The 56,328-nt window shown below is 67.1% G+C and carries 50 protein-coding genes and 2 tRNA genes (2 of these 52 running past the window's edge); 31 read left to right on the top strand and 21 right to left on the bottom strand.

Annotated elements, in window-relative coordinates; all coding sequences use genetic code 11:
* A protein-coding gene (locus ACT53N_RS04405; RefSeq protein WP_476062762.1) for a carbohydrate porin crosses the window boundary here: on the top strand, nt 1–767 show its 3' portion. 421 nt of this gene lie to the left of the window's left edge; the window shows 767 of its 1,188 coding nt (coding positions 422–1,188); its start codon lies beyond the left edge, outside the window; it ends in the stop codon at nt 765–767.
* 20 nt (nt 768–787) lie between these two features.
* Here ACT53N_RS04405 and tkt read toward each other — a convergent pair whose 3' ends face one another.
* A complete protein-coding gene (gene tkt, locus ACT53N_RS04400) occupies nt 788–2,749 on the bottom strand; it encodes a transketolase (RefSeq protein ID WP_476062761.1) in 1,962 nt (653 codons plus the stop codon).
* A 198-nt stretch (nt 2,750–2,947) separates the two neighbouring features.
* On the opposite strand from tkt, the gene ACT53N_RS04395 reads away from it, so the two are divergent.
* A complete protein-coding gene (locus tag ACT53N_RS04395; protein ID WP_476062760.1) occupies nt 2,948–4,984 on the top strand; it encodes an NAD(+) synthase in 2,037 nt (678 codons plus the stop codon).
* A gap of 95 nt (nt 4,985–5,079) precedes the next feature.
* Nucleotides 5,080–6,390 carry a mannose-1-phosphate guanylyltransferase/mannose-6-phosphate isomerase gene (locus ACT53N_RS04390; RefSeq protein WP_476062759.1) on the top strand — a complete coding sequence of 437 codons (1,311 nt, stop codon included), beginning with the start codon at nt 5,080–5,082 and terminating at the stop codon, nt 6,388–6,390.
* On the opposite strand, the gene ACT53N_RS04385 is transcribed toward ACT53N_RS04390, so the two are convergent.
* On the bottom strand, nt 6,374–7,534 hold the full coding sequence (locus ACT53N_RS04385; RefSeq protein WP_476062758.1) for an AGE family epimerase/isomerase: 1,161 nt from the start codon (nt 7,532–7,534) through the stop codon (nt 6,374–6,376). The genes ACT53N_RS04390 and ACT53N_RS04385 overlap by 17 nt on opposite strands.
* A 98-nt stretch (nt 7,535–7,632) precedes the next feature.
* On the opposite strand from ACT53N_RS04385, the gene ACT53N_RS04380 reads away from it, so the two are divergent.
* The 4 genes from ACT53N_RS04380 (at nt 7,633) to ACT53N_RS04365 (ending at nt 10,161) form a co-directional block, all read left to right on the top strand.
* Nucleotides 7,633–8,178 (top strand): D-glycero-alpha-D-manno-heptose-1,7-bisphosphate 7-phosphatase, encoded by a 546-nt coding sequence (locus tag ACT53N_RS04380; RefSeq protein WP_476062757.1) that lies wholly within the window; start codon nt 7,633–7,635, stop codon nt 8,176–8,178.
* Nucleotides 8,175–9,056 carry a dTDP-4-dehydrorhamnose reductase gene (rfbD, locus tag ACT53N_RS04375; RefSeq protein WP_476062756.1) on the top strand — a complete coding sequence of 294 codons (882 nt, stop codon included), beginning with the start codon at nt 8,175–8,177 and terminating at the stop codon, nt 9,054–9,056. The genes ACT53N_RS04380 and rfbD overlap by 4 nt, the downstream gene beginning before the upstream one ends.
* A gap of 72 nt (nt 9,057–9,128) precedes the next feature.
* Entirely contained in the window at nt 9,129–9,782 is a 654-nt protein-coding gene (gene fsa / locus ACT53N_RS04370) for a fructose-6-phosphate aldolase (RefSeq protein WP_010921441.1), read from the top strand.
* 133 nt (nt 9,783–9,915) lie between these two features.
* A complete protein-coding gene (locus ACT53N_RS04365) occupies nt 9,916–10,161 on the top strand; it encodes a hypothetical protein (RefSeq protein ID WP_476062755.1) in 246 nt (81 codons plus the stop codon).
* A 3-nt stretch (nt 10,162–10,164) separates the two neighbouring features.
* Here the strand turns inward: ACT53N_RS04365 and ACT53N_RS04360 are convergent, their stop codons facing one another.
* The gene (locus ACT53N_RS04360; RefSeq protein ID WP_476062754.1) at nt 10,165–11,157 is read right to left on the bottom strand and encodes a mechanosensitive ion channel family protein; all 993 of its coding nucleotides are present in this window, start codon (nt 11,155–11,157) and stop codon (nt 10,165–10,167) included.
* Between the two features lie 137 nt (nt 11,158–11,294).
* Here ACT53N_RS04360 and ACT53N_RS04355 point away from each other — a divergent pair, with 137 nt between their 5' ends.
* On the top strand, nt 11,295–12,455 hold the full coding sequence (locus tag ACT53N_RS04355; protein WP_476062753.1) for a DegT/DnrJ/EryC1/StrS family aminotransferase: 1,161 nt from the start codon (nt 11,295–11,297) through the stop codon (nt 12,453–12,455).
* Here ACT53N_RS04355 and ACT53N_RS04350 read toward each other — a convergent pair whose 3' ends face one another.
* From ACT53N_RS04350 to ACT53N_RS04340, 3 genes are all read right to left on the bottom strand, one after another.
* Nucleotides 12,456–14,219, bottom strand: coding sequence for an ATP-binding protein (locus tag ACT53N_RS04350; protein ID WP_476062752.1), 1,764 nt, complete (start codon nt 14,217–14,219; stop codon nt 12,456–12,458).
* 61 nt (nt 14,220–14,280) lie between these two features.
* Nucleotides 14,281–15,891, bottom strand: coding sequence for a cisplatin damage response ATP-dependent DNA ligase (locus tag ACT53N_RS04345; protein ID WP_476062751.1), 1,611 nt, complete (start codon nt 15,889–15,891; stop codon nt 14,281–14,283).
* 85 nt (nt 15,892–15,976) lie between these two features.
* On the bottom strand, nt 15,977–16,705 hold the full coding sequence (locus ACT53N_RS04340; RefSeq protein WP_476062750.1) for a hypothetical protein: 729 nt from the start codon (nt 16,703–16,705) through the stop codon (nt 15,977–15,979).
* A 90-nt stretch (nt 16,706–16,795) separates the two neighbouring features.
* Here ACT53N_RS04340 and ACT53N_RS04335 point away from each other — a divergent pair, with 90 nt between their 5' ends.
* Nucleotides 16,796–17,233 carry a PaaI family thioesterase gene (locus tag ACT53N_RS04335; RefSeq protein WP_476062749.1) on the top strand — a complete coding sequence of 146 codons (438 nt, stop codon included), beginning with the start codon at nt 16,796–16,798 and terminating at the stop codon, nt 17,231–17,233.
* A 62-nt stretch (nt 17,234–17,295) separates the two neighbouring features.
* Here the strand turns inward: ACT53N_RS04335 and gltB are convergent, their stop codons facing one another.
* Together gltB and ACT53N_RS04325 are read right to left on the bottom strand one after the other, a co-directional pair.
* A complete protein-coding gene (gene gltB, locus ACT53N_RS04330; protein ID WP_476062748.1) occupies nt 17,296–21,822 on the bottom strand; it encodes a glutamate synthase large subunit in 4,527 nt (1,508 codons plus the stop codon).
* Between the two features lie 126 nt (nt 21,823–21,948).
* Nucleotides 21,949–23,394, bottom strand: a complete 1,446-nt coding sequence (locus tag ACT53N_RS04325) for an NAD(P)-dependent oxidoreductase (protein WP_476062747.1) — start codon at nt 23,392–23,394, stop codon at nt 21,949–21,951.
* Between the two features lie 230 nt (nt 23,395–23,624).
* On the opposite strand from ACT53N_RS04325, the gene ACT53N_RS04320 reads away from it, so the two are divergent.
* On the top strand, nt 23,625–24,425 hold the full coding sequence (locus ACT53N_RS04320; RefSeq protein ID WP_476062746.1) for an undecaprenyl-diphosphate phosphatase: 801 nt from the start codon (nt 23,625–23,627) through the stop codon (nt 24,423–24,425).
* 86 nt (nt 24,426–24,511) lie between these two features.
* Here the strand turns inward: ACT53N_RS04320 and ACT53N_RS04315 are convergent, their stop codons facing one another.
* Nucleotides 24,512–25,471, bottom strand: coding sequence for a complex I NDUFA9 subunit family protein (locus ACT53N_RS04315; protein ID WP_476063387.1), 960 nt, complete (start codon nt 25,469–25,471; stop codon nt 24,512–24,514).
* Between the two features lie 154 nt (nt 25,472–25,625).
* Here ACT53N_RS04315 and ACT53N_RS04310 point away from each other — a divergent pair.
* The 9 genes from ACT53N_RS04310 (at nt 25,626) to ptsN (ending at nt 32,030) form a co-directional block, all read left to right on the top strand.
* Nucleotides 25,626–25,712 (top strand) — tRNA-Leu (locus tag ACT53N_RS04310).
* Between the two features lie 153 nt (nt 25,713–25,865).
* Nucleotides 25,866–26,483, top strand: a complete 618-nt coding sequence (locus ACT53N_RS04305) for a ribonuclease D (protein ID WP_476062745.1) — start codon at nt 25,866–25,868, stop codon at nt 26,481–26,483.
* The gene (gene lptC, locus ACT53N_RS04300; protein ID WP_476062744.1) at nt 26,450–27,112 is read left to right on the top strand and encodes an LPS export ABC transporter periplasmic protein LptC; all 663 of its coding nucleotides are present in this window, start codon (nt 26,450–26,452) and stop codon (nt 27,110–27,112) included. Before ACT53N_RS04305 ends, lptC begins: the two co-directional genes overlap by 34 nt.
* 60 nt (nt 27,113–27,172) lie before the next feature.
* Complete coding sequence (locus ACT53N_RS04295) at nt 27,173–27,727, top strand: LptA/OstA family protein (protein WP_476062743.1); 555 nt, start codon at nt 27,173–27,175, stop codon at nt 27,725–27,727.
* An 8-nt stretch (nt 27,728–27,735) separates the two neighbouring features.
* Complete coding sequence (gene lptB, locus ACT53N_RS04290; protein ID WP_476062742.1) at nt 27,736–28,494, top strand: LPS export ABC transporter ATP-binding protein; 759 nt, start codon at nt 27,736–27,738, stop codon at nt 28,492–28,494.
* Nucleotides 28,495–28,632: 138 nt separating this feature from the next.
* Nucleotides 28,633–30,126, top strand: coding sequence for an RNA polymerase factor sigma-54 (gene rpoN / locus ACT53N_RS04285; protein WP_476062741.1), 1,494 nt, complete (start codon nt 28,633–28,635; stop codon nt 30,124–30,126).
* A 49-nt stretch (nt 30,127–30,175) separates the two neighbouring features.
* Nucleotides 30,176–30,790, top strand: coding sequence for an exopolysaccharide biosynthesis protein (locus ACT53N_RS04280; RefSeq protein ID WP_476062740.1), 615 nt, complete (start codon nt 30,176–30,178; stop codon nt 30,788–30,790).
* Nucleotides 30,791–30,853: 63 nt separating this feature from the next.
* Nucleotides 30,854–31,480, top strand: coding sequence for a ribosome hibernation-promoting factor, HPF/YfiA family (hpf, locus tag ACT53N_RS04275; protein WP_476062739.1), 627 nt, complete (start codon nt 30,854–30,856; stop codon nt 31,478–31,480).
* A gap of 85 nt (nt 31,481–31,565) precedes the next feature.
* Nucleotides 31,566–32,030, top strand: coding sequence for a PTS IIA-like nitrogen regulatory protein PtsN (gene ptsN, locus ACT53N_RS04270; RefSeq protein WP_476062738.1), 465 nt, complete (start codon nt 31,566–31,568; stop codon nt 32,028–32,030).
* A 13-nt stretch (nt 32,031–32,043) separates the two neighbouring features.
* Here the strand turns inward: ptsN and ACT53N_RS04265 are convergent, their stop codons facing one another.
* The 4 genes from ACT53N_RS04265 to ACT53N_RS04250 form a co-directional block, all read right to left on the bottom strand.
* A complete protein-coding gene (locus tag ACT53N_RS04265; protein ID WP_476062737.1) occupies nt 32,044–32,313 on the bottom strand; it encodes a DUF1150 family protein in 270 nt (89 codons plus the stop codon).
* A gap of 84 nt (nt 32,314–32,397) precedes the next feature.
* On the bottom strand, nt 32,398–32,826 hold the full coding sequence (locus ACT53N_RS04260; RefSeq protein WP_476062736.1) for an Hsp20 family protein: 429 nt from the start codon (nt 32,824–32,826) through the stop codon (nt 32,398–32,400).
* A gap of 169 nt (nt 32,827–32,995) precedes the next feature.
* Nucleotides 32,996–33,071, bottom strand: a tRNA-Ala gene (locus ACT53N_RS04255).
* 213 nt (nt 33,072–33,284) lie between these two features.
* The gene (locus tag ACT53N_RS04250) at nt 33,285–33,755 is read right to left on the bottom strand and encodes a TIGR02300 family protein (protein WP_310213754.1); all 471 of its coding nucleotides are present in this window, start codon (nt 33,753–33,755) and stop codon (nt 33,285–33,287) included.
* Nucleotides 33,756–33,873: 118 nt separating this feature from the next.
* Here ACT53N_RS04250 and aroA point away from each other — a divergent pair, with 118 nt between their 5' ends.
* The 5 genes from aroA (at nt 33,874) to mscL (ending at nt 38,813) form a co-directional block, all read left to right on the top strand.
* A complete protein-coding gene (aroA, locus tag ACT53N_RS04245; RefSeq protein WP_476062735.1) occupies nt 33,874–35,205 on the top strand; it encodes a 3-phosphoshikimate 1-carboxyvinyltransferase in 1,332 nt (443 codons plus the stop codon).
* 114 nt (nt 35,206–35,319) lie between these two features.
* On the top strand, nt 35,320–35,961 hold the full coding sequence (gene cmk, locus ACT53N_RS04240; protein WP_476062734.1) for a (d)CMP kinase: 642 nt from the start codon (nt 35,320–35,322) through the stop codon (nt 35,959–35,961).
* A 148-nt stretch (nt 35,962–36,109) separates the two neighbouring features.
* A complete protein-coding gene (gene rpsA, locus ACT53N_RS04235) occupies nt 36,110–37,819 on the top strand; it encodes a 30S ribosomal protein S1 (RefSeq protein ID WP_015923317.1) in 1,710 nt (569 codons plus the stop codon).
* Nucleotides 37,820–38,020: 201 nt separating this feature from the next.
* Nucleotides 38,021–38,311 (top strand): integration host factor subunit beta, encoded by a 291-nt coding sequence (locus tag ACT53N_RS04230; RefSeq protein WP_010921415.1) that lies wholly within the window; start codon nt 38,021–38,023, stop codon nt 38,309–38,311.
* An 82-nt stretch (nt 38,312–38,393) separates the two neighbouring features.
* Nucleotides 38,394–38,813, top strand: coding sequence for a large-conductance mechanosensitive channel protein MscL (gene mscL / locus ACT53N_RS04225; protein WP_476062733.1), 420 nt, complete (start codon nt 38,394–38,396; stop codon nt 38,811–38,813).
* A gap of 77 nt (nt 38,814–38,890) precedes the next feature.
* Here the strand turns inward: mscL and ACT53N_RS04220 are convergent, their stop codons facing one another.
* Nucleotides 38,891–41,737: a M16 family metallopeptidase gene (locus tag ACT53N_RS04220; RefSeq protein ID WP_476062732.1), complete on the bottom strand. Its 2,847-nt coding sequence runs from the start codon at nt 41,735–41,737 to the stop codon at nt 38,891–38,893.
* Nucleotides 41,738–41,899: 162 nt separating this feature from the next.
* On the opposite strand from ACT53N_RS04220, the gene ACT53N_RS04215 reads away from it, so the two are divergent.
* Nucleotides 41,900–42,493, top strand: coding sequence for a biliverdin-producing heme oxygenase (locus ACT53N_RS04215; protein WP_476062731.1), 594 nt, complete (start codon nt 41,900–41,902; stop codon nt 42,491–42,493).
* Nucleotides 42,462–44,996: an HWE histidine kinase domain-containing protein gene (locus tag ACT53N_RS04210; RefSeq protein ID WP_476062730.1), complete on the top strand. Its 2,535-nt coding sequence runs from the start codon at nt 42,462–42,464 to the stop codon at nt 44,994–44,996. Before ACT53N_RS04215 ends, ACT53N_RS04210 begins: the two co-directional genes overlap by 32 nt.
* Here ACT53N_RS04210 and ACT53N_RS04205 read toward each other — a convergent pair.
* The 5 genes from ACT53N_RS04205 to ACT53N_RS04185 form a co-directional block, all read right to left on the bottom strand.
* Complete coding sequence (locus ACT53N_RS04205) at nt 44,993–45,424, bottom strand: thiol-disulfide oxidoreductase DCC family protein (RefSeq protein WP_476062729.1); 432 nt, start codon at nt 45,422–45,424, stop codon at nt 44,993–44,995. The genes ACT53N_RS04210 and ACT53N_RS04205 overlap by 4 nt on opposite strands.
* Nucleotides 45,409–45,969, bottom strand: coding sequence for an SRPBCC family protein (locus ACT53N_RS04200; protein ID WP_476062728.1), 561 nt, complete (start codon nt 45,967–45,969; stop codon nt 45,409–45,411). Before ACT53N_RS04200 ends, ACT53N_RS04205 begins: the two co-directional genes overlap by 16 nt.
* Nucleotides 45,970–46,002: 33 nt before the next feature.
* Nucleotides 46,003–47,946: an acetate--CoA ligase gene (acs, locus tag ACT53N_RS04195; RefSeq protein ID WP_476062727.1), complete on the bottom strand. Its 1,944-nt coding sequence runs from the start codon at nt 47,944–47,946 to the stop codon at nt 46,003–46,005.
* Between the two features lie 112 nt (nt 47,947–48,058).
* Nucleotides 48,059–49,579 (bottom strand): aldehyde dehydrogenase, encoded by a 1,521-nt coding sequence (adh, locus tag ACT53N_RS04190; protein ID WP_476062726.1) that lies wholly within the window; start codon nt 49,577–49,579, stop codon nt 48,059–48,061.
* A gap of 113 nt (nt 49,580–49,692) precedes the next feature.
* The gene (locus ACT53N_RS04185) at nt 49,693–50,637 is read right to left on the bottom strand and encodes a GAF domain-containing protein (RefSeq protein WP_476062725.1); all 945 of its coding nucleotides are present in this window, start codon (nt 50,635–50,637) and stop codon (nt 49,693–49,695) included.
* A 203-nt stretch (nt 50,638–50,840) separates the two neighbouring features.
* On the opposite strand from ACT53N_RS04185, the gene ACT53N_RS04180 reads away from it, so the two are divergent.
* Entirely contained in the window at nt 50,841–51,596 is a 756-nt protein-coding gene (locus ACT53N_RS04180) for a creatininase family protein (protein ID WP_476062724.1), read from the top strand.
* A gap of 10 nt (nt 51,597–51,606) precedes the next feature.
* Here the strand turns inward: ACT53N_RS04180 and ACT53N_RS04175 are convergent, their stop codons facing one another.
* Nucleotides 51,607–52,581: an XdhC family protein gene (locus tag ACT53N_RS04175; RefSeq protein ID WP_476062723.1), complete on the bottom strand. Its 975-nt coding sequence runs from the start codon at nt 52,579–52,581 to the stop codon at nt 51,607–51,609.
* Nucleotides 52,582–52,681: 100 nt separating this feature from the next.
* On the opposite strand from ACT53N_RS04175, the gene ACT53N_RS04170 reads away from it, so the two are divergent.
* On the top strand, nt 52,682–53,560 hold the full coding sequence (locus ACT53N_RS04170) for a bifunctional regulator KidO (RefSeq protein WP_476063386.1): 879 nt from the start codon (nt 52,682–52,684) through the stop codon (nt 53,558–53,560).
* A 165-nt stretch (nt 53,561–53,725) separates the two neighbouring features.
* Nucleotides 53,726–54,430: a glycosyltransferase family protein gene (locus ACT53N_RS04165; RefSeq protein ID WP_476062722.1), complete on the top strand. Its 705-nt coding sequence runs from the start codon at nt 53,726–53,728 to the stop codon at nt 54,428–54,430.
* A 93-nt stretch (nt 54,431–54,523) separates the two neighbouring features.
* Here ACT53N_RS04165 and ald read toward each other — a convergent pair whose 3' ends face one another.
* Nucleotides 54,524–55,636, bottom strand: a complete 1,113-nt coding sequence (gene ald / locus ACT53N_RS04160) for an alanine dehydrogenase (protein ID WP_476062721.1) — start codon at nt 55,634–55,636, stop codon at nt 54,524–54,526.
* Between the two features lie 119 nt (nt 55,637–55,755).
* Between ald and ACT53N_RS04155 the strand changes: the two genes are divergently transcribed.
* Nucleotides 55,756–56,229: an Lrp/AsnC family transcriptional regulator gene (locus tag ACT53N_RS04155; protein ID WP_476062720.1), complete on the top strand. Its 474-nt coding sequence runs from the start codon at nt 55,756–55,758 to the stop codon at nt 56,227–56,229.
* 72 nt (nt 56,230–56,301) lie between these two features.
* Nucleotides 56,302–56,328, top strand: partial view of a carbonic anhydrase gene (locus ACT53N_RS04150; RefSeq protein ID WP_476062719.1) — the start only. Its footprint extends 801 nt past the window's final position; 27 of the gene's 828 nt are visible here — the first part of the coding sequence; it begins with the start codon at nt 56,302–56,304; its stop codon lies beyond the right edge, outside the window.

Genomic DNA, 56,328 nt, shown 5'->3' with positions numbered 1-56,328 from the left:
ACAGCGAGTTCTACGCCAACGAAAGCGCGGGCTTGCTCCTTGCTCCCGCCTTCGGCATCGGCTCGGAACTTGCCGCTACGGGGCCGAACGGCCCCTCGATCTTTCCCTCCACCGCCCTGGCGGTGCGGTTCCGCTGGACGCCAACTGAACACCTCTTTGCCCAAGCGGCTGTCGTGAACGCTGACGCGGGCGTGCTGGGTGATCCCGGTGGCGTGAGCACCTCCTTCGACCATGGCGTCCTGATGATCGCCGAAGCGGGTTGGCAGGGGCGTGGCAAGGTGGCCCTTGGAGCCTGGCGCTATAGCGATCAACAGGATGATGTAAGGGCCCTGGGCCCTTCCGGAGATCCGGACCGGTCTACCGCGCAGGGCGCCTACGTGCTGCTGGAGCGTACGCTCAACGGCGACGACGATTCGCTCCGCAAGACGACCGCCTTCGCGCGTGTTGGCGTATCCGATGGCGACACCACCGCCTTCAGGGGCGGGTGGCAGGCGGGGGTGCTCGTCGAAAGGGTTTTTGAGGCGCGGCCCGACAGCGCGTTCTCGCTCGGCCTCAACCAGGCGTTCCTGTCCCGCAAGTATCGTGACAACGCCTGGGATGCGGGGCGACCGCTCGAGCGCGCCGAAAGCGCGATCGAGGTCACCTATTCCGACCGGATCGGGCCAGTGACCATCCAGCCGGACCTGCAATATGTGCGAAATCCCGGAGCTGACCGCACCGTGAAGGACGTCCTGGTCTTCATCGTGCGCTTCGGGGTGGCGTTCTAGACCCCACCCCGCGCGGAACCTCAGGCGCTCGCCGCTTCGGCCACGGCTTCGGCGGTGATGCCGAACTCCTTGTAGAGGCGCTCGAACGGGGCCGAGGCGCCGAAGCTCTTCATGCCGACGAACTTGCCGTTTTCGCCGATGAAGCGCTCCCAGCCCATCCGGATGCCGGCTTCGACAGCGACGCGGACCGGGGTCTTGCCGATGACGGCGGCCTGGTAGGCGGCGTCCTGCTTGTCGAACAGCTCCCAGCAGGGCGTGGAGACGACGCGGGTCGGCTTGCCCTGGGCCTGCAGGATGTCGCGCGCGGCGACGGCGACGCCGACCTCAGTGCCTGAGGCGAAGATCGTCACCTGCGCCTCGCCGCCCTCAGCGGCCAGCAGCTCATAGGCGCCCTTGGCCGACAGATCGCCGCCTTGGATGCGAACGTGAGGGGTCTTCTGGCGCGACAGGGTCATCACCGAGGGCGTGCGCTTGTGTTGCAGCGCCGCCTTCCAGCATTCGGCGGCTTCCACCGCGTCGGCCGGACGGAAGACCAGCAGGTTGGGAATGGCGCGCAAGGACGCCACGTGCTCGACCGGCTGGTGGGTGGGGCCGTCTTCGCCCAGGCCGATGGAGTCGTGGGTCATCACGTGGATGACGCGGGCTTCCATCAGGGCGCCCAGGCGGATCGCGGCGCGGCTGTAGTCGGCGAAGGCCAGGAAGGTCCCGGAATAGGGGATGATCCCGCCATGTAGCGCCATGCCGTTCATGGCCGCGGCCATGCCGAACTCGCGCACGCCATAGTGGACGTAGCGGCCCTCATAGCCGGGAGCGTCGAACGCGCCCATGCCCTTGACCAGGGTGTTGTTCGAGCCGGTCAGGTCGGCCGAGCCGCCGATCATCTCGGGGATGGCTGGGATCAGGTGATCCAGGGCCGAGCCGGAGTGAACGCGGGTGGCGTTGACCGGCTTGGCTTCCAGCGCCTTGGCGATGTGGGCGTCCAGCGCCTCAAAAGCGTTGGCCGGCAGCTCGCCCTTCATGGCGCGGGTGAAGTCGGCGCCCTTGGCAGAGGCGGCCAGCTTAGCCTCCCAGGCCTTGCGGACCTTGGCGCCGCGACGGCCGACGCTCTTCCAGGCCTTGGCGATGTCGTCCGGCACGGTGAACGGCGCGGCGTCCCAGCCCATGGCCACGCGCGAGGCGGCGATCTCGTTGTCGAACAGGGTGTAGCCGTGGCTGTGGGGGTCGCCTTCTTTGGGGCCAGCGCCCTTCGAGATCAGCGTCTTGCACGCGATCATGGTCGGGCGGTCCTGCTTGGTGGCCCAGCGCAGGGCGGCGGCGATCTTGCCGTGGTCGTGGCCGTCGACGACCTTCACGGCCCAGCCGGCGGCCTTGAAGCGCGCGACCTGGTCACCGGTCTCGGCGATGGTGGCTTCGCCGTCGATGGTGGTGTTGTTGTCGTCGAACAGCACCGTCAGCTTCGAGAGCTTCAGGCGGCCGGCGATGCTGATCGCTTCGTGGCTGACGCCTTCCATCAGGCAGCCGTCGCCGGCGATGACCCAGGTGCGGTGGTCGACGAGGTCAGAGCCATAGCGGGCGGCCAGGTGCGCCTCGGCCATGGCCATGCCGACGGCGGTGGCTAGGCCCTGGCCCAGCGGGCCGGTGGTGGTCTCCACGCCCGGCGTGTGATGAACTTCCGGGTGGCCGGGGGTCAGTGAGCCCCACTGACGGAAGTTCTCGATCTCCTTCATCGTCACGGCCTTGAAGCCGGTCAGATGTAGCAGAGAATAGAGCAGCATCGAGCCGTGGCCGGCCGAAAGCACGAAACGGTCGCGGTCGGCCCAGTCGGGCTTGGAGGCGTCGAACTTCAGGAACTTGCCCCACAGAACCGTCGCCACGTCGGCCATGCCCATCGGCATGCCTTGGTGGCCGGACTTGGCCTTGTGCACGGCGTCCATGGAAAGGACGCGGATCGCGTCGGCCATCTTGATGGGCGAAACGGGCATGGGGGCTTCCGTCTTTATATGTTTTGCGGGGCTGCGCGAGGGGCGCACTCGCATGGGAACCCTTGAGGGTCAACCCGCGCGCCGTCTTGAAAGCGGCGCTGGACGCCGTCCGTGGGCGCTATGCAACATGGTTCCGGAGCGTTATAGCTGGCCGCAGACTTATGCTCAGTTTAAGCATAACCCGGAAAGGTCGATCCCTTGGGTAGTCCGTCGTTCTTCTCGCCCTATCGCCACGGCTTCGTTCGGGTGGCGACCGCCGTCCCCAAGGTGAAACTGGCGGATCCGGCCGCCAATGCTCAAAGTATCCTGGCCCTGGCGCGCGAGGCCGATGCGGCGGGCGTCGCAGTGATCGTTTTCCCCGAACTGGGCCTGACCGGCTACACCATTGACGACCTGCTGCAGCAGGAGGCGTTGCTGGACGCCGTCGAGGCCGCGATCGCGACCCTGGCGGAGGCGAGCGCCGGGTTGGCGGCGATGATTGTGGTCGGCGCCCCCTTGCGAGACGCAGGCCGCCTCTACAACACCGCCGTCATCATCCAGGGCGGCAAGGTTCTGGGCGTGGTCCCCAAGAGCTTCCTGCCCAACTATCGCGAGTTCTACGAGCGGCGCTGGTTCACGCCGGGCGCGGGCGTCGTCGCCAAGACCCTGACCCTGGCGGGGCAGTCGGCTCCCTTCGGGACCGACATCCTGTTTCACGGCGAAGGCGTCGCCCCGTTCACGGTGGGCGTCGAGATCTGCGAGGACGTCTGGACCCCGACCCCGCCCAGCACCGCCCAAGCCCTGGCCGGCGCCGAGATTCTGCTGAACCTGTCGGCCAGCAATATCACCATCGGCAAGTCCGAGACGCGGCGCTTGCTGTGCGCCAGCCAGTCGTCGCGGATGATCGCGGCCTATGTCTATTCGGCGGCCGGGGCCGGCGAGAGCTCGACGGATCTCGCCTGGGACGGCCATGTCGATATCCATGAGATGGGCGCGCTTCTCGCCGAAACGCCGCGCTTCTCGACCGGACCGGCCTGGACCTTCGCCGATGTCGACGTCCAGCGCATCCGGCAGGAGCGGATGCGCGTGGGCAGCTTCGGCGACGCGATGGCCTTGTCACCGGCCAGGACACCGTTCCGGATTGTCCCCTTCTCGTTCGCCGCGCCGGCCGGCGATCTGGCGCTGGCGCGACCGATTGAGCGGTTCCCGTTCACGCCCTCGGATCCCGCCAAGCTGCGCGAGAACTGCTATGAGGCCTACAACATCCAGGTTCAGGGTCTGGCGCGCCGGCTCGAGGCCTCGGGCTTGAAGAAGCTGGTGATCGGGATTTCGGGCGGCCTCGACTCGACCCAGGCCCTGTTGGTCGCCGCCAAGGCCATGGATCAGCTGGCCCTGCCGCGCACCAACATCCTGGCCTACACCCTGCCGGGCTTTGCGACCTCGGATCGGACCAAGGCCAACGCCTGGGCCTTGATGCAGGCGATGGGCGTCACCGCCGCCGAGCTCGACATCCGGCCCGCCGCGACCCAGATGCTGAAGGACCTGGATCACCCGTTTGGACACGGCGAGGCCGTCTTTGACGTGACCTTCGAGAACGTCCAGGCCGGCCTTCGCACCGACTATCTGTTCCGACTGGCCAATCACAACGCCGCCTTGGTCGTCGGCACCGGCGATCTGTCGGAGCTGGCGCTGGGCTGGTGCACCTATGGCGTCGGCGACCATATGAGCCACTACAATCCCAACTGCGGCGCGCCCAAGACCCTGATCCAGCACCTGATCCGCTTCGTGGCGCATTCGGGCGATGTCAGCGCCGAGACCGCCGCGCTGCTGGAAGACATCCTGGCGACCGAGATCTCGCCGGAGCTGGTGCCAGGCGAGGCGGTGCAGGCGACCGAGAGCTTTGTGGGTCCCTACGCCCTGCAGGACTTCAATCTCTACTACATGACCCGCTATGGGATGGCGCCGTCCAAGATCGCTTTCCTGGCCTGGAGCGCCTGGCATGACGCCAATAGGGGCGGTTGGCCCGTCGGGCTGCCCGACACGGCGCGGCGCAGCTACGATCTGCCGGAGATCAAGCGCTGGCTGGAGCTCTTCCTGAAGCGGTTCTTCGCCAACCAGTTCAAGCGCTCGGCCGTGCCGAACGGGCCCAAGATTTCCTCGGGCGGCGCTCTGTCGCCGCGCGGCGACTGGCGCATGCCGTCGGATGCGACGGCAGAGACTTGGCTGGCGGAACTGCACGCCAACGTGGCGATCTGAGGAAAACTCTTCGTTACCGTCGAGTTTGGCTTTAAGCCGTCGTCGCAACGGCACCCCATAAGGGGGCGAAGACTTCAGTCGTGTGGGGACAAGACTTGGCCGCGATCTATCCAGTGATTTTGTGCGGGGGCTCCGGCACCCGTCTTTGGCCTGCGTCGCGCAGCGACCAGCCCAAGCAATTCTTGAAGTTGGTGGGCGACCTTTCCTCGTTCCAGGAAACGGTATTGCGGGTGAAGGATATCCCCGGCGTCGCCGAGGTGGTCGTGGTCACCGGGGAGGCGATGGTCCAGTTCGTGGCGGAACAAACCGCCGAGATCGGGGCCTGGGCGACGATCCTGGTCGAGCCCGAAGCCCGTGACAGCGCGCCCGCCGTGGCCGCCGCCGCCGCCTATGTCGAGGCCCAGGATCCGGCGGGTGTGGTCCTGATGCTCGCCGCCGACCACCACATCGCCCAGCCCGAGATTTTCCAACAGGCCGCACTCACCGCCGCCCAGGCCGCCGAGCACGGCTATATCGTCACCTTCGGCGTCCAACCGACGGTCCCGGCGACCGGTTTTGGATATATCCGTCCTGGCGCGCCGTTGCTGGAGGGTTCAGTGCGCGAGGTCGCGGCCTTCGTCGAAAAGCCCGACCAGGCCACCGCCGAGCGCTATCTGCTGGAAGGCTATCTCTGGAACAGTGGTAACTTCGCCTTCCAGGCGGCCACCCTGTTGGGCGAATTCGAGGCCTTCGAGCCGACCGTCGCGGCCGCCGCCAAGGCGTGCGTCGCCGGCCTGGAGCTGGAGGCCGGCATCGGCCGCCTGGATCGTGACGCCTTCGCCCAGGCCAAGAAGATTTCGCTCGACTACGCGGTGATGGAGCGCACCCAGAAGGCCGCCGTCGCCCCCGCCGCGTTCGCCTGGTCCGACCTGGGGGCCTGGGACGCGATCTGGGAGGCCTCGACCCGTGACGGTGACGGCAACGCCCAGGCGGGCGATGTCGACTTGCACGGATCGTCCAATGTGCTGGTGCGCTCGACGGGGCCCTATGTCGGCGTGATCGGGGTCAATGACATCGTCGTCGTCGCCGAGCCGGACGCGGTGCTGGTGTGCCATCGCAAAGACAGCCAGGCCGTAAAGACGCTCGTGGATGGTCTGAAGGCTAAGGGCCGTTCGATCGCCTCGCGCAAGAGCGCTTCGCCGAACGGAACCGAAACGCTTGTCTCGACCGACGGCTTTGACGTCGAGCTTCGTCGCGCTCCGGCCGGCGAGTCCATGGCCTTGCCGCCGTCCACCGTTCAGCTTCTCGAGGGCGTCATCGAGATGGACGGCGACGTCTATTCGGCGGGCGCGATCATCGCCCTCGACGCCGAGGTCCTGGCCCGAGCGATCGGCGCGGCGACCCTGCTGGTCACGAAGCCGCGCTGATCACCCGGTCCATTTCAAGGATCGCCAGGGCGATGTGGTAGAAGGAGCTGGCGGGGGCGGGTTCGTCGACGAAGGTTTCGTCGGGCTGGTACTTGTCGCGCCAAAGGCCGGGAACCGGCGTGCGCAGATAGGTCATCAGGCCCTCCGCGCCGGCGGCGGCCATGTCCCAATAGCGCGCTTCGCCGGTAATCTCCGCCGCCAGCACCGCCGCCTTGATCCGCTCGGTCTGGGGCCAAAGGCGCGCGCCATTGTCGTGCGTCGAGAAGTCATCGAGCAGGGCGTTGATCGCCACGCCGCGCGAAAGGTCCACGCCGCGCGCTTCGGCGTCGTCGATCATCCGCAAGGCCGCGGTTGTGGCTTCGGGGCGCCCCGCCAGCTTGCCCCAACGCAGCAGCAGCCAGCCCCACTCGAACTGGTGCCCCGGCTCACAGATGCGACCCGAGACGCCGGGGGCGGGGTTCCAGTCGAGGTCGAAGAACTCGCGGATCTGGCCGCTCGGCGTGTGAATGAACCGGGAGAGCGCCAGCTCGGCGATCTCGTCGGCCAGGGCGCGCCAGGCCGGATCATCGTCGATCTCGTTCCAGGCCAGCATGGCTTCGAACAGGTGCATGTGCGGGTTCGACTGCAGAGGCTCAGAAGGCGGGTTCGTCTGGTGGAAGCCCGCGACGGGATGCTTGCGTTCGGCCATCAAGCGATCGCGTACCACCAAGGCCGCCGCTCGCGCGTCCTCGGCGCGCTCTGGGAGCGCCCTGGCCACCGCCGCCAGGGCGAAGATCGCGAAGGCCTGGTCATAAAGATCGGCGGTGTCGTCCAGGCTCTCGCCGTTGGGGCCCACCAGGGTTCGGAACTGGCCATCGGGCCGGCGGTAGGCCTTTAGATAGAAGGCCAGGCCATGCTCGACGGCCGTTCTCCAGGGACCGCTCCAGCCTAGGTCGCCGGCGATGGCGTAGGCGTAGATCTGGCGCGGCAAGACCCGTCCCCGACGAGGCCCCTCGACGGCGTGGCCTTCGAGATCGATCTTCTCGAAGAAGCCGCCCTTCACATGATCAGCGCCGACCTCCCACCAGATCGGATAGGCCGCCTCGACCGCCCAGGTCTTCAAGCGGTCGCGCAGGCGGACGGCGTCGGTGAAGGCGTTGGTCATAAGGGACTCCAGTACCGTCACCCTTCTAGTCGAGGTTGCGTGACATGGCCAAGACGGCGGCTTGGCGATTCCGCCAGGACCGGGTTAGTGCTCGGGCCATGACCAGTCCGCCTGCTCTCCCGCCCTTGAAGGCCGTGTTCCTGGATCGCGACGGCGTGCTCAACATCGATCACGGCTATGTCCACGACCCGGCCAAGCTGGACTGGATCGAGGGCGCCCGCGACGCGGTGGCGGCGATGACGCAGGCGGGGCTGAAGGTGCTGGTGGTCACCAATCAATCTGGCATTGGTCGCGGCTACTTCGACGAGACGGCGCTGGATCGCTTCCACGCCGCGATGCAGGCGCAACTGGCCGAGGTCGGCGGCCGGATCGACGCCTTCTACCATTGTCCCTTCCACGAGACGGCCGCTGTAGAGGCCTATCGCGTGGCCGACCATCCCGACCGAAAGCCCAACCCCGGCATGATCCTGCGGGGTCTGGCGGAATGGGACCTGCGCGCGGAGGAGGCGGTGATCATCGGCGACCGGGATATCGATGTCGAAGCCGGCCGCCGCGCGGGGATGCCCGGATATCTCTTCGAAGGCGGCGACCTTCGCGGGTTCGTCAGCTCTGTGCTGGGTGACCGGGTTCCGGCGCTGAAATGAAGATCCTGCAGTTTGGCCGCACCGGCCAAGTCGCAAGCGCTATGCAGGCGGCGGCGCGCGGGCGGGCGGAGATCATCGCCCTGTCGCGAGCGGACTGCGACCTGGCCGACCCCGAGAACATCCGGGCGTTAGTTCGGGCGACGGATTGCGATCTCGTCGTCAATTCCGCCGCCTTCACCCATGTCGATCCGGCCGAGGCCGCGCCAGAGACGGCTTTCGCGGTGAACGCCCACGCGCCGGCGGCGATGGCCGAGGCTTGCGCCGAGCTAGGGCTGCCGTTCGTGCACCTGTCGACCGACGCCGTATTCGACGGCCAAACCGACCGCGCCTATGTCGAGACCGATCGCGCCGAGCCGATCAACGTCTATGGCCGTTCCAAGCTGGCCGGTGAGCAAGCTGTCCTTGTCCACCCAAAGACCGTCGTGCTGCGCATATCCTGGGTCTTCTCGCGCTATGGCCGCAACTATGTGAGCTTCATGCTCAAGCTGGCGCGTGAGCGCGAGATTCTGAAAGTGGTGGCTGACCAGTTCGGCACGCCGACCGACGGGGAGGCGCTGGCCGATTTCCTTGTCGCCACCGCGCCGCGCTGGGCGACGGCGTCGGCGGACGATCCTGTGTTCGGCCTGTTTCATTTCGCCAATGCAGGCGAGACCAGCCGCTTCGACTTTGCGAAGGCCGCGATCGACCGTGATCCGCTGGCCAAGGCCAGGCTGGAGCCCACCACCCAGGCGGCGTTCGCGGAACCCGCGCCCCGGCCGCCCCGCTCGCCGCTCGACACCGCCAAGCTAAAGGCAGTGTTTGGTTTCTCACCCGAACCCTGGCGGCCGGCGGTCGAGCGCACCGCTGACCGACTGGTCGCGGCGGACCTCGCCGGCTAATCGCTGGCGCATGCGTCGCGCCCGCGATAAACCGGCGCCTAACTTCCCCATAAAATACAGCGCAAGAGACCCATGCAGATCTTCCTCGACAGCACCGACACCAAGGTCATCGCGGATCTGGCCTCGACCGGCCTGATCGACGGCGTGACCACCAACCCGACCCTGATCGCCAAGTCGGGCCGGCCGATGCTCGAGGTGATCGCCGAGATCTGCGACATCGTCCCGGGCCCGATCAGCGCTGAAGTGGCCGCCACCACGGCCGACGCCATGATCGCCGAAGGCCAGAAGCTGGCCAAGATCGCGCCGAACGTCGTCGTGAAGATCCCGCTGACCCGTGATGGCCTGATCGCCTGCGCCGCCTTCGCAGACGAAGAGATCAAGACCAACGTCACCCTGTGCTTCTCGCCGACCCAGGCGCTGCTGGCCGCCAAGGCCGGCGCGACCTACATCTCGCCGTTCATCGGCCGTCTGGACGACTATGGCTTCGACGGCATGGACCTGATCCGCGACATCCGCGCGATATACGACAACTATGGCTACGAGACCGAAATCCTCGCCGCGTCGGTGCGCAACGCCGCCCACGTCAAGGAAGCCGCCATCGTCGGCGCCGACGTGGTCACCATCCCGCCGGCGGTGTTCAGCGATCTCTACAAGCACCCGCTGACCGACAAGGGTCTCGAGCAGTTCCTGAAGGACTGGGCTTCGACGGGCCAGTCGATCCTGTAAGGACCTCCCGCCTCCCGAGCGCAGTTCGCTCGGGGGGCGAATTTCTGATCAAAGTTTATTTCGCAGGAGCGAAGCTGGTTCGCAGCTGCGATCTCGCGCGTTAAGTTTGGTCCGTCCACAGAGGGCCAAGCGCATGGTTCCCCATCTGGCTTCGACGAAGGCCGAGACCGAAGTCCGCCTGACCGGCCCCGAAGAGGCAGACCGCTTTTCGCGTTTTCTTCAGGGCTTCCTTTCGGCCAACGGCTTTCCGTTCGTGATCGTGCACGACGCTCCCGAGCGTCTTGGTCATCTGCGTCGCGTGGTCTTCGAGGACGTCACGCTCAGCGACAAGTTCGCCACTGAATGGCTCAGGCAGCGCGGGACCGCAGGAAGCGCCTGACTCCTATTTTTCCTTCTCCGTCGGCGCCGTCGACGCGGCGCTGGCCTTGCGCTTACGACGCGGCTTGATCAGAGCCAGCAGGTGATGGTGCTCGCCTTCGCCCGGCATCGTGGGCGAAGGGTCAATCGCCTTCGAAGGGCGGGGCGGTGGAAGGTCGGTCCGCATTGGGTCTTCGGCCAGCAGGTGGGCCGACAGCATCAGGTCGGTCTTCACCGGTCCAAAGTCCGGAGCGGCCGTCCAGACGCGTATCGCCGCCTGGGCGTAAGCTTCGGACAGATCCGTGACCTCGATCATCGGAGCGGGGTCCTGGCGGATACGGGCGTCGTTCTCGGCCCGCTCGCGCAGCCGCTTGAGCACCACCACCAGATCGGTCTTCAGCGGAACCTTGAACAGCACGTCGACCCGGCGGTTGCGGTGGGTCGAATAGTTCAGGATCACGTCCCCGAACACCTTGCTGTTGGGGATCATCACCTTGACGTTGTCGGGCGTGGCGATCTCGGTGAACAGCAGGTCCAGCGACTTGACCGTGCCCTGGCGCGTCGCGGTCTCGATGACATCGCCGACCCGGTAGGGGCGGAACAGCAGGATCATGACGCCGGCCGCGACGTTCGAGAGAGCGCCCTGCAGCGCAAGGCCGATCGCCAGCGAGGCCGCGCCCAGCACCGCGATGATCGAGGTAGTCTGCACGCCCAGTTGTTGAAGGACGGCGACAAGGCCCACGGCGACGATCGCATAGCGCGCCAGCGACGCCGCAAAGCTCTCCAGCGTCGGATCAGGATTGCTCCTGTGGACGCGGGTCAGGGTGCGGCGCATAAACCGCGCGGCCCAACCCGCGGCCCAGAACGTGACCGCAAGGATCAGGGCGGCGACCACGAGATTGACCGCCAGCTTGCCCAGCCAGTCGAGGAAGTGGCCGAGCATGGTCTCGTCGGCTCTGACGTTGGCGAGCGACGGCAGAGCGGCGTCCGCCGGGATGATGCTGGGCTTTGTCTTCATGGAAGTCTCGATAGGCGCCCCCGCGCATCAAGGTCAACGAGGCGAAGCTCCCAAGGTTCCGCTTGCCTCGGTCGGGAAACAGTCGGTTACATCAATTGGCTCGAAATCGTCACGAAGCCTGACTAAGAGCGCCGCCCATGAGCATGCCCTTCATCGACCTCGGCGCGCAGCAGCGCCGAATCCGCGACAAGATCGACACGGCCATCGCCGCCGTGCTGGACAGCGGGGCCTACGTCATGGGCCCGCAGGTGCGCGAGTTCGAGGCCAAGCTGGCCGCGTTCGGCGAGGCCAAGCTGGCCCTGTCCTGCGCCAACGGCACCGACGCCATCGCCTTGCCGCTGATGGCCTGGGGGGTCGGCGACGGCGATGCGGTGTTCTGTCCGTCCTTCACCTTCGCCGCGACGCCGGAAGTCGTGCCGTGGGTCGATGCGACGCCGGTGTTCGTCGACGTGCTGCCCGACACCTACAACCTCGACCCCGCCAAGCTGGAGGCCGCCATCGCCGGGGTTAAGGCTGAAGGTAAGCTGACGCCCAAGGTGGTGATCGCCGTCGATCTGTTCGGCCAGCCGGCCGACTATCCAGCCATCAAGGCCATCTGCGACCGCGAGGGCCTGAAGCTGATCGCCGACAGCGCCCAGGGCTTTGGCTGCACCCTGAACGGCCAGCATCCCCTGCATTGGGCCGATGTGGCCACCACCAGCTTCTTCCCGGCCAAGCCGCTGGGCTGCTACGGCGACGGCGGCGCGGTGCTGACCAACGACCCGGTGCTCTGGGACCTGATGGACAGCTACCGCGTCCACGGCAAGGCGGTGGGTCCGGACCTGGCGGGGAAGACCTTCGACCACGATCCGAAGTACCTGAACACGCGGATCGGCATGAACTCGCGCCTCGACACGATCCAGGCGGCGATCCTGATCGAGAAGCTGGCGATCTTCGCCGAGGAGATCGCGCTGCGGCAGGTCGTGGCTGATCGCTACGCCGAGGGCTTGAAGGGCGCTGTGCTGTCGACCCCGGCCGTCATCGACGGCGGCGTTTCGGTCTGGGCCCAGTACGTGATCGAGCACGCGAATCGTGACGGCCTGGCGGCGCATCTACGCGCGCACGGGATCCCGACGGCGGTCTATTACCCGGTGCCCATGCACGTGCAGGCCCCGTATGCGCATTTCCCGCGCGGCGCGGGCGGCCTTCCGGTCACCGAGGCCAAGGCCGAGACGGTGCTGGCCCTGCCGATGCATCCCTATCTGAGCGCGGACGACCAGCAGAAGATCATCGACGCGGTGCGCGCCTTCAGCGGCTGATCAGGCGTCGGCGCGCGCGCCTGCGCGGTTCCGGGCGCGGCCCAGCGCGGCGTAGAGCGCGCGGATATCGAGCGGCTTGGCGATCCAGTCTGTCATGCCGGCTTCATGACAAGCCTCGACCTCGTGATCGGCGACGCCCGCGCTGAAGCCGATCACGGGGGTGTCGTGGTTCAGTCCCTTGCCGGCGCGCAGGCGGCGAGTGGCCTCGCGGCCGTCGAGACCGGGCATGTTGACATCCATCAGCACGACGTCGAAGGCCTTGGCTTCCAGCGCCTTCAGCGCCTCCAGACCATCGGGCGCGGTCGTCAGGCTTACCCCCAGTGGCTCCAGGACGAGCGCCAAGGTCCGGCGGTTCACCTCATGATCGTCCACGGCCAGGATGTTCAACGCGGTCAGGTTCGGCGCGGCGGCGGAGGGCTGTGACGCGCGCACAGTGTCCTGCGCCTCGCCGAGCGGCATTTCCAGGCGCAGGCAGAAAACCGCGCCGCGCGGCGTTCCGGGGCGCGCATCCAGCTCGCCCCCCATCAGGCGCGCGAGCTGGCGGCTGACCGTCAGCCCAAGACCGGTGCCGCCATAGGTGCGCGCCGTCTCCTGAGAGGCCTGGGCGTAGGGCGTGAAGAGGCGGTTCATGGCGTCCTCGGCGATACCGGGGCCGTTGTCCTGAACCTCGATCTCCACGGTCATCCGATCCTCGCCGAGCGGCGCGACGGCGACGCGCAACGCGATAGCGCCCTCGTCGGTGAACTTCATCGCGTTGGAGAGAAGGTTGTTGAGGATCTGGCGCAGGCGGAAGGGATCCCCTCGCACCCACACCGGCCCCTGGTCCTTTGGCGGCTCGACCAGGGTGAGGCCCTTGGCGCGTGCGTTGGCGCTCCAGAAGCGGCCGGCGTCACGGACAGCGCCCAGCAGATCAAAGTCGCGCTCTTCCAGGCTCATCGCTCGCGCCTCGATCTTGGCCTGGTCGAGCATGTCGGTCAGGAGGCCGGTCATCAGCTGGCCGGCGTCGACGATCAGTTCCGCCGTAGCGCGGGTCTGGGCGGGGGCGGTCCCCGCGCGGATCAGGTGCGCGCCGGCGAGAATGGCGGACAGCGGCGTGCGGAGCTCGTGGCTGACGATGGCGGCCATGGCGGTGCGGTCCGACAGGGCTTCTTCGGTTTCGATCCGGCGGCGGTCGGCTTCCTCCCGCGCGGCGACCAGGGCGCGGCGATCCGCGTGCATTCGGCCCCAGATGGTGTGCACGGCCAGGATGAAGAAGCCGACCGTCAGGGCCAGGATGGTCACCTGTTCGCGGGCTTGTCCCCACGCCAGAACGGGCATGGCGAGCAGGCTCAGGCCGTAGGGTGTGGCGCCCAGATAAAACAGCGGGCGGCTGTCCACCCCCGAGGCGACGTTGTTCAGGATGCCGCCGACCAGCACCATCAGCGCCAGCGCCATCAACGGCGGCTGTCCGCTTTGCCAGAAGATGAGCACGCCGCCCGCGTGGACCGCCGCCATGGCCACCATGGCGACCAGCATCAGCACGATGTGCGCGCTGAGGTGTCGGGTCGGGAGCTGTCCCCTTGCGAAGGGGCGCACCGCGATGAACTCCAGCAACTGCACCGACAGGCTGGCGGACAGCCACAGCGGGATCAGGTCCCTTCGCCCAATCAAGTCGAGCGCCCAGCTCAGCAGGACGGTCAAGCCGGCGCGCGAATAGACCTGTCGATAGCGCTCGGCCGCGTTGCCGCGAAGATGCGGCAAGAGCGATGTCAGGAAGGGAGACATGGGACACTCCTCGCAACCTTGCGTAGGGGCCTATGGCAAACGCGAGGTAAACGTAGAAACCCTAGTCCAGCATGGCTTCCAACGTTTTGAGTTCGTCGGCCTCGCGCGCCGGCTTGTCCCAGCGGATGCGGTTGATGCGCGGGAAGCGCATGGCGACGCCCGACTTGTGGCGAGTAGACCGCTGAAGGCCCTCAAAGGCGACCTCGAACACCAGGCCAAAGTCCAGGTCGGCGCGGACGGAGCGGACGGGCCCGAAGCGTTCGATCGTGTTGTCGCGAACGAACTTGTCGATCTGCTTCAGCTCCTCGTCGGTGAAGCCAAAATAGGCCTTACCGACCGGCGTGAGGGCGCGCCGCCCCTCATCGTCCTCGCGCCATACGCCGAAGGTGTAGTCGGAATAGAAGCTCGATCGCTTGCCGTGTCCCCGCTGGGCGTACATCAGCACCGCGTCGATCAGCCGAGGGTCGCGCTTCCACTTGAACCAGGGCCCCTTGGGACGACCGGGTTCATAGACGCTGTCGCGGCGCTTGAGCATCAGGCCTTCGGACAACCGTGCATCGCCCTCAGGCGGGTCGCGGCGCAGGGCGGCGAGCGTTTCCCAGGTGTCGAAAGGCTGCAGCGGGGAAAGGTCAATCCGCGGGCTCGCCAGCCGGCCGACGAACGCTTCCAGGCGCGCGCGGCGCTCGGCGAAGGGCAGGGCGCGAAGGTCGGCCTCGCCGTCCATCAGCAGATCGTAGGCCCGGATTCCGGCGGGGAAGTTCGCGAGCTGCTTGGCGTCAACGGTCTTGCGGTTCAGCCGCTGCTGCAGATCGCCGAATGAGGCCAGGGCGCCGTCGCGGATCACCAACAGTTCGCCGTCGATGGCGCCTTCGAAGTCCAACGCCGCCACAACATCCGGAAACGTGGCCGAGATATCATCGCCGGTGCGGGTATAGAGCCGCCGCTCACCGCGCTCGGCGACGGCCTGGACGCGGATGCCGTCCCACTTCCACTCGGCGACATAGTCGGCGGGGGCCAGCTTGGGGAAGTCGGTGTCCTCGTCGATGGGCTGGGCCAGCATGACGGGTCGAAAACGGCCGGGCGCGTCGGGCGAAGGCCGCTCGGAGCGCCCTTCCAGCCAGGCGAAGAGGTCGCCATAGGGCGGTTCCATCGCGTGCCAGATCTCCTCGATCTCGCCGATGTCGACGCCGCCGAGATTGGCGCAGGCTTGTTTGGCCAGTCGCGACGAGACACCGACCCGCAGGCCGCCGGTCATCAGTTTCAGCAGCGCCCAGCGTCCGTCAGGGTCCAGGGCGTCCAACCAGGTCTCGATCAGCTTCTGGACTTCGGCCCGTGAGGCCGAATGCAGGGCGTCGATGACCTCGGAAAGCTCCGGCGGTCGGTTCGCGCCCGGCCGCGCTGGCCACACCAGCGACACCGTCTCCGCCAGATCGCCGACGAAGTCGTACGACCAGGCGAACAGCTGCGGATCCATCCGCGCCTCGACGGCCTTGCGGATGAAGGCCGGCTTGGCGGCGTTGAAGGACAGCGCCCCCGTCAGGGCCGCGAGCGCGTAGCCCCGGTCGGGATCAGGCGTTTGCCGGAGATGATCCTGGATCAGCACCAGCTTGGCGTTGCGCGAGCTGGTCAGCGACAGTCGATCGAGCAGGTGGGCGAAGGCGCGCATGGACATGGAACGCGTAGCAAAGTCCTTGCGATCGTCAGCAGTTGATCAGACCGATCAAATGGCCCCGGATCAAGCGCCAACCTCCGCGCGATCAGGCCTGCGCGGCGACGGCTTCGTTCAACTGGCCCAGGATCATGATCTTCTGCCAGATCTTTCGCCCCAGGTCCGAGGCCAGGGTCTCGATGTCGTTGACGGCGGCGATGATCACCGGGTCGTCGGTCTCGCCGGCGTAGAGCGCCGCCAGCTTGGCCGTCAGGGCCAGCATCTCGGCGCAATAGTCCAGATAGCGCGACAGCTGGAAATTGCTCATCTCGCGGGGCGGCGAATGGCGGGTGCGGGGACCCAGGATCACCGACGGGTCCTTGGTCAGCTGATGCATGTCGATGACGTGGCAGAACGAGCGCAGTTCGTGCAGAGCCACCTGTACGCGCTGCTGCTTCCAGCGGCGTTCGAGCGAGCTGAGGAACCAGGCCGCCGCCCCCGACAGCAGAGCCAGATTGATGGCTGCCTCCAGGCCTTGGGCGAGGTCGAAGCCTTCCCGGGCGCGCAAGACCGCGCTCCAGTCGAGACGCCAGGCCAGGGCGAACTCCAGCGCGACGCCGCCGACGATGATCAGCACCACCAGGGCGCGGAGGAGCAGATACGGGCGGCCGATGCGGCGGGCGCGCGCGGCGGTCTGGCGCGCGGTGTCGGTCAGCCGCCCGCAGACCGTCGCCAGCCCTGAGGCGGGAAAGCGTTCGGACACGCGAGCGTAGAGGTTGTCGAGCGTCTCGACGACCTTGTCGGCTTCCAGCTTCTGTCGATCTCGTGGGCGGGCCATGTCGCCACATAGCGCAGGTTGATAAGCGCTCGCGCAAGCCCGCATCTGCTGCTAGATTAAAACAGTTGTTTGAAATCCTGCGGGGCGAGCATGAACGACGTGGTTCTGCCGGCGGGCTTCAGCCCGCACGCGCGCAAAAGTCCGATCACCGATCCATGGGAGCCGCTCTACGCCCGCCCCGCCGAGGATCGGCTGGTCTTGGCGACCTGGGTGCGTGAGCCGCATTGCAACTCGCGCCACATGCCGCACGGCGGGTTCCTGGCGGCCATGGCCGACAATGCGATGGGTCTGTCGCTCGGAATGAACCTGGCGCGGACCGGCGTGCCGGTGGACGGGCTGGTGACCGTGTCGCTGATGCTCGACTACCTGGGCTCGGCGCGCCTGGGGCAGTGGCTGGAGTTCGACACCGACTTCATCAAGCTGGGCCGCTCAATCTGTTTCGCCGAGGCCACGGTGCGCGCCGACGGCGTCCCAGTGGCGCGAGCGCGGGCCAGTTTCAAAGTGCGCGCGGCCAAGGTCGCCGCCTGAACGAAAATCGCCGCCAAGGCCCGGGGCCCTGGCGGCGATCGTCGTCGTCCGGTTCCTGAAACCTAGGCGCGCTCGTGAACCGCCTCCTCGGCCGCGAGCGGCTGGGGCAGGCGATTGACCATCTCCTTCGGGCACACCTGCCAGAACTGGTCGCGGACGCGGTCCCAGTCGCGCAGCAGGGTGGCGGCGAAGACCGAGTCGGTCTCCCGCGCGTGCTCGGCGATCAGCGAGCGCAGCACGCCTTCCCAATAGGGCGAGGCCAGGCGCTGCACCACGATGCTGTCCGGATTGATGTTGTCCTGGAACCGGTCGTGCTGGTCGAGCACGAAGGCCATGCCGCCTGTCATGCCCGCGCCGAAGTTGTTCCCCGTCGGGCCCAGGATCACCACCTGGCCGCCGGTCATGTATTCGCAGCCGTTGGCGCCGCAGCCCTCGACCACCGTCACGGCGCCCGAGTTGCGGACGGCGAAGCGCTCGCCGGCCTGACCGGCCGCGAACAGCCGGCCCGAGGTGGCGCCGAACAGCACGGTGTTGCCGATCAGGGTGTTGGTTTCGGGGGCGGCGAGACCCCGCGCCGGCTTGATCACGATCGTCGCGCCCGACAGGCCCTTGCCGACATAGTCGTTGGCCTCGCCGGTCAGTTCGATCCGCAGGCCCTGGACGGCGAAGGCGCCCAGGCTTTGACCGGCCGAGCCCTTGAGTTGCACCGTCAGGTGGCCCGAGGGCAGGCCCTTCATGCCGAACTTGCGGACGATGTGGCTCGACGTGCGCGTGCCGATGGTGCGGGCCGTACTGCGGACCGTGTAGGTCAGCTGCATCTTCTCGCCGCGTTCCAGCAGCGGGGCGGCGTCGCGCACGATCTGGGCGTCCAGCGTGTCCGGCACCGCGTTGCGGCCCTCGACCGTGCAGTAGGGCTTGTTCGAGCCTGGATCGGCGCGGACCAGCAGCGGGTTGAGGTCGAGGTCGTCCAGGTGCTCGCCGCCGCGGCTGACCTGGGCCAACAGGTCGGTGCGCCCGACGATCTCCTGCAGGCTCTTGAAGCCCAGGCCCGCCAGGATTTCGCGCACCTCTTCGGCGATGAAGGTGAAGAGGTTGATGACCTTGTCCGGCGTGCCGGTGAACTTGGCGCGCAGGGCCTCGTCCTGGGTGCAGACGCCCACCGGGCAGGTGTTGGAGTGGCACTGGCGCACCATGATGCAGCCCATCGCCACCAGCGAGGCGGTGCCGATGCCGAACTCCTCGGCGCCCAGCATCGCGGCGATGACGATGTCGCGACCCGTGCGCATGCCGCCGTCGGTCCGCAGGACCACGGAGTGACGCAGGTTGTTCAGCGTCAGCACCTGGTTGGCTTCCGACAGGCCCATCTCCCACGGACCGCCGGCGTACTTCACCGAGGTCTGGGGCGAGGCGCCCGTGCCGCCGACGCCGCCGGCGACCAGGATCACGTCGGCCTTGGCCTTGGCCACGCCGGCCGCGATCGCGCCGATGCCGGTGGCGGCCACCAGCTTCACCGTGACCCGGGCGATCGGGTTGATCTGCTTCAGGTCATAGATGAGCTGCGCCAGGTCCTCGATCGAGTAGATGTCGTGGTGCGGCGGCGGGCTGATCAGCATCACGCCGGGCGTCGAGTGACGCAGACGGGCGATCATCTCGGTGACCTTGAAGCCGGGCAGTTGCCCGCCCTCGCCGGGCTTGGCGCCCTGGGCGACCTTGATCTCCAGTTCGACGCACTGGTTCAGGTACTCGGCCGTGACGCCAAAGCGCCCCGAGGCCACCTGCTTGATGGCGCTGTTGGGGTTGTCGCCGTTGGGCAGGGGCTTGTAGCGCGCGCTGTCTTCGCCGCCCTCGCCCGAGACCGAGCGGGCGCCGATGCGGTTCATGGCGATGTTCAGGGCGCCGTGGGCCTCAGGGCTCAGGGCCCCCAGGCTCATGCCGGGCGTGACGAAGCGCTTGCGGATCTCGTTGACGCTTTCGACGTCGTCGGTCGAGATCGGGTTGCGGTCCGAGCGCCAGTCGAGAAGGTCGCGCAGCTGGATCGGCTTCTGGGTGCGCAGGCCGTTGGACCAGCGGCGATAGAGCTCGTAGTCGCCGGTGTCGCAAGCCGTCTGCAGGGTGTGCATCAGGCGGGCTTCGAAGGCGTGGGCCTCGCCCGAGCGGCGCGCCTTGTAGCGACCGCCGACCGGCAGGGTGACCGCCGCCGTGCCCCAGGCCTTGCGATGCAACTCGACCGTCTTGCTCTCGATACCGGCGAGGCCGATCCCTGAGATGCGCGAGGGCATGCCGGGGAAGAACTCAGCCGCCATGGCGCGCGACAGGCCGACGGCCTCGAAGTTGTAGCCGCCGCGGTACGAGGAGATGACGCTGATGCCCATCTTGGAGATGATCTTCAGCAGCCCGCCCTCGATGGCGGTCTTGAAGTTGATGCAGACGTCCCGCAGCGTCTTGTCGCCGACCAGGCCCCGCTCCAGGCGGTCCTGGAAGCTTTCCTGCGCCAGATAGGCGTTGACCGCCGTGGCTCCCACGCCGACCAGCACCGCAAAATAGTGCGTATCCAGGCACTCGGCCGACCGGACGATGATCGAGACGTAGGAGCGCAGCCCCTTGGCCACCAAGTGGGCGTGCACGCCGCCGGTGGCCAGGATCATCGGCAGCGCCACACGCTCGGCGTCGCTGGCCTCGTCGGTCAGGACGATGGCGCCGCAGCCGCGCAGGACGGCGTCCTCGGCCTCGGCGCGGATCCGGTCGAGATTGGCGCGCAGGGCGTCGCCGGCCCGGGCTTCCTGGGCGGGCAGGGGCATGGTGCAGTCGATGACCGCGACGTTCTTCTCGCCCAGCAGCCCGTGAATGCGCTCGTACATGCCGGTGGTCAGCACTGGGCTTTCCAGCACGTAGACATCGGCCTGTGCCGCGTCCTGGGCCAGGATGTTTCCGAGGTTCTTGAAGCGGGTCTTCAGGCTCATGACGCCGGTCTCCCGCAGGGGGTCGATCGGCGGGTTGGTGACCTGGCTGAAGTTCTGGCGGAAGTAGTGGCTGAGCGGACGATACTTTTCCGACAGCACCGCCAGCGGCGTGTCGTCGCCCATCGAGCCGACGGCTTCCTTGCCCTCCTCGACCATCGGGGCAAGGATCATTTCCAGGTCTTCCAGGCTGTAGCCGGCGGCGGCCTGGCGGCGGGTCAGTTCCTCGCGGCCGAACTTGCGCGGCTCGGGACCGGGGCCGATCTCCTTTTCCAGATCGACCATGTTGCCTAGCCACTCGGTGTAGGGGTGGCGGGTGGCCAGTTCGTCGATGATCTCTTCTTCGCCATAGAGACGGCCCTCGGCCAGGTCGATGGCGATCATCCGGCCCGGCGAGATGGCCAGCTTGCGGGTGATGCGCGCCTCCTCGACGCCGCACATGCCCGCTTCCGAGCCCATGATCACCAGGCCATCGTCGGTGTAGGCGACGCGAAGCGGGCGCAGCCCCGAGCGGTCCTTGCCAGCCACGACCCAGCGGCCGTCGGTGGCGCACAGGGCCGCCGGACCGTCCCACGGCTCCATCACGGCGTTGCAGTAGGAGTAGAGCGCCTTGTGGGCGTCCTTCATCTTCGGGTTGGCGGCTTCCGGCACCAGCAGGGCCTTGGCCATCGGCGCGTCGCGGCCGGCGCGCACCAGCACCTCGAAGGTGTTGTCGAGGTTGGCGCTGTCCGAACCGCCCGGCTGGATCACGGGCTTCACGTCGTCCCCGAACTCGCCGAAGGCCTGGGCGGCCATCTTGATCTCGTGGGACTTCATCCAGTTGATGTTGCCCTTGATCGTGTTGATCTCGCCGTTGTGGGCGAGCATCCGGAAGGGCTGGGCCAGGCGCCACTGCGGGAAGGTGTTGGTCGAATAGCGCTGGTGGAAGATCGCGACGGCGGCCGTGAAGCGTTCGTCCTTCAGGTCGGGGTAGAACTCGTCGATCGCCTCGGCGAGGAACATGCCCTTGTAGATCAGCGACTTGGCTGACAGCGAGCAGATATAGAAGTCGCTGATGTTCTGAGCGTGGACGCGCTTTTCAATGCGCTTGCGGCACAGGAACAGCGCGCGCTCAAGCGCCTCGCCCTCTAGGCCGGCGGGGCCGGCCAGCATGATCTGCTCGATCTCGGGACGGGTGGCGTTGGCCTTCTCGCCGATCACCGAGGTGTCGACCGGCACCTGCCGCCAGCCATAGATGTAGAACCCAAAACGCAGGGCCTCGGCCTCGACGATCGTGCGGCAGGTCTCCTGGGCGCCCAGGTCGGTGCGCGGCAGGAAGACTTGGCCGACGGCGATCGGGCCCTGGCGCAGGGCGTGGCCGGTGCGGCGCACCTGATCGACGAAGAAGTCCTGCGGGACGCTGACCAGCACGCCGGCGCCGTCGCCGGTCTTGCCGTCGGCGTCGACCGCGCCTCGGTGCCAAAGGGCCTTCAGGGCCTTGATCGCCAGTTCGACCACTTCGCGGCGCGGCTGGCCATCAATGGCGCATACCAGACCCACGCCGCAGGCGTCGCGCTCTGTCGACGGGTCATAGGCGTGGCCGTCGATCAGCGCCTGGCGGTTCTTCAGATAGAGGTCGATGTTCTGGGCCATGGTGGCCTCCGAAGAAGGTTCTTGGTCCGTCCCCGTCCTTCGACAGGCTCAGGATGAGGACTACTGAAGCTCAGTCCAAGTTCCTCATCCTGAGCCTGTCGAAGGGCGAGGAACTTGGTCGCAGGGCTATTCGGCGGCGATCAGCGTCGAGGACGCCTTGGCCTGCAGGTAGCGGTGGATCGCGTCGGCGGCGTCGCGGCCGTCCTTGATCGCCCAGACCACCAGCGAGGCGCCGCGCACGATGTCGCCGGCGGCGAACACGCCGTCGAGATTGGTCATCTGGTTGCGGACATCGGCTTTCACGGTGCCCCAGCGGGTGACCTTCAGGTCCGGCGCCGACCACTGCTCGGGCAGGTTCTCGGGCTCGAAGCCGAGCGCCTTCACGACCAGCTGGGCCGGACGGTCGAAGTCGCCGCCGGGAATTTCCTCGGGGCTCTGGCGGCCCGAGGCGTCGGGGGCGCCGAGGCGCATGCGGATGGCGCGCACGCCGGTGACGGCCTCGGCCTCGCCGGACAGGGCGCGCGGGGCGGCCAGCCACTCGAAGGTCACGCCCTCTTCCTCGGCGTTGGCCACTTCACGCATCGAGCCGGGCATGTTGGCCTTGTCGCGGCGATAGAGGCAGGTGACCGACTTGGCGCCCTGGCGGATGGCCGTGCGCACGCAGTCCATGGCGGTGTCGCCGCCGCCGACCACGACCACGTCCTTGCCTTCGGCGTTCAGTTCGCCGGAGTCGAAGGCCGGGACGCTGTCGCCCAGCGACAGGCGGTTGGAGGTGATCAGATAGTCGAGGGCGGGAACCACGCCCTTGCTGCCGCCGCCCGGAACGGTCAGGTCGCGCGCGGCGTAGACGCCGACAGCGATCAGCACCGCGTCATGTTGGGCGCGCAGTTCTTCAAGCGTGGCGTCCTTGCCGACCTCGAAGCCGAGCTTGAACGCGACGCCGCCGTCGACCAGGCGCTGGGTGCGGCGCTCGACGACGTCCTTCTCCAGCTTGAACCCGGGGATGCCGTAGATCAGCAGGCCGCCGGCGCGATCGTGGCGATCATAGACGGTGACATCGTAGCCCGCTTCGCGCAGCTTCTCGGCGGCGGCCAGACCGGCGGGGCCGGCGCCAATAACGCCGACGGATTGGCCGCGCGCCGGACCGGCCACCAGCGGCTTGACCCAGCCCATCTCCCAGGCCTTGTCGGTCAGGTAGCGCTCGACCGAGCCGATGGTCACAGTCCCGTGGCCCGACTGCTCGATCACGCAGTTGCCTTCGCACAGGCGGTCCTGCGGGCAAATTCGACCGCAGACCTCCGGCATGGAGTTGGTCGCCTGCGAGAGGGCGTAGGCCTCTTCCAGGCGGCCCTCGGCCGTCATCCGCAGCCAGTCGGGGATGTTGTTATGCAGGGGGCAATGCGTCTGGCAGAACGGCACGCCGCATTGCGAGCAGCGTGAAGCCTGCTCGGTGGCCTTGGCGTCGATGAAGTCGGCGTAGATCTCGTGGAAGTCGCCCGAACGCTCAGCAGCCGCGCGCTTTTCAGGCGTCTTTCGGGCCACCGTCGTGAATTTCAGCATGCGCTCGGCCATGCGACTTCCCTCATCCCAGGTTCGGGAGAAAAATTGCTCTAGGCGGGCTCTTAAGGACTCTTTCGCGCAATAAGAATGTGTTGGTCAAATTATAGGACCGAAATATCCCTGAGTTTGCGCCCCGCATTGAGAATCTGTCGCAAGCTGCAGCTATAATGGTCCAATTTGTGGATTAACGTCGTTTTTACGATGTTTGGCGCACGCACAGTCGACATCTCGGGGGACCCCTCATGCCGGATTGGCTCATTGCTCTCATTCTCGGCCTGATCGAAGGCCTGACCGAGTTCATTCCGGTCTCGTCGACTGGCCATCTCCTTCTGGTCGGGCATTTCCTTGGCTTCCATAGCCCCGGCAACACCTTCCAGGTCCTGATTCAGCTTGGCGCGATCCTGGCGATCACCGGCGTCTATTTCGGCCGGTTGTGGGGCCTGCTGACAACGTTGCCGACCGACCCGGGCTCGCGGCGGTTCGTCATCGGGATCCTGCTGGCTTTCTGCCCCGCTGTTCTGGTCGGGGTTGCCGCCCACGACTTCATCAAGACGGTGCTGTACGAGACGCCCGCCTTGGTCTGCTCGACCCTGATCATCGGCGGTTTCATCCTGCTGGCGCTGGACCGCATGAAGCTGGAGCCGCGCTACACCGACGTCGCGGACTATCCGCTCAAGACCGCCTTCGTCATTGGCCTCTTCCAGTGCCTGGCGCTGGTGCCGGGGGTCTCGCGCTCGGGCGCGACCATCGCGGGGGCCTTGCTGCTGAAGTGCGACAAGCGCTCGGCGGCGGAGTTCAGCTTCTTCCTGGCCATGCCGACCATGGCCGGGGCCTTCGCCTATGACCTCTACAAGAACATCGACAAGCTCAGCACCAACGACCTGGGCCTGATCGGGATCGGCTTCGTCGCCGCGCTGATCTCGGGCGTCTTCGTGGTCAAGACGGTGCTGGACTTCATCACCCGCCACGGCTTTGCGCCGTTCGCCTATTGGCGGATCGCGGTCGGCGTCGTCGGCTTGGCGCTGCTGTATATCCCGCGTTGAGACGCCCGGCGGGATAGAACAAGAAAGGCCCTGACGCAGCGAGCGTCAGGGCCTTTTGTCTTCTGAGTCAGGCTGGGCGGCGGTTCCTAGAACGCCCCAGCCGGCGTCTCGGCGTACTGGCCGCCCTTGCGGTAACGATAGAGGTAGCTCGGGACGATCGCCTCGACGGCGGTCGGAACCACGCCGGCTTCAGCCAGGCCCGGCAGGCCCTGCTCGGCGACATTGTCGCTCTTGAGCATCTGGACCTGATCGCTGGTCAGCGGCGGCGGGACGACGCCCGCGACGAGATCGCCCAGCGAACCGATCAGCGACGCCACCGGCCAGGGCAGGGGGATCAGCGGACGGTTACGACCCGTCTCTACGAGGATCAGCTCGAGGATCTCACGCATCGTATAGACGGTCGGCCCGCCCAGTTCGTAGGTCACGCCCGCCGCAGCCGGGCTGGCGACGGCCTTGGCGATCACCGCCGCGACGTCGCCGACGAACACCGGCTGGAAGCGCGTCTCGCCGCCAACCAGGGGCAGGGCGGGCGCCAGCGCCGCCATTTGGGCGAAGCGGTTGAAGAAGTCGTCCTCGGGGCCGAACACGATCGACGGGCGAACGATGGTGGCGCTCGGGAAGGCTTCGCGCACGGCGGCCTCGCCCTCGCCCTTCGAGCGGGCGTACTTGGCGGGGCTGTTGACGTCGGCGCCGATGGCGCTGACATGGACCAGATGCTTCAGGCCCGCCTTGGCGGCGGCTTCGGCGACGTTGCGCGCGCCCATGGCGTGGACCGACAGGAACTTCTGGCGACCGCTCTCAAAGAGCACGCCCACCAGGTTCACGCAGGCTTCGGCGCCGTCCAGCGCGCGGGCGACGGAGTTCGGGTTGCGGACATTGGCCTGGACCACCTCGATCTGGCCGACGTCGCCCAGCATGCGCATCTTGTAGGCGAGGTTGGGCTGGCGCACGGCCACCCGCACGCGATGGCCCGCCTTGGCGAGCGCCCGCACGACTTGACCGCCCACGAAACCGGAGCCGCCGAACACCGTGACCAGACCTTGCATCATCATTCCTCGTGCATGCGATGAGCCGGGAATTAGACGACCGCGCGCTGGTTCGCAACGAAATCACGATTTGTCGTTTTTTCGCTGTTGACGTGGCCGGAGGCTTTCCCTAAACGTCCCGGCCTCGCGGCGACCTAACCGGTTGCGACAGCGGGCCCAGGTGGCGGAATTGGTAGACGCGCTGGCTTCAGGTGCCAGTGACCGAAAGGTCGTGGAGGTTCGAGTCCTCTCCTGGGCACCACCCTTGTCTGGCTTCGATGCGGAGCACAGGGGTGGCGCCGGTGGTTCGGCGGATAGCTAATCCGTTCATCGTGAGTATAAGTGTCGCGCGCTTACATCGAGCGCGTGGTTCGGCGCGTCGATGCGCCGAGACTTCGCCGGAGACGTCTGAGAGTTGGCTAATTTCGTTCATGAGGGCGATCTGCCCGACGGCGTCTTCGCGGGCGCGGAGATCATCGCGATCGATTCGGAGACCATGGGCTTGCGCCTGCGGCGCGATCCTCTTTGCGTGGTCCAGTTGTCGGCCGGCGACGGCGACGCGCACGTCGTGCGGCTTAGCCGTCCCGACTACGACTGCCCCAACCTCAAGGCGCTGCTGACGAATCCGAAGGTCCTGAAGCTTTTTCACTTCGGGCGCTTTGATATCGCCATGTTCGAACTCCATCTGGGGGTGGTGACCGCCCCCGTCTACTGCACCAAGATCGCCAGCAAGCTGGCCCGCACCTATACCGATCGCCACGGCCTTAAGGACGTGACGCGCGAGCTGCTGGGCGTTGAGCTTTCCAAGGTCCAGCAGTCGTCGGACTGGGGGGCGCCGTCGCTCAGCGCCGACCAGGTGGCCTACGCGGCCTCCGACGTGCTGCACCTGCACGGTCTGCGCTTGAAGCTGAACGCCATGCTCGAGCGCGAAGGCCGCATGGCGCTGGCCCAGCACGCCTTCGACTATCTCCCTCACCGCGCCTCGCTCGACCTGGCCGGTTGGGAGGAGATGGACATCTTCGCGCACAGCTAAAGGACTCCATGCAGCCCGCCGCGGTCATGACCGGACGATCGATGAGCGCCGACCTCGGACGCTGGCGCCGCCGCTCGCGCCGCGTTCTGGCCGCGCGCATCGTCCTGCCCGCCGCGATCGGCGTGCTGCTGCTCGTGGTGATCGCGCAGGTCGGCTGGCGCACCTACATGGCGGCCTCCCGGGCGCCGGCTGAAGCGCGCACCGAAATTCGCCTGATCACGCCCCGCTTCTATGGGCAGTCGACCGACGGTCGCAGTTTCATGATCACGGCGCGCTCGGCGATTCGTGACGATGCGGATCCGCGCCGGATCATCCTGGAAGAGCCCGCCCTGACCTTGGACCTGGGTTCGCCCACGCCCACGCGCATGACCGCCAAGCATGGCGTCTATCGACAGGACACCTTCGGGCTCAACCTGAAAGACGACGTCCGCCTGGACGACGGCGCGGGGTATCGCTTCGCGTCCGAGGAGTCGTTCGTCGACACGCGCACCGGCGATGTAAGCGGCGAGAGCACAATGAGCGGCGAAGGACCCAGCGGACAGGTGCAATCGCGCGCCTACTCCGTATATGACAAGGGCGATCGCATCGTCTTCCGAGGCGGGGTTCGCGCGCGGTTCGAACGGCAGTAAAGAAGACAATGCGCAGGTTCGCTCCGAAGGTGAGCCGCGACGGATGAGGACATGGTTCTGATGAAGCGATGGACGGCTGCGGCGGTGACCGCGTTGATCCTGTCTGGTGTTGGGGCCGCGAGCGCGGTTCAAGCGCGGCAGAGCGCCTCCAGCGCGCCTATCGACGTGTCCGCTGATGAGCAGCAGACCTTCAACAGCACCTGCACGACGATCTTCATCGGCAATGTCGAGATTCTGCAGAACCGGTCGCGGTTGCGGGCCCAGAAGGTGACCATCCTCAGCGCCAAGCCTGCGGGCGGCGCGACCGGCTGCGGCGCGGCGCAGCGCATGGAGGCCGAAGGCGGCGTCTATCTCGTCAGCGACCAGCAGAACGCCCGTGGCGACCGCGCTGTCTACACCTTCAGCAACAACACGGCGGTCCTCACCGGAGACGTCATTCTGGTGAAGGGCAAGGATGTCGCCCGGGGCGATCGCCTGACCGTGAACACCAAGACCAACGACGCCAAGCTTGAGTCGACCGCGTCGAGCCAAAGCGCCAAGCGTCGCGTGCGCGCGGTGTTCTACCAGGATGACGCCCAGACGTCCGATGCGCCGGCCCCGGCCGAGCCGCGCTAGGATCCCGAATGACCCTGACCTCCAACGACATGGACGGCCTGTTCGTCGATTCCGTAGGCAAGTCGTTCGGCGATCGCCCGGTCGTCAAGAACGTGTCGCTGCGCCTGAAGCGCGGCGAGGTGGCGGGCCTCCTAGGCCCCAACGGCGCGGGCAAGACGACGTGCTTCTACATGGTCACCGGCCTGATCGCCGCCGACTACGGCGCGATCTATCTGGACGGTGAGAACATTACGTCTCAGCCGATGTTCCAGCGCGCCCGCCTGGGCGTGGGCTATCTGCCGCAGGAGGCCTCGATCTTCCGGGGCATGACGGTCGAGCAGAACGTCATGGCCGTCGTCGAGATGCGCGAGCGCGACCCGCGCAAGGCTCGCGAGCAAGTCACCAACATTCTTGAGGAACTGCGGATCACCCACATCCGCAAGTCGCCGGCCGTCGCCCTGTCGGGCGGCGAGCGTCGTCGCGTGGAAATCGCCCGCGCCCTGGCGTCCGAGCCGTCATTCATGCTGCTGGACGAACCCTTCGCCGGTATCGATCCCTTGGCGATCGCCGACATCCGCGAGGTGATCGGCTATCTGAAGGGGCGTGGCATCGGCATCCTGATCACCGACCACAATGTCCGTGAGACGCTCGACATCATCGACCGCGCCTCGATCATCCATGCGGGCGAGGTGCTGTTCGAGGGTTCGCCGCGCGAGATCGTCGAAAACCCGGAAGTGAAGCGCGTTTATCTGGGCGAGAGCTTCACCGAGCCGCGTCTGGGCGACTAACGCCTTGTTCTACAAGGCTTAAGCCTTCTTTCGGGACACTCGGTCGCACCGGCCCGATTATTGCAGGCGTTCGCGACCCGTTAACCAGAACCGCTCTTCAATGGCGTTCGAAAGTTTTTCGGACGTCAGGAGGGCGCATTGGCGCTCAGCCACCGACTAGAGCTCCGGCAGGGCCAGGGCCTCGTCATCACCCCGCAACTGCAGCAGGCCATCAAGCTGCTGCAGCTGTCGAACATCGAGCTCGACGCCTTCGTCGAGGCCGAGCTGGAGCGCAACCCGCTCCTGCAACGCGATGAGGGCGATCATGAGCCGGCCGTTGAGATCGAGACTGCGCGCGACGCCAGCCTGACCCAGGTCGACGCCGTGGCCGACACGACGGCCGGGCGGGAGCTGGATACGCCCTCCGACGATGTCTCCCCGGGCGAGCGCGCCACCGGCGACGGCGCCGAAGCCGAACACGCCGGCGGCCAGATCGACTGGTCGCGGGCTGGCGGCGGCGGTTCTTTTGAAAGCGATGAAGGCTACGAGCGGGCGCTCACCGACACGCCGACCCTCGCCGCGCACCTCCGGACCCAGCTGGTTCAGGCCGCGCTGTCGCCGGCCCGTAACGCCATCGCTGAGATCCTGATCGACGCCGTCGATGAAGGCGGCTACCTGCGCCTCGACGTCGCCGAACTGGCCGATCGCCTGGGCTGCGCCCTTGAGATGGTCGAAGAGACCCTGACAGTGCTGCAGGGTTTCGAGCCTGTCGGCGTCTTTGCGCGAGACGTGCGCGAGTGTCTGGCGCTGCAGCTGAAGGACCTCAACCGCTACGACCCGGCCATGGCGGCGATGCTTGATCATCTCGAGCTTCTGGCCAAGCGGGACCTGGCGGCGTTGCGCCGGATCTGCGGCGTCGATGACGAAGACCTGCGCGAGATGATCGGCGAGATCCGATCCTTAAATCCCCGCCCTGGCGCGGCCTATCACAGCGAGCCGGCCGAGACCCTGGTGCCGGACGTCATGGTCCGCGAGGGGCTGGGCGGCATGTGGCATGTGGAGCTGAACACCGACACCCTGCCGCGCGTGCTGGTCGACCAGCGCTATCACGCTCGGGTCTCGAAGGGCGCGCGCAGCGACCAGGAAAAGACCTTCGTGGCCGACTGCATGGCCTCAGCCAACTGGCTGGTGAAAAGCCTCGACCAGCGGGCCAAGACCATCCTGAAGGTCGCCAGCGAGATCGTCCGCCAGCAAGACGGCTTCCTGGCCTTCGGCGTGGAGCATCTGCGTCCTCTGAACCTGAAGACGGTCGCCGACGCGATCGGCATGCACGAGAGCACGGTCAGCCGCGTCACGTCGAACAAGTACATCGCAACGCCGCGCGGAGTGTTCGAGCTGAAGTTCTTCTTCACCTCGGCGATCCAGTCGTCAGAGGGGGGCGAGGCCCACTCGGCCGCCAGCGTGCGCCACAAGATCAAGGGCCTGGTCGACGCTGAGAAATGCGAGGCCGACGTCCACTCTGACGATCGCATCGTGGAAATTCTCAAGGCGGCCGGGGTCGACATAGCCCGCCGGACCGTGGCCAAGTATCGCGAGGCCATGCGGATCCCCTCGTCGGTGGAACGTCGCCGGCTGATGAAGGAAGCGGTCTGAAGCCGCCTCCTTTTCGTCCCCCGCGCGTTCCCGAGCGGGCCGAGAGGATTTGATGAGCGAAAAGAGTCTGGCCGACGTGATCGAGGGCTTTGGCGAAGACGCCAGCCCCACCCTGACCGTCGGGCAAATGCTGGCGGCGTTCGACAGCCGCGCCTTTGGTGCGATGCTGCTGGTGTTTGGCCTGCTGAACACCCTGCCCCTGCCGCCGGGGTCATCGACTATTCTGTCCTTGCCGATCCTGTTCCTGGCGCCGCAGATCGCTATGGGCGCCGATACGCCCTGGTTGCCGCGCGGTCTGGTCGACAAGCCGTTGAAGCGCGACGATCTGCGCGGCCTCTTTCGGAGGTTGGGACCGATCGTTCGCAACATGGAGCTGGTCACCCGTCCCAGGCTGCGGCCATTGTTCGCACCCCTGGGCGAAAGAACGATCGGCGTGGTCTGCACCCTGCTGGCTCTGGTGCTGGTCCTGCCTATCCCTCTGGGCAATCTGGCGCCCGGCGCGACCGTGGCGGTTCTGGCCCTGGCCCTGCTCCAGCGCGACGGAATCCTCGCCCTGCTGGGCTATTTGATGGCCGTGGGCAGCGGGGCGCTCTTGTTTGTCAGCGCCCATGTCGTGGTGCTGGGAGTCCGCAAGCTTCTGGGGGTGTTTTCGGGACTCTTTTGAGGGCGCCCAAAAGCCACGAAAGCGCCGCTTGACACCCGTCGGCGACAGGCGCGTTGTATCGATATGCAAGTCCAAGTCTCCGGCAAGCATGTCGACGTTGGTGAGGCTCTGCGAGCGCGAGTCTCCGACGAAATCGCTCAAAGCATCGGCAAATACTTCGATCGCGGCGGAGCCGCCGAGGTCGTAGTCAGCAAGGACGGCTACGCCTTCCGTGTCGATTGCTCGGTCAAGCTGGCTTCGGGTCAGCAGCTCATCAGCCACGGGTCTGGAGGTGACGCGCACGCGGCCTTCGACGCCGCCCTGGCCAAGATCGATACGCGCATCAGGCGCTATAAGAGGCGACTGAAGAGTCACTCTGCGGCGGCGACCGCCAGACAGGTCGAGAACGCCGCCATGTTCGTTCTGCGCGCGCCGGAAGGCGATGACGCGGATGACGACTGGGATGTCGAAACCGACCACCCGACGGGCGCGCCCGCGGCCATGGTCATTGCGGAAACCCAGGCCGCGATGAAGACAATGACCGTTTCCATGGCTGTCATGGAACTGGACTTGACCGCATACCCGGCAATCGTGTTTAGGAACGCCGCCCACGGGGGCATCTCTGTGGTGTATCGGCGTCCAGACGGGAATATCGGCTGGATCGACCCCGAACGCACGAAGTCGAACGGACACGGGTCAACCGCGAGCTAACCAGACCGTGTCATGGTCTGGCGCCGTCGGTGGATTCCCGTCGACGGCGCCAGGGCGGTCGGAAACTAGCGAGCGTTGGAAGTCCATGACCATCGGCGACCTTCTTGAGCCCGGAGCGGTGGCGCTACGCGCTAGCGCGCCCGGCAAGCGCCAGGCGCTTTCGATGGTCGCGGACGTGGCCGGCCGCGTTCTTGGCGTGGATCCCGAAGCTGCGCTGGACGGTCTTGTCGAACGCGAAGCCGCCGGGTCGACGGGGGTTGGCGAGGGTGTCGCGATCCCCCATGCTAGGCTAGATGGCCTGGATCGCGTTCGCGCGGTCGTTGTGCGTTTGGACTCGCCGGTGGCGTTCGACGCGCTTGATGACAAGCCCGTCGACCTGCTTGTGGCGCTCTTTGCGCCGAGAGACGCCAACGCTCAGCATCTCCGAGCCCTGGCGCGAGTGGCGCGGATGATGCGTCAACCCGAGACTCGGGCCGCCGTGCGTCAGGCCCGCTCGGCCGACGCGATCCATGTCTTGTTGACGGATGAACCGGCCAGCACGGCCGCCTGACGATCTAGCAGTCCTAGTGCACGGACACCGGCGCCAGCTCGTGGGCGAGGGCGGCGGCGATCGCCGTGTCGCGGTCGATCATCACCGCCAGGCGTGCGCCGTCGGCTCGGCACACCGCATACAGGGTCTGGTCCGGCGAAAGGTCGAAACCTTCGACACCCTCTGGAGCGTCGGCCAGGATCTCGGCGGCCTTGATGGGCCGGACATAGACGAGGTCTGGCGCGCCAAGGGCCGCGAAGGCTTCGTGCGTGAACGGTCGGCTCTGGTGCGTGTTGGGCGTCATAGGACCACCTCCTTGAATTGGGGAACGCGCCGTGCCCTGCGCGGTTCAGACCGCGAGCGCTCAAGGCGGGTTCTGCGCGGCGTCTCAGCCTGCGCTGCGGATCGGGATCTTCTTCACCAGGCGCTCGGGCGACGGGCGGGCCAGGTCGATGTGCAACAGGCCGTGCTCCAGCGTGGCGGCCGTGACCTCCATGCCCTCGGCGAGCACGAAGGTGCGCACAAAGCCGCGCGCGGCGATTCCCCGATGCAGGAAGGCCCGCTCCGCCTCGGAACGACCATCGGCGGGCTCGCGCCTGCCGGCGACGACCAGTTGGCCGCCCTCGACGGTTACGTGGAGCTGGTCGGGCGAAAAGCCCGCGACGGCCAGGGTGATGCGAACGCCGCCGTGCTCGGCCTGCTCGACATTGTAGGGCGGATAGCTTTCGGAAGCGGCCTTGGCGGCGCGCTCGATCAGGTCTCGGGTGTGTTCGAAGCCCAGAAGGAAGGGGCTGTCGAACAGGATCGTCCGGGTCATCGCGAAGTCCTCGCTGAAGCGACTTCGTTCGCGGAGACAAGCCCGAGGATCGGCGCCGGTCACCACGACACGACGCCAGACATGGCGCGCGGGTGCGGCCGGTTCAAGAGGAGGAGGGAAACAGAAGCCCAAAATGGACAAGGCCCGGACGTTTCCGCCCGGGCCTTGATGGTGGAGCTAAGCGGAGTCGAACCGCTGACCTCTTGAATGCCATTCAAGCGCTCTACCAGCTGAGCTATAGCCCCAAATTTTTCTAAGAGAACCTGGAGGTAACTCTCGGAAATCCTTGGTCTCTTCGGCGTTTCGACTGGTGTCGCTCCCCGAAGAGGCGCGGAAACTAGTCCGGGAATTTTCTGGGATCAAGCCTCTTCTCGAACTTTTTTCGAGAAAATTCTCGGGGCTCCCGAAACGCCTGTGGACAGCCGGTTTCGACGGTCTCGAAACCGGCTGTCTCACGATCAGTCGTCGACGCCCTCGCCCGGGAGACCTTCGATCTCCTCGTCAAGAATGTCCTCGTCATCCTCGTCTTCGAGGAAGGGAACATCGTCGCCGTCTTCATCGGCGAGGTCTTCGTCTTCGGCGAAATCGACGCCGAGGTCGTCGCCGCCGGCCGGGGTCGGGGCGCCCGGATCGACGTCTTCGTCATCGGTCTCGACGACGTCGGCTTCGGCGGCCTCGTCGATTTCGGGGGTGTCGTCGACTTCGTCCTCGTAGCCGTCGACCTCCTTGGGCGCGACCGCTTCCTTTTCGTCGTCGGCGTCATAATCCGGCGTGACGGCGCGGGCGCGGACGCGGCGCGATTTCAGGGCCTCTTCAGGGTCGAACTGCTCGCCGCATTTGGGGCAGACAGCGGGACGACGGTTGAGGTCGTAGAACTTCGACTGGCAGTTGGGGCAGATTTGTTTTGCGCCCAGGTCGGGATTGGCCAAGTTGGCGACCCTTTGATCCGGATGGGAAAAGCGGCCGGTCACTTGCCATGGCGCGAGCCCGCTGTCAAAAGCAAACCCCTTCGCGAAAACCACCAAATACTAAGGAGCCGGTTTCGGCATGTCGCTGGCTGGATTGAAGAGCGCTCCCGGAGGCGCTCTGCGAGGGATCGTGCGCGCTCCGGGAGACAAGTCCATTTCGCACCGTTCGATGATCCTGGGCGCGCTGGCGACCGGGACGACGACGGTCGAGGGTTTGCTGGAGGGCGACGACGTGCTCGCCACCGCGCAGGCCATGCAAGCCTTCGGCGCGCGGATCGAGCGCGAGGGCGTCGGCCGTTGGCGCATCGAAGGCAAGGGCGGCTTTGAAGAGCCGTCTGACGTGATCGACTGCGGCAACGCCGGGACAGGCGTGCGCCTGATCATGGGCGCGGCGGCGGGGTTTGCGATGTGCGCAACTTTTACCGGCGACCAGTCGCTGCGCGGCCGTCCGATGGGTCGCGTTCTGGATCCCCTGGCCCGCATGGGCGCCACCTGGCTGGGCCGTGACAAGGGGCGCCTGCCGCTGACGCTGAAGGGCGGCAACTTGCGAGGCCTCAACTACACCCTGCCGATGGCTTCTGCTCAGGTGAAGTCGGCCGTGCTCCTGGCGGGCCTGCACGCCGAGGGCGGCGTCGAGGTTGTCGAGCCGGAAGCGACCCGCGACCACACTGAACGCATGCTGCGCGCGTTTGGGGCCGAAGTGATCGTCGAGGACCGCAAGGCCGGCGACAAGACCTTCCGCCATGTGCGCCTGCCCGAGGGGCAGAAGCTGACCGGCACGCATGTGGCCGTGCCGGGCGATCCGTCGTCGGCGGCCTTCCCGCTGGTGGCCGCCCTGATCGTTCCGGGCTCGGAGGTGACGGTCGAGGGCGTGATGCTCAACGATCTGCGCATCGGCCTCTTCACGACGCTGCAGGAGATGGGCGCGGATCTCGTGATCTCGAACGTGCGCGTCGCCAGCGGCGAGGAGGTCGGCGACATCACCGCCCGCTATTCTCCGCTCAAGGGCGTGGTCGTGCCGCCCGAGCGCGCGCCGTCGATGATCGACGAGTATCCGATCCTGGCCATTGCCGCCGCCTTCGCCGAGGGCGAGACGGTGATGCGCGGCGTCGGCGAGATGCGCGTCAAGGAAAGCGACCGGATCAGCCTGACCGCCAACGGCCTGAAGGCCTGCGGCGTCCAGGTGGTCGAGGAGCCGGAAGGCTTCATCGTCACCGGGACGGGCCAGGCGCCGAAGGGCGGCGCCACCGTCATCACTCACGGCGATCACCGCATCGCCATGAGCCACCTGATCCTAGGCATGGCCGCCCACGAGCCCGTGGCGGTGGACGAGCCGGGCATGATCGCCACCAGCTTCCCCGGATTCGCCGACCTGATGCGAGGCCTGGGCGCGACGCTGTCGGAGGCCTGAGGCGCCGAAACCTCGCCCTTCGACAGGCTCAGGGTGAGGTTTCTACTGGAAGGCCTGTCCCATCGTCCCCACCCTGAGCTTGTCGAAGGGCGAGGGCGACACACGGAGCAAGCCATGGGCTTCATCATCGCCGTCGACGGCCCGGCCGCCTCGGGCAAGGGCACGATCGCGGGGCGTCTGGCGGCGCTCTACGACTATCCGCTGCTGGACACCGGGCTGCTGTATCGCGCGGTCGGCGTGGCTATTCTCGATGGCGCGGGCGACCTCGACGATCCGATCGCGGCCGAAGCTGTGGCCCGTGCGCTCGACCTGTCGGCCCTGGACCGGGCCGAGGTGCGCACCCGCGCCGCCGGCGAGGCCGCCAGCCGTTGCGCGGTGCATCCGGGCGTGCGCGCTGCCCTGCTGAACCTGCAGCAGGCGTTTGCAGCTCAGGAGCCTGGATCGGTGATCGACGGCCGCGACATCGGCACGGTGATCGCCCCCCACGCTCCGGCCAAGCTTTACGTCACCGCCCGTCCCGAGGTGCGCGCCGAGCGCCGCTGGAAGCAGCTGGTGAGCCAGGGCGAGGACGCGGCCTTCGAGGACATCCTGGCCGACATTCACAAGCGCGACGCCCGTGACGGCGGGCGCAAGGACGCGCCGATGACGCAGGCGCCCGACGCCGTCTTGCTCGACACGTCGGAAATGACTATAGAGCAGGCCTTCGATGCGGCCCGCCGTATCGTCGAGGACGCGCGCGCCCGTCACCGGCTCTAGCCGGAGGGGCAAATCCACCGCCGGCCTCGCCGCGATCAAGAACATCGCGGGCCCGCTTTCAAACCCACTTCATCCGGAATCCCGAGAACCGTTTTTCTGAACGGGGCTCATCCAAGGGCTTCCCCCAACCTAGAGACCAAAGATCAGCATGGCTGACGATATGAGCTTCAACCCGACGCGCGACGATTTCGAAGCGCTCCTCAACGACTCCATGGGCGGCCGCGACTTCGCGGAAGGCACCGTCGTCAAGGGCAAGGTCGTCGGGATCGAAAAGGACTTCGCCATCATCGACGTCGGTCTGAAGACCGAAGGCCGCGTCCAGCTGAAGGAATTCGGCGTCGACGAGAACGGCAAGGCCACCGTGAAGGCCGGCGACACCGTCGAAGTGTTCCTGGAACGCCTCGAAAACGCCATGGGCGAAGCGGTCATCAGCCGTGAAAAGGCCAAGCGCGAAGAAGCCTGGACCCGTCTGGAAGGCGTCTACGCCCGCAACGAGCCCGTCATGGGCGCGATCGTTGGCCGCGTGAAGGGCGGCTTCACCGTCGACCTGGGCGGCGCCTCGGCCTTCCTGCCGGGCAGCCAAGTCGACATCCGTCCGGTCCGCGACGTCGGCCCGCTGATGGGCAAGGAACAGCCCTTCGCCATCCTGAAGATGGACCGTCCGCGCGGCAACATCGTCGTCTCGCGTCGCGCCATCCTGGAAGAAGCCCGCGCCGAGCAGCGCACCGAGCTGGTGTCGCAGCTGCAAGAGGGTGAAATCCGCGAAGGCGTCGTCAAGAACATCACCGACTACGGTGCGTTCGTTGACCTGGGCGGCATCGACGGCCTGCTGCACGTCACCGATATGAGCTGGAAGCGCGTCAACCACCCGAGCCAAGTGCTCGCCGTGGGCGACACCGTGAAGGTCCAGATCGTCAAGATCAATCCGGACACCCAGCGCATCTCGCTCGGCATGAAGCAGCTGCAGTCGGATCCGTGGGACGGCGTTGAAGCCAAGTACCCGGTCGGCGCCAAGTTCACCGGCCGCATCACCAACATCACCGACTACGGCGCCTTCGTGGAGCTGGAAGCCGGCGTTGAAGGCCTGGTGCACGTGTCGGAAATGTCGTGGACCAAGAAGAACGTCCACCCCGGCAAGATCGTCTCGACCTCGCAGGAAGTCGACGTCGTGGTCCTGGACGTCGATCCGTCCAAGCGCCGCGTCTCGCTGGGCCTGAAGCAAGCCCTGGCCAACCCGTGGGAAGCCTTCCTGGAAGCTCACCCGGTCGGCTCGACTGTCGAAGGCGAAGTCAAGAACGCGACCGAATTCGGTCTGTTCGTCGGCCTCGACAACGACATCGACGGCATGGTGCACCTGTCGGACATCGACTGGAGCGTTCCGGGCGAAGAAGCCATGGCCCGCTACAAGAAGGGCGACATGGTCAAGGCGAAGGTTCTCGACGTCGACGTCGAGAAGGAACGCATCTCGCTGGGCATCAAGCAACTGGCTGGCGACCCGATGTCGGGCGACACCTACCGCAAGAACCAGACCGTGACCGTCACCGTCACGGAAGTCACCTCGGGCGGTATCGAAGTCCGCTTCGGTGAAGACGACGCCCCGATGACCGCCTTCATCCGCAAGTCGGACCTGTCGCGCGATCGTCAAGAGCAACGTCCGGAGCGCTTCGCCGTGGGTGACCGCGTCGACGCCCAGATCACCAACGTGGACAAGGCCGCGCGCCGCGTCTCGCTGTCGATCAAGTCGCTGGAAATGGCCGAAGAGAAGGAAGCCATCGAGCAGTTCGGCTCGTCGGACTCCGGCGCTTCGCTGGGCGACATCCTGGGCGCGGCTCTGCGCGAGCGGGCCAGCAAGGACTAAGCTTCGTCTTTCTTAGACGTTGAAGTTGGCGGCGGCTGGAGCGATCCAGCCGCCGTTTTCTTTGGTGAAACCGTCCGGCGCGCTCTTACGCATTAACCGAACCGCGTTCGAGAATTTCATGCAACCCCTTGAAGACTCAGCCGTCGTTGGGCAAAGGTCCGCTCGCGCCTTTCTCCTCCTACGGGCGTTCCGGGGATATCGATGATCAAGTCTGAACTCATCGCCAGGCTCGCGAATGAAAATCCGCACCTGACGCAGAAGGACGTCGAGCGCGTCGTCGGCGTGATCCTGGAGCGCATGATCGGGGCCCTCGAAGATGGCGGCCGGGTCGAACTGCGCGGCTTTGGCGCCCTGTCCGTCCGTTCGCGTCCCGCGCGCACGGGCCGCAATCCGCGCACCGGCGAGGCCGTGGATGTCCGCGCCAAGCACGTGCCGTTTTTCAAGAGCGGCAAGGAGCTGCGCGCCCGCCTGAACGCCGACGGCGACGAATAACAACAATCATGACCTGGGCTTGACCCAAGGTCGCGAACGCCTCCAGCTTCGCCCCCTCAGACGTATGGCGAGGGATTTTGTCATGAGCATGGTCAAGGAATTCCGCGAGTTTATCGCGCGGGGCAATGTCATCGATCTGGCCGTCGGCGTGATCATCGGCGCGGCGTTCAATGGCATCGTCAAGAGCCTGGTCGATCAGGTGATCATGCCGCCGATCGGTCTGCTGACCGGCGGGCTCGACTTCTCGAAGCTGGAATGGGTGCTGCGACCCGAGAATCCGGCGACGGAAGCGATCGAGAAGGTCGCGATCCAGTACGGCGCCTTCATCAACACCGTGATCCAGTTCTTCATCGTCGCTTCGGTGGTCTTCCTGCTGGTCAAGCTGGTCAACGAGATCCGCCGCCAGGACGCCGCCGAGCCGGCTCCGGCCGCGCCGCCGGCCCCGACCACGGAAGAAAAGCTGCTGACCGAGATCCGCGACCTTCTGGCCAAGAAGAGCTGAGCCAGGCGGACAGCCGAACATGGAAAGGCCGGCCGCTGTCGCCAGCGGCCGGCCTTTTTGTTTCCGAAGGGCCGGGCCTATTTGCTCAGGCCGGGCGCATCCAGGTCCAGCTTGGCCGCCGGGATCACCGTGGCGTTCGGGGCGGCCTTGGCCAGGGTCTCGCCCATGGCCTTGGCGTCGCCGGCGACGATCACGCTCATTTGGCTGGGGTCGAGCTTGGCCTTGGCGAAGGCCTGGACCTGCTCGGGTGTCACCGCCTCGACCTTGGCCGCGTAGCTCTGGATCTCGGTCAGCGGCACGCCATAGACGGCGAGGTTGCCCAGGATGCCGGCCAGGCCTTCCGAGGTGCCGAGGTCACGACCAAAGCCGCCCACCAGCACCGACTTGCGGGCGGCCAGCTCGCCGACCGACGCCGGTTCGTTGGCCAGGCGGCTCAGCTCGGCGCGGGTGAGGCTGATCACCTCGCCGGCCGAGGGGTTCTTGGTCTGCACCCGGGCCGAGAAGCCGCCGAACTGGCCCTGCGGGGTCAGGCTGGAGCCGGCTCCGTAGGACAGGCCGCGCTTGATGCGGATTTCCTGGTTGAGACGCGAGGAGAAGCCGACGCCGAGCACGGTGTTGGCGACCACACCCTGATAGTAGCTGGGGTCGGCGCGGGTGATGGCGGGCTTGGCCAGCACCACGGCCGCCTGGCCCGTGCCCGGCAGGTCGATGACCACGTTGCGCGGCTGGTAGCCGGTGGGCGCGGCCGGCGGGGCCGGCGGCGGTGTCGCGGGCTTCTTCCAGCCGCCGAACGCCTTTTCCGCCAGGGCGAAGCCGGCCTCGGGCGTCAGGTTGCCGGTCACGACCAGCACGGCGTTGTCCGGGCGCCAGTAGGCGGCGTGGGTCATTGCCAGGTCCTCGCGCTTGATCTTGGGCAGCGAGCCCGGGGTGCCGCCCGCGACGTGACCATAGGCCGAGCCGGCATAGAGCACCGGGCTGGTGGCGAAGCTGGCGAGGCTCCCCGGGCGTTGGAAGGCGACCGACAGGCCGTCCAACGTCTCGGCGCGGACGCGATCCAGCTCCTCGGCCTTAAAGGCGGGGTTCTGGGCGACGTCGGCCATGATCGCCATGGCGGGTTCGGCGTTGTTGGCCGTCACGCTGAGGGTCAGCGAGGCGGCTTCCCAGCCCGAGCCCGCGCCGAGGTTGGCGCCCAGCGCTTCGGTCTCCCGCGCGACCTGCGTCGCCGAGCGCGTGGTGGTGCCTTCGGTCAGCAGCTCCGAGGTCAGGCTCGACGTGCCCGCCAGGCCTGCGGGATCCGAGCTGGCGCCGCCCTTCACGGTCAGGGTCGAAGTGATCAGCGGCAGCTCGCTGGACTTGGCGACGATGACGCGCAGGCCGTTGGCCAGGGTCTTCTCGGCCGGCGTCGGCATCACGGCCGCAACCGGAGCCGCGACCGCCGGCGGCTTCTCGCGCTCGGCTTCCGGCGCCAGCGTGGTGATCGGGCCGTCGTACTTGACCGAAGCCACCTTGGGGATCGGCGGGGTGGCGTCCTTCTCCCCGGCCGGGCGGTCCTTCTCAGGCAGATAGTTGATCACCGTGCGGCGATCGTCGGCCAGGTACTTGCGGGCCACACGCTGGATGTCGGCGGCGGTCACTGCCTGCAGCTTGGCGAGGCTGGTGTTGGCGGCGGCGGCGTCACCCTCGGTCTGCAGGGCGTAGCCGATGGCGAAGCCGCGACCGTCGATCTCCTCGCGGCGACGCACGGCGTCGGCCAGCAGGCCGGCCTTGGCTTCGGCGAGCTCGGCGGGGGTCACCAGGCCGTCGCGGACGCGGGCGACCTGGGCGCGCAGGGCGGCCTCGCCCTGGGCCACCGTCTTGCCGCCGGCCATGATGGCGCCGACATAGAACAGGCCCGGCTGGGCGTTGTTGGGGGCGGACGAGAACACCGACTGGGCGATCTTCTGGTCGTAGACCAGGCTGTCATAAAGGCGCGACGACTTGCCGGCGGTCAGGATCGCGTCCAGCACCGCCAAGGCCGGCGCGTCCGTATCGGCTGCGGCCGGGGCCAGCCAGGTGATGGCAAGGGCCGGCAACGGTACGTTGGGGCCATAGGTGTTGACGGTCTTGGGGCCGGTGCGGGCCGGCTCGACCGCCGTGACCTTCGGGATCGTGCCGCCAGGCTTGGCCAGCGATCCGAAGTACTTGTCGATCATCGCGTCCAGCTTGGCCTGGTCGAAGTTGCCGACGATGATCAGGGCGGCGTTGTCCGGACGATAATAGGTGCGGTGGAAGGCGCGCACGTCGTCGACGGTCGCCGCGTCAAGTTCCTCGATCGATCCGATGCCGGGGCGCTGATAGGGGTGGACGGCGAACGACTGCTGCGGGATCGACAGGGCGAAGAAGCGGCCATAGGGGTCGGCCAGGACGCGCTGGCGCAGCTCTTCCTTCACGACGTCGCGCTCGGAGGCGAACACCGCCTCGTCGATGACCAGCGACTTCAGGCGGTCGGCCTCGGCCCAGATCAGGCGCTCCAGGTGATTGGCCGGCACCACTTCATAGTAGTTGGTGAAGTCATCCCAGGTGGAGGCGTTGTTGAAGCCGCCCACGTCCTCGGTCAGACGGTCCACCGTCTCGTTGGGCATGTTGCGCGTGGCCTTGAACATCAGGTGTTCGAACAGGTGCGCGAAGCCCGAGCGGCCTTGGGGGTCGTCCTTGGAGCCGACGCCGTACCAGACCTGAACCGAGACGTTGGGCGTTGTGGTGTCCCGCGAGGTGAACACCTTCATGCCATTGGCCAGCACGCGCTGCTGGTAGCCGATCGGTGGGACGGCGATCGAGGCGGAGGCGACAGGCTGCGCCTGGGTCGGCGCGGCCAGGGCGAGCGGCGACAGCGCCGTGGTGGACAGAGCCGCGGCTACGAGGGCCAGCTTGGCGGTGCGGATCATTCGCGAAAGTCTCCTGAACAGTTCGAAACGACCCTAGCACCGCGTTCGGGCCGGGAAACCTTACCGAGAGTTCATGTGGAGGAACAAAGTCGCGACGGCAACGTTATCGACGGTCGACTCGTCCCCATGACCCGTTGGGCTGACGCGCCAACGGGGGGAAACTTGTCGGACGATCTGCTACGCGACCGCCTGAAGGTCGCGACGCTTCGGGAGCACGCCGCACTGGACGCGGTCGTCACGCGAGCGCACCTAGAAACGCGGGCGGGCTACGGCGCGTTCTTGATCGCATCAGCGCAGGCCCTCATACCCCTCGAGCTGGGACTGGAACGCGCGGGCGTTGACGAATGGCTCCCGGCGTGGGGTCAGCACGCCCGACGTCAGGCCTTGGCATGCGATATGCGTGACCTTGGCCTCACCGGATCGAACGGGCCCGAGGCGGTGATCCCCTCTCGCGATTTTGGCGTGGGCGTCCTCTATGTATTGGAAGGGTCGCGCCTGGGTGGTCGGGTTCTGTCGAGGCAGGTGCGCAAGGCCGACGTCGACGCGCCGGTCGCCTATCTCACGCATGGCTCCGAGCAGAACCTCTGGCGGGCTTTCCTGATCTGGCTTGAAGGTCTCTCCAATGTCGACTTGCGGACAGACGCCGTCGTAGCCGGTGCGCGATATGGCTTTCGATGCTTCTCGGACGCGTTCGAGAGCCTCATCCCGCTGACTGGAGGCCTGAATGTCCGAGGCTGCGCCCATGTCCGGGTTTGACGTCAATCTCACCAACTGCGACCGCGAACCGATCCATATCCTGGGGTCGGTTCAGCCTTTCGGGTTTCTGCTGGCGGTGAACTCTGACTGGGTGGTCGCTCACGCATCGACCTCGACGCTCCGCTATCTGGGCGTGTCGGCCGAGGATCTTCTGGGCAGGCCCCTAACCCAGGTCATGAGCGGTCACGCCATCCACAATATCCGGGGCCGCCTGCAGATCATGCGTGGCGCCGACGCGGTCGAGCGGATGTTCGGCCAGCCGCTGGCGGACGGCGGCGAGGACTTTGATCTGGCGCTGCACTATTCCGGTCGCCTGCTGGTGATCGAGGCCGAGCCCAGTCATCCGGAGATCCTTATTGAGGCCGCCTCTGCAGTGCGCTCGATGACGACGCGGATCAGCGCCCGTCCCACCTTCGATGAGTTCTGCCACGAAGCCGCCCGGCAGGTGCGGGCCCTGACGGAGTTCGACCGGGTGATGGTCTATCGCTTCGCCCATGACGGCGCGGGCGAGGTGATCGCCGAGTCGGTGCGTCCCGGCATCGGCTCGTTCCTGGGGCAGCGCTATCCGGCGTCGGACATCCCGGCGCAGGCGCGCGCGCTCTACGAACGCAACTGGCTGCGGATCATCACCGACATCGACGCGGAGGTCTCGCCGATCATCCCGCCCGTCAGCGCGACTGGGGAGCCGGTGGACCTGTCGATGAGCATGCTGCGTGCGGTCTCGCCGATCCACATCGAGTATCTGCGCAACATGGGCGTGGCCGCCTCGCTGTCGATCTCGATCCTGCGCGACGGCAAGCTGTGGGGCCTGTTCGCCTGCCACCACTATGCGCCCAAGCATGTCAGCTACGAACGCCGCACGGCGGCCGAGCTATTCGGGCAGCTGTTCTCCTTGACGTTGGAGAGCCGTGAGCGCGAGGCCGAGACGCGGCGGATGGCCGAGGCGCGCGCCCTGCACGACCGCATGATGACCGCTGTCGTCGGCGCCCAGCCTGGCGCCGACAGCCTGGTTCCCTTCCTGGACGATCTGTGCCGGTTGGTGCACTGCGACGGTCTGGCCCTGTGGCTGGATGGCCGGCTGACTTTGCGCGACGCCACGCCCAGCGCCAGCGACGTGCACACCCTGATCCGCCTGCTCCGCGACAAGGACACCCACGCGGTCTTCACCACCCACGACATCAGCGCGCTCTTGCCGGCGGCGGCCGATTGGTCCGCAAAAGCTGCAGGGATGATGGCCGTGCCGTTGTCTCGGGCGCCGCGGGACTACCTGATTTTCTTCCGCAAGGAGGAGGCCAAGACCCTGGTCTGGGGCGGCAAGCCGGAAAAGCTGGCCAAGGTGGGGCCTCTTGGCGATCGGCTGACGCCCCGCAAGAGCTTCGAGGCGTGGGAGGAGACTGTGCAGGGCCAAAGTCGCCCCTGGACGACGGTCGAGCGATCCCTGGCCGAGAGCATGCGGGCCAGCCTGCTAGAAATCGTCTTCCGCCTGACCGACCTAGCCGACGCCGAGCGTCAGCGCGCCAATCAGCGCCAGGAACTGCTGATCGCCGAGTTGAACCATCGGGTCCGCAATATCCTGGGCCTGATCCGCGGGCTGATCAGTCAAAGCCAGGCCGGCGTCGGCAGCGTCGAGGAGTTCGCGGCTGTGGTCGGCGGCCGCGTGCAGGCGCTGGCCCGCGCCCACGACCAGATCACGCGCCATCAGTGGGGACCAGGGGCGCTGAGCGATCTGATTGTCGCCGAGGCGGAGGCCTATCTGTCGTCGAAGGCCCAGCGCGTTCGTCTCACGGGCGCGCCGACCGCCCTAGCGCCGGAGGCGTTCTCCATCCTGTCATTGGTCATCCATGAACTGATGACCAACTCGGCCAAGTATGGCGCGCTGTGCGACCAGCGCGGCTCGGTCACCATCGACTGGACGCGGCATGCGAAGGGGGACCTGATCATCGACTGGCGCGAGCACGACGGTCCGCGGGTCAAGCCGCCCACGCGACGTGGCTTCGGCTCGACGATCATCGAGCATTCGATCCCTCACGACCTCGGCGGCGAGGTTGCGCTCGACTACCGCCCGGAAGGCTTCAGGGCGCGGATCCGCATCCCCGGGCGCTATGTGACGAGCGAGGGCATGGCGGCGGTGGTCAGCCAGCCGCGCCGGTCCGACGCGCCGGTCCGCGCGCCCGAGCGCATGTTGGTGCTCGAAGACAACATGATCATCGCTCTTGACCTTGAGGACATGCTGGCCCGGTTGGGCGTCACGGAGATCAACGTTGTCTCCAGCGTCGCCCAGGCGCTCGAAGCCTTGGCCGGCGGTCCGCCGCCGTTCGCGATCCTGGACGTCAATCTCGGCGCGGAGACCAGCTTCCCGGTCGCTGACGCCCTGCTGGCGGCGGGCGCGCCCTTCGCTTTTGGAACGGGCTTCGGCGACAGCGCCGCCTTTCCCGACCGCTTCCGGGAGATTCCCGTCCTGCAGAAGCCCTACAGCGCCGAGAGCGTCGCGGCCCTGTTCTAGTCCAGCAGAAAGCGCCCGCGCAGCTCTGGCGTCGGGACCTGGCACTGGTCGGCCTTACCAAAGATCCGGTAGCGGTGCGCGGCGATCCAGTCGTACGCGCGATCGGTCAGTCCGCGCGGCAAGCGCTCGACCAAGGCGAGCCAGCGCCACGGGGCGGGGAGACGGCGCAAAAGCGCAGCGACGGCGGCGGTCTTGCGCAAGGGGCGACCGCGATCGAGAAACAGGAAACTCTCCGGCGCATCAGGGTTCAGGCCATGACGCGTCGCCAGCCGCTGGCCGAACGGCGACTGTATCGGCGTGAAGCGAATGACGCCGTGGCGATCGAGCCGCATCACCGTCCTGACCACGCCGTCACAGAGATGACAGACGCCGTCGAACAGCATCAGGGCGTCAGGGGGCGCGTCGGTGTCGGTCATCCGCCCTCGCACTCCCGTCGCAGCGCGGCTAAGGATTGGGGGACTGTCCGGCGCATCAGGCCGGAGACAAGACCCGCCGGCACGGCGAACGGAGCCGTGGCCCACAGGTCGTAAGTGACCCGCGTGCGCGCGCCGCCGTCCAGCGGTTCCAGGCGCCAGAAACCGTCACAGGCGCGGATATCGCCGCCGATGCAGGTAAAGCGGATTTCCCGGTCAGGCCGGAGCGCCAGCCGCGCCCGTGACTGCATCGCGGGTACAAAGAAGCCCCATTTGACCGTGTGCTCGCGGATTTCCGATCCGTCGGGCTCGCGGGCGATCACCTTGCAGCGCTTGACCCCGGGGCTCATCCGTGCGGCGCGATCGCAGTCCAGGATGACGCGGTACACCACCGACGGCGGCGCAGCGATCTCGATGCTGGCCCGGACTACGCCTCGACCCTGGTCGTCGGCGTGGGCCTCGACCTGAACGCCGTCGTTCTTGACGGCCCATTCGGAGGCCGCGCGCGCGGGCGCGGCGACCGTGAGCAGCAACAAGGCGAGCGGAGCGAAGCGGCGCATGGCGGCGAGGCTAGCGCGCCGATCAGGCTTTCGTCAGGCCCCCGCGCGGTTCTTGACCAGATCATCGACCACCGACGGATCGGCCAGCGTCGAGGTGTCGCCAAGGCTGCCCAGTTCGTTCTCGGCGATCTTGCGCAGGATGCGGCGCATGATCTTGCCCGAGCGGGTCTTGGGCAGACCCGGCGCCCACTGGATGACGTCCGGCGCTGCGAACGGGCCGATCTCGTGGCGCACCCAAAGGACAAGGTCCTTGCGCAGCTGGTCGCTGGCCTCGACGCCAGCTTTCAGGGTGACATAGGCGTAGACGCCCTGGCCCTTGATGTCGTGCGGATAGCCGACCACGGCGGCCTCGGCGACGGTTTCATGAGCGACCAGCGCGCTTTCGATCTCGGCGGTGCCGAGGCGGTGGCCCGAGACGTTGATCACGTCGTCCACGCGGCCGGTGATCCAGTAGTAGCCGTCGGCGTCGCGGCGGCAGCCGTCACCGGTGAAGTACTTGCCGGGATAGGTCGAGAAATAGGTCTCGAAGAACCGCTGGTGGTCGCCATAGACGGTCCGCATCTGGCCGGGCCAGCTGTCGGTGATGACCAGATTGCCTTCAGTGGCGCCGTCCAGCACCTGACCCTCGGCGTCCACGAGTTGCGGCTTGACGCCCGGCAGGGGCTTGGAGGCCGAGCCCGGCTTCAGGGCGGTGGCGCCCGGCAGCGGGGTGATCAGCATGCCGCCGGTCTCGGTCTGCCACCAGGTATCGACGATCGGCAGTTTTCCCTTGCCGACCACGCGGTGGTACCAGAGCCAGGCCTCGGGATTGATCGGCTCGCCGACGCTGCCAAGGATGCGCAGGGACGACAGGTCGTTCTTGGTGACGTGGTCGTCGCCCTCGCGCATCAGGGCGCGCAGGGCCGTGGGGGCGGTGTAGAAGATCGACACCTTGTGCTTGTCGATCACCTCCCAGAAGCGGCTGGGGGTGGGATAGTTCGGCACGCCTTCGAAGATCAGGCTGGTCCCGCCATTGGCCAGCGGGCCGTAGACGACGTAGCTGTGGCCCGTGACCCAACCCACGTCGGCCGTGCACCAGAACACCTCGCCGGGCTGGTAGTCGAACACCGCCCAGAAGGTCCAAGACGCCCAGGCCAGATAGCCGCCCGTGGTGTGCAGCACGCCCTTGGGTTTGCCCGTCGAGCCCGAGGTGTAGAGGATGAATAGCGGATCCTCGGCGTTCATCGGCTCGGGCGGGCAGTCGGCCGGCACGGTGTCGCGCACGTCCTGCCAGACGATGTCGCGGCCCGCCTTCAGCGGCACGTCGGCGCCGGTCCAGCGGATCATCAGCACCTTGCCCACCCACGGACAGTGCTTCAGCGCCTCGTCGATATTGGCCTTCAGCGGCACGCGACGGCCGCCGCGGCGACCTTCGTCGGCGGTGATGACGAAGTGTGAGGCGCAGTCCTGGATACGGCCGGCGATGCTGTCGGGCGAGAAGCCGCCGAACACCACCGAATGCACCGCGCCGATACGCGCGCAGGCCAGCATGGCCACGGCGGCTAGCGGAACCATCGGCAGGTAGATGGTGACGCGGTCGCCCTTCTTGACGCCCTCCGCCTTGAGGACGTTGGCCATGCGGCAAACCTCCTCGTGCAACTGGCCGTAGGTCAGCGTGCTGGAGGTTCCCGGCTCGTCGCCCTCGAACACCAGGGCCACGTCGTCCTTCTTGGCCGGCAGGTGGCGGTCGATGCAGTTGGCCGAGACGTTGAGAACGCCGTCCTCATACCAGCGGATGCGGAAGTCGTCCTTGGCGTAGGAGACGTCCTTGATCTTGGTGGGCGCCTTGATCCATTCAAGCCGGGCGGCGATGTCGCGCCAGTAGCCTTCGGGATCGGTCTCGACGCGGGCCAGGGCGGCGTCATAGGCGGCCGCGTCGATATGGGCGTCTCGCGCCAGTTCCTCAGGAACCGGGAAAACCTGTCCGTCGCTCACCACCGCACTCCCTTGTCTTGTTGGTCGTTGGCATAGGCGAAGCCAGTCGCCCGGCGCAAGAAGACCAATGCGGTTTCTCGGCGCCGACCGGCTGGCGGCCCGTGCTGCAGTCAGATCAGAAGAAGCCAAGCGCCTTGGGGCTGTAGCTGACCAGCATGTTCTTGGTCTGCTGATAGTGGTCCAGCATCATCTTGTGCGTCTCGCGCCCCACGCCCGACTGCTTGTAGCCGCCAAACGCCGCGTGGGCCGGATAGGCGTGGTAGCAGTTGGTCCAGACGCGCCCCGCCTCGATGCCGCGGCCGAAGCGGTAGCAGCGGTTGGCGTCGCGGCTCCAGACGCCTGCCCCGAGGCCAAAGGCGGTGTCGTTGGCGATCTCCAGGGCCTCTTCCTCGGTCTTGAAGGTGGTCACCGCCAGGACCGGACCGAAGATCTCCTCTTGGAAGATCCGCATCTTGTTGTGGCCTTCGAACACGGTCGGTTCGACATAATAGCCGTCGGCCAGCTGGCCCGGCAGGATCTTGCGCTGGCCGCCGGCCAGCAGCTTGGCGCCTTCGTTGCGGCCGATGTCCATGTAGCCGAGGATCTTGTTCAGCTGCTCTTCGGAGGCCTGGGCGCCGATCATGGTGGCGGGATCGAGCGGGCTGCCCTGGACCACGGCGTTCACCCGCTTGAGCGCGCGCTCCATGAACTTCTCATAGATCGACTCCTGCACCAGGGCCCGGCTGGGGCAGGTGCAGACCTCGCCCTGGTTCAGGGCGAACATGGTGAAGCCCTCCAGCGCCTTGTCGAGATAGTCGTCGTCCTCGCGCGCCACGTCGTCGAAGAAGATGTTGGGCGACTTGCCGCCCAGCTCCAGGGTCACGGGGATCAGGTTCTGTGCCGCGTACTGCATGATCAGCCGGCCGGTGGAGGTCTCGCCGGTGAAGGCGATCTTGGCGATGCGCGGGCTGGAGGCCAGCGGCTTGCCGGCCTCGAGCCCGAAGCCGTTGACGATATTCAGAACGCCAGCCGGCAAGAGGTCGCCGATCATCTCGGCCCAGACCATGATCGAGGCAGGGGTCTGTTCGGCGGGTTTCAGAACCACGCAGTTGCCGGCGGCCAGGGCCGGGGCCAGCTTCCAGCAGGCCATCAGCAGCGGGAAGTTCCACGGGATGATCTGGCCGACCACGCCCAGCGGCTCGTGGAAGTGATAGGCGATGGTGTCGTGGTCGATCTCGGAGATCGAGCCTTCCTGGCTGCGCAGGCAGCCGGCGAAGTAGCGGAAGTGGTCGATGGCCAGCGGGATGTCGGCGGCCAGGGTCTCGCGGATCGGCTTGCCGTTGTCCCAGGTCTCGGCGGTGGCCAGGGTCGCGAGGTTCTCCTCCATGCGGTCAGCGATGAGCAGCAGGATGCGCGAGCGGTCGGCGGCGCTCGTCCTGGCCCAGCCGGCCTTGGCGGCGTGGGCGGCGTCGAGCGCGCGTTCGATGTCGATCGCCTGCGAGCGAGCGATCTCGCAGATCTTGCGGCCGTGGATCGGCGAGCTGTTGTCGAAGTAGCGGCCGTCGGCCGGGGCGACCCACTGGCCGCCGATGAAGTTGTCGTAGCGGGCCTTGAACGGCGGGCGCGACAGGGACTCGATGAATTCGGGCTTGGTCATGGTTTCCTCCAGCGCCGTCGAGGCGTCTTGGAGGCGAGCTTGGCGCGAACAGCGCGGCGTGGCGCCCTCTCAGCCATCGCGCCGGCGCCGTGTGTCTCAGAACTGAGACAGGTTCAGTGGAATTCGCGCCCACGCGCCAGATCCAGGCGCTTGAGCTTGCGGTTCAGGGTGGCGCGCGAGAGGCCAAGCAAGCCGGCGGCGGCCGAGACATTGCCGCCGGCCTGGGTCAGCGCGCGGCGGACGGCGGCGCGCTCGGCCTCATCGAGGTCGGCGGAACGATCCGGCGAGGGCAGGCCGCGCTTCAGGGTCTCGTCGGTCAGCTTCAGGGCGAGGCGCGCGGCGCGAGTGGCGCCGATCACCACGTCGTCGCCATCGACGGCCAGCATCGGGACCGACGCGCGGTCGGCGGCGGTGTCGGGCAGAAGCACGATACGCGCGCCGGGGAAGGCCTCACGGAAGGCGCGGGCCTCGATCCGCCGGGCGGCGTCGGTGACCGCGCGCTCCACCAGTCCCGTCAGCCCGTCCAGACCGGGGCGGCACGAGGACACATCCAGCGCGCCGGCGATCCGGCCGTTCGGATCGAACAGCGGCGCCACGGTGCAGGACAGGCCGATGTTACGCGTATGGAAGTGCTGGTCTCGGTGGATCGTCAGGACGCGCTGCTCGGCGAGGCAGGTGCCGATACCGTTCGTGCCCTCGCGCGCCTCGCTCCACACCGCCCCGTTCCAAAGGCCCCAGCGGCGAAACACCGGATCGTCCGCCGAGACGCCCCGCCGGTCGACCGGCACGCCGTCCGCGTTGGTCAGCAACACGCAGCAGCCGCTATCGCCGACGGCCTGGAACAGAGCGTCGAGATTGTCCTGGGCGGCGGCGAGCAGAGGGCCCACCTGCTCTTGCGCGGCCCTCAGCTCGGTCCCCGACAGGGTTTCGGGCGGCTTGCGGTTCTCTGGATCCAGCTGGTGCAAGGTAAGGCTGCGGCGCCATGAGGCGGCCAGCGGCGTGGCCGCGCCGTCGCGCAGCACCGACAGAACCCTCTCGGCATGGCCTGGTTCGGCCATCGCGTTTCCTCCGCGCCGGGCTTTCCCGACCTGGACATCAGCATGACGTAACGGGAAGGGACGGCGCAAGTCCGGCGTTCTACGGACGGCTCATTCCGGGGGGGCGATCGACCGGGCGACCGGCGGCCGGCGCGCGCACTTTGGACTGCCAAGCGGGCGGCTTTGGGCTTAAAGCCTTACGGTGTTTCGAAAAGGAGCGTCACATGCTGCTGGCCCTGTCCACCTGGTCCGAGATCGAAGAACGGCTCAAGACCAGCAAGAGCGTTGTGGTGCCGATCGGGTCGAACGAGCAGCATGGCCCGACGGGCCTTCTGGGCACTGATTGGCTGTGCCCCGAGATCATCGCCCACGAGGCGAGCAAGCGCGCGGACGACAAGGTGCTGGTCGCGCCGACCTTCAATATCGGCATGGCCCAGCATCATCTGGCGTTCCCGGGCACCATCTTCCTGCGGCCCTCGACCTTCATCGCCGCGATCGGCGACTGGGTGCGGTCGCTGTCGGCCCATGGGTTCACGCGGATCTATTTTCTGAACGGTCACGGCGGCAATGTCGCCTCGATCGAGGCGGCGTTCTCCGAGATCTACGCCGACTACAGCTTCCGCCAGCAGCGCGCGCCGTTCGCCCTGAAGCTGAAGAACTGGTGGGATCTGGCCGGTGTCAACGCCCTGGCCAACCGGCAATTTCCGACCGGCCACGGCAGTCACGCCACCCCGTCCGAGATCGCGGTGACCCAGTGGGCCTATCCGGAGACGATCAAGACGGCGGCCTATTCGCCGCAGATCGCGCCGACGGGGCCGATACGTGAAGCGCTGGACTTCCGCGCCCGCTACGCCGACGGCCGCATGGGCTCCGATCCCGCCCAGGCCACGCCCGAGAAGGGCGGGGAGCTGGTCAGCATGGCCGCCAACGCCCTGATCGAGGACCTGGCGGCGTTCGCGGCGGAGATTGTTCCGCAATAGTCGCGGCCCCTCAGGCCTCGACCACCCGCCGCGCCAGCGCCGGCTGGCCGTGCCGCGCGGCCATCACCTCGCCGATCACGGCCACCGCCACCTCGAAGGGGGCCTTGCCGCCGAGATCAAGGCCGATGGGCGCGCGCAGCTTGGTGAGGTCCCGCTCCTCCAGGCCCGCCGCCTTCAGCTGCGCGATCCGCTCGGGTAGGCGCCGCCGGGCGCCCAGCAGACCCACATAGGGCGCGGGCGAGGGCAGGGCGGTCATCAGCGCCGCGTGATCCTGCTCCAGGTCGTGGCCGCACACCGCCACCGACGTCCAGGCGTCCAGGCCGATGGCGGCCAGCGCCTCGATCAGCGGCTCGCGGCGATAGGCGACGCCCGGCAGGGGCGGCGGCGCGGCCGGGCCCTTGGGGCGCAGAAGGAACGTCTCGTGGCCAGACTGCGCGCCCAGCCCAGCGATGGCCAACGCCGTCGGGTCGCCGCCGATCACCACCAGGCGCGGAACCGGGTCGTAGGCGCGTTCGAACGCGCCGGGCCAGGGGACTTGAGGCTCCTCGGCGCAGACTCGGTGCGCGCCGTCGCTGACCCAGAAGGCAGGCAGGCGCGCGGCGGCGAGGTCCAGAAGGGTCCTGGCCGCCGCGTCCTCGGGCGCGATTCGCTCGACCAGGATTTCGATCCGGGCGCCGCACAGTAGCCGGATGTCCGGCCAGGGGCTGCCCTCGCCATAGACCAGCCGGCGCGGAACGCCATCTTCTAGGCACGCGCGGGCATGAACCTCGACATCGGCCTCGATGCAGCCGCCTGACAAGAAACCCGAGATGAGTCCGTCGCCGAACACCATCTGCGCGCCCACGGGACGGGGACCGCCGCCGCCCAGGGCGACGATGGTGGCCAGAGCCGCAGGGCCTCTCGAAAGCGCCTGGGACAAGGCCGGGCGGGCGTCATCGACCAGGCCGTACATGGGCCAGGCGGCGTCTTTTGCGTCAAAGCTCATCGGCGTCACTTTAACCCCTCGTCAAGGTTCCAGAAACCGGATGTTCAAACCTTGGCGCGTAGCCTCCTCGTCTGTTGGTGAGTTTCGCGCGCGGATGGCGATGTCCATTTCGGTCTCAAAACTGGGTCTGGCGGCCGCTCAATTCGGCCTCGACGGCGGGAGCTCGTCCGCGCCGCGCGGTCGCGCGCCTGAAGCCGAGGCCCGCGATATCCTGAATATCGCCGCGCGCGCCAAGTTGTCGGTGCTGGACGCCTCGGGCCTGTTCGCGCGCGCCGAAACCGTTCTTGGCGATCTCATTCCACGCCCTGTTCCCTTCCGCGTGACGATCTCGACCGCCCGCGCTGATCGCGGCCCGGATTTCGTCGAGGCCGAGGCTCGCGCCGCCCTGCGCCGTATTGGCGTCGAGCGCGCCGACGCCATCGTCGTTCACTCGCCCGCTGAGCTGTTCGGCCCGCATGGCGCTGCGCTCTGGGAGCGTCTGCAACGCCTGAAGGACCAGGGCCTGTTCGCCAAGATCGGCGTCTCGGCCCACGCCTCGGACGATCCGGTCGGCGTGGCCAAGCGCTTCAAGCCAGACATCCTGCAAGCGCCGGCTTCGCTGCTGGACCAGCGCCTGCTGGCCGATGGCTCGTTGCAACGCATCGCCGGCATGGGGATCGAGGTGCACCTGCGCTCGATCTTCCTGAACGGCCTGCTGTTCCTGCCGCCTGATCGCGTACCCGCCCAGCTCAAGGGCGCGTCGGGCCGCCTGTCGCGCGTGCGTCGGATGATCGCCGAGGGCCGCTCGGATCCGCTGCAAGCGGCGCTGGGCTTTGCTCTGTCGCGTCCCGAAGGTTCGGCCGTGCTGGTCGGCGTCAACTCGGCCGCCGAGCTGTCAGCTGTGGTCGCGGCCGCCTCGAGCCCGCCGCCTGATCTCGACTGGGATGATATGGCCATCGACGATCCGGTGGCGCTCGACCCGCGACGTTGGGTCGCCTAACACCCTTCCGGAATCACTCTGGACAATAGGCTGCATGAGCCGGCGCGTCTCGGCGCGGCGCTGTTCAGCACGCGTTAAGCGTGCCTGTTAAGCTTGCATAAGTTTCTGATTCATCGAGGTTTTATTCTTATTGTTTAGGGTGGCTTCAACCCACGGAGACGCGTCATGATCCTCGCTGTCCTGCAAGCCCGAATGGGCTCGTCCCGCCTGCCAGGCAAGTCGATGGCCACGCTGCAGGGCGAGCCGATGATCGTGCGGCAGCTTGAGCGTCTGCGGAGCGCGCGTTGCCTTTCGAAGATCATTGTCGCCACCAGCCAGGATGCGGCAGACGACGCCTTGGCGGGCTTCCTTGTCTCGCGCGGCTACACGGTGCATCGCGGGGCGGGCGCCGACATCCTGGCTCGCATTGCGCGCTGCGCCGATGCGATCAGCGCTGTCAGCCATGTCGTTCGCCTGAAGGGCGACGCGCCGTTCATGGACCCGGGCGTGGTCGACGACGCCGTTCGCATGGCCCTGGCCAGCGGCGCGGACTACACCTCCAACCGCGTCCACCGCACCTACCCGGCCGGGCTCGAGGTCGAGGTCATCAAGGCGCGCGCCCTGCGCCAGGCCGCCGCCGAAGAGCGCGATCCGACGGCGCGCATTTCGCCGACCGCCGCCATTCGGGCCCAGCCGGAGCGCTGGAGCCAGGCCCACCTGCGCGCCGCCCGCGACTGCTCGCGGCTGGACTGGCGGGTCAAGACGGCCGCCGACCTCGCCTTCGCGCGCTCAGTCTATGACGCGCTTTACCCTAGCGATCCCGATTTCCGCATGGGCGACGTTCTCGATCTGATCGAGAACCGTCAGGACATCGCCCGCTTCGCCGCCTGATTTCAGGACGCGTCAGTTCCTCTCCCAAAAACTAAAAAGGGCGCCGTGCGAGACCCGCGCGGCGCCCTTCTTCTGTCCGGTGGCCGGACGCCCTTACTTCCAGGCGCCGTAGGGGTCGATCGAAGTCTTGCCCAGCGCTTCGGCGACGGCCGGATGGGTCAGTTCACCCTTCAGGACGTTCAGGCCGCGGGCTAGGTGGACGTTGGTCTTCAGCGCGTCCAGGCCCTTGTCGGCCAAGGCGAGACCGAAGGGGAGGGTCGCGTTGCCCAGGGCTTCGGACGAGGTGCGCGGCGCTGCGCCCGGCATGTTGGCCACGCAATAGTGGACGACGCCGTCGACGGTGTAGGTCGGTTCGGCGTGGGTCGTCGGCTTGCTGGTTTCGAAGCAGCCGCCCTGGTCGATCGACACGTCGACCAGCACCGAGCCCGGCTTCATCTGCTTGAGGTGCTCGCGACGCACCAGCTTGGGTGCGGCCGCGCCGGCGGTCAGAACGGCGCCGATCACGACGTCGGCCTTGAGGATCTCTTCTTCAACAGCGCCGAAGGTGGAGTAGCGGGTGAGAATCCGGCCCTGATAGAGGTCGTCGAGTTCGCGCATGCGCGGGATCGAGCGTTCCAGCACCACGACCTCGGCGCCCAAGCCGGCGGCCATGCGGGCGGCGTTGCTGCCGACCACGCCGCCGCCCAGGACGGCCACGCGCGCCGGCGGCACGCCCGGCACGCCGCTCAGCAGCAGGCCCATGCCGCCATTGTGCTTCAGCAGGGTTTCGGCGGCGGAGAATACGGCGATACGGCCGGCCACTTCCGACATCGGGGCCAGCAGAGGCAGGCCGCCCTTGGCGTCGGTGACGGTCTCATAGGCGATCGCCGCGCAGCCGCTCTTGAGCAGGCCCTCGGTCTGGGCCGGATCGGGCGCCAGGTGCAGGTAGGTGAACAGGATGTGGCGCGGCTCGAGCTTTTCCCACTCGACCTTCTGCGGCTCCTTGACCTTCACGATCATGTCCGCGCCGGCGAAGACCGCAGCGGCGTCGGCGACGATGCTCGCGCCGGCCTTGACGTAGACGTCGTCGGCGTAGCCGGCGCCGAGGCCCGCGCCCGACTGGACGATGACGGTGTGGCCGTGGCCGACATATTCGCGGACGGCGGTGGGGGTGAGTCCGACCCGGTGTTCGCCCGGTTTGATCTCGGAAGGGACGCCAACGCGCATGATGTTTCCTCCAAAAGCGCTTTGACAGCGATCATGCGCCTCTTTCTTCGCAACTTTCTTGGTGATTTCGATCCCTGCGGATACCTTGATGCAAGATTCCTGCGTGCTATGGTATAAGTATGAAGAAATCCGCCGTAGAACTGGATAGTTTCGACCGGAAGCTCCTCACCGCCCTGCAAAGGCGGGGGCGGGCCAGCTATGTCGAACTGGGCGAGGCGGTCAGCCTTTCGGAGTCGGCCTGCCTGCGCCGCGTCCGGGCCCTGGAGGAACAAGGCGTCATCAGCCGCTACGCGGCCGTGATCGACGAGCGGGCGGTCGGCCTGCCGCTCAGCGTCTTCGTGACAGTGACCCTGTCGTCCCAGGCGGAAAGCGCGCTCAGCGCTTTCGAAAAGGCCATCGCCAATGTGCGCGAGGTGGCCGAGTGCTATCTGATGACCGGCGGCTCGGACTATTTGCTGCGGCTGGTGGTGCGTGACGTCGACGATCTGGAGCGCGTCCACGCCCAGGAACTGACCCGGATTCCGGGCGTGGTGCGGGTCAGCTCCAGCATCGCTATGCGCACCGTGGTCAAACGTGTCGAATTGCCGCTGTAGGGATCGATTAACCTTGTCTTGAGCCGTCGTCGCCTATCGTCTCGCCGACTTCTAACCGCGTCGGGGGACGAGATGGTTTCGAGACGGCTGCTCCTAGGG

It is taken from the genome of Caulobacter sp. DMC95 (assembly GCF_056313785.1).
Note: the sequence above shows the minus strand (reverse complement) of the source record. Positions and strands in the feature narration are given on the sequence as shown.

Bases quoted from the DNA above. Each gene is read 5' to 3' on its own strand.
- tkt (WP_476062761.1), bottom strand. From the start codon at position 2,749: ATGCCCGTTTCGCCCATCAAGATGGCCGACGCGATCCGCGTCCTTTCC.
- ACT53N_RS04385 (WP_476062758.1), bottom strand. From the start codon at position 7,534: ATGACCAACGCCTTCACCGACGCCGTCCGCCTGCGCGACCGCTTGAAG.
- ACT53N_RS04380 (WP_476062757.1), top strand. From the start codon at position 7,633: ATGACCAGTCCGCCTGCTCTCCCGCCCTTGAAGGCCGTGTTCCTGGAT.
- rfbD (WP_476062756.1), top strand. From the start codon at position 8,175: ATGAAGATCCTGCAGTTTGGCCGCACCGGCCAAGTCGCAAGCGCTATG.
- fsa (WP_010921441.1), top strand. From the start codon at position 9,129: ATGCAGATCTTCCTCGACAGCACCGACACCAAGGTCATCGCGGATCTG.
- ACT53N_RS04365 (WP_476062755.1), top strand. From the start codon at position 9,916: ATGGTTCCCCATCTGGCTTCGACGAAGGCCGAGACCGAAGTCCGCCTG.
- ACT53N_RS04360 (WP_476062754.1), bottom strand. From the start codon at position 11,157: ATGAAGACAAAGCCCAGCATCATCCCGGCGGACGCCGCTCTGCCGTCG.
- ACT53N_RS04355 (WP_476062753.1), top strand. From the start codon at position 11,295: ATGAGCATGCCCTTCATCGACCTCGGCGCGCAGCAGCGCCGAATCCGC.
- ACT53N_RS04350 (WP_476062752.1), bottom strand. From the start codon at position 14,219: ATGTCTCCCTTCCTGACATCGCTCTTGCCGCATCTTCGCGGCAACGCG.
- ACT53N_RS04345 (WP_476062751.1), bottom strand. From the start codon at position 15,891: ATGTCCATGCGCGCCTTCGCCCACCTGCTCGATCGACTGTCGCTGACC.
- ACT53N_RS04340 (WP_476062750.1), bottom strand. From the start codon at position 16,705: ATGGCCCGCCCACGAGATCGACAGAAGCTGGAAGCCGACAAGGTCGTC.
- ACT53N_RS04335 (WP_476062749.1), top strand. From the start codon at position 16,796: ATGAACGACGTGGTTCTGCCGGCGGGCTTCAGCCCGCACGCGCGCAAA.
- gltB (WP_476062748.1), bottom strand. From the start codon at position 21,822: ATGGCCCAGAACATCGACCTCTATCTGAAGAACCGCCAGGCGCTGATC.
- ACT53N_RS04325 (WP_476062747.1), bottom strand. From the start codon at position 23,394: ATGGCCGAGCGCATGCTGAAATTCACGACGGTGGCCCGAAAGACGCCT.
- ACT53N_RS04320 (WP_476062746.1), top strand. From the start codon at position 23,625: ATGCCGGATTGGCTCATTGCTCTCATTCTCGGCCTGATCGAAGGCCTG.
- ACT53N_RS04315 (WP_476063387.1), bottom strand. From the start codon at position 25,471: ATGCAAGGTCTGGTCACGGTGTTCGGCGGCTCCGGTTTCGTGGGCGGT.
- ACT53N_RS04295 (WP_476062743.1), top strand. From the start codon at position 27,173: ATGAAGCGATGGACGGCTGCGGCGGTGACCGCGTTGATCCTGTCTGGT.
- lptB (WP_476062742.1), top strand. From the start codon at position 27,736: ATGACCCTGACCTCCAACGACATGGACGGCCTGTTCGTCGATTCCGTA.
- hpf (WP_476062739.1), top strand. From the start codon at position 30,854: ATGCAAGTCCAAGTCTCCGGCAAGCATGTCGACGTTGGTGAGGCTCTG.
- ptsN (WP_476062738.1), top strand. From the start codon at position 31,566: ATGACCATCGGCGACCTTCTTGAGCCCGGAGCGGTGGCGCTACGCGCT.
- ACT53N_RS04265 (WP_476062737.1), bottom strand. From the start codon at position 32,313: ATGACGCCCAACACGCACCAGAGCCGACCGTTCACGCACGAAGCCTTC.
- ACT53N_RS04260 (WP_476062736.1), bottom strand. From the start codon at position 32,826: ATGACCCGGACGATCCTGTTCGACAGCCCCTTCCTTCTGGGCTTCGAA.
- aroA (WP_476062735.1), top strand. From the start codon at position 33,874: ATGTCGCTGGCTGGATTGAAGAGCGCTCCCGGAGGCGCTCTGCGAGGG.
- cmk (WP_476062734.1), top strand. From the start codon at position 35,320: ATGGGCTTCATCATCGCCGTCGACGGCCCGGCCGCCTCGGGCAAGGGC.
- rpsA (WP_015923317.1), top strand. From the start codon at position 36,110: ATGGCTGACGATATGAGCTTCAACCCGACGCGCGACGATTTCGAAGCG.
- ACT53N_RS04230 (WP_010921415.1), top strand. From the start codon at position 38,021: ATGATCAAGTCTGAACTCATCGCCAGGCTCGCGAATGAAAATCCGCAC.
- mscL (WP_476062733.1), top strand. From the start codon at position 38,394: ATGAGCATGGTCAAGGAATTCCGCGAGTTTATCGCGCGGGGCAATGTC.
- ACT53N_RS04220 (WP_476062732.1), bottom strand. From the start codon at position 41,737: ATGATCCGCACCGCCAAGCTGGCCCTCGTAGCCGCGGCTCTGTCCACC.
- ACT53N_RS04210 (WP_476062730.1), top strand. From the start codon at position 42,462: ATGTCCGAGGCTGCGCCCATGTCCGGGTTTGACGTCAATCTCACCAAC.
- ACT53N_RS04200 (WP_476062728.1), bottom strand. From the start codon at position 45,969: ATGCGCCGCTTCGCTCCGCTCGCCTTGTTGCTGCTCACGGTCGCCGCG.
- adh (WP_476062726.1), bottom strand. From the start codon at position 49,579: ATGACCAAGCCCGAATTCATCGAGTCCCTGTCGCGCCCGCCGTTCAAG.
- ACT53N_RS04185 (WP_476062725.1), bottom strand. From the start codon at position 50,637: ATGGCCGAACCAGGCCATGCCGAGAGGGTTCTGTCGGTGCTGCGCGAC.
- ACT53N_RS04180 (WP_476062724.1), top strand. From the start codon at position 50,841: ATGCTGCTGGCCCTGTCCACCTGGTCCGAGATCGAAGAACGGCTCAAG.
- ACT53N_RS04175 (WP_476062723.1), bottom strand. From the start codon at position 52,581: ATGAGCTTTGACGCAAAAGACGCCGCCTGGCCCATGTACGGCCTGGTC.
- ACT53N_RS04170 (WP_476063386.1), top strand. From the start codon at position 52,682: ATGTCCATTTCGGTCTCAAAACTGGGTCTGGCGGCCGCTCAATTCGGC.
- ACT53N_RS04165 (WP_476062722.1), top strand. From the start codon at position 53,726: ATGATCCTCGCTGTCCTGCAAGCCCGAATGGGCTCGTCCCGCCTGCCA.
- ald (WP_476062721.1), bottom strand. From the start codon at position 55,636: ATGCGCGTTGGCGTCCCTTCCGAGATCAAACCGGGCGAACACCGGGTC.
- ACT53N_RS04155 (WP_476062720.1), top strand. From the start codon at position 55,756: ATGAAGAAATCCGCCGTAGAACTGGATAGTTTCGACCGGAAGCTCCTC.